The following is a 57,671-nucleotide window of genomic DNA, read 5'->3' on the forward strand; positions in this document are numbered from 1 at the left end:
GGAAAAGAACATGGCGGCCAGTCCGAAGAACACGGCGCAGGGCAGAATGGCGAGCAACATCATACCATGCGTCGCTCCGGCTCTTTGGCGTCCAGCGTTCGCTGTTGCACGGAAGGGCGGGCAGGCTGCGCATTCTGGCGACTGCGCTGCTCTTCCATCTTCACGACGATCATGAACTCATAGGCTGCGAGAAGGCGGCAATAGAGATAACCGGGCTTGCCATCGAGAAAGCCGCGCCGCAGCACATACATGTAGAAAAAGCGCAGGCTTGGACGGAAAGGCATATTGTAGGACAGCGATTTCAGGGCGCGCCGCCGTCTCTCCGGTTCGGTGGAGAAAATGCCGCCCCAGTCGATGCTCCGTTCAAGAAGCCGTGCCGCGGAAAGATCCGCTTCCACTGAGGAATAGCGGTTGTGTTTGGCATACCAGGCTTCCAGCCCCTTGTTGAAACTGTAATGGACAAAATGCGCCTGCAATTCGCCGCCGGGTCCGCCGCTGGCGCGCGAATGCACGGAGCGTTCGAAACGGACACGGTCGGGCCTGACAAGGCGGGTTATCCATGTCGGATAAAGGCTTGCATGGCGAATCCAGCGCCCCATGAACATGTTCTTATAGCGCGCCTTGAAGAACACTTCCGGTCGGTCCGGATCGGCGGCAATTGCCAGCATTTCGTCGCGCAAATCCGGCGGGGTGACCTCATCGGCATCGGGCGTGTAAACCCAGCCATGTTTGAATTTGATTTCCGTCAGCCCATACATGCGCTGGCGGTCTTCCGTATCATAAGCGTGGGTGTAAACGCGGGCACCCGCGGCCTTGGCTATTTCCACGGTGCGGTCGGTGCTGAATGAATCAAGCACCACGATATCGTCGCACCAGGCGAGCGATTCCAGACAGGCGGGGAGGTTCATTTCCTCGTTGAATGTCATGATGAGCGCGGAAACGGTCATGTGGTGGTCCCCGGAAATGTGAGATTGGGTTTGGCTGTCTGGGCCGTGTCGGCAATCGTCGCGGCAACGACAATGGCGGGATGCTGGCCTCTGGTCATGCGCCGCACGAAAAGCGTGTGCAGTACCGCTGGCAGCAGCAGCGAAACCAGCATGATCCAGGCGGGCACACCGGTTCGGATCGCGATATAGGCGACAGCTCCGGCAAGCAGGTTGAGCGCCATCACGGCCATGGCGGTCTGCCCGCAACTGAGGCCCGCATCCATCAACAGGTGATGCAGATGCTGGCGGTCGGCGGAAAACGGGCTGCGTCGCACGGCGAGCCTGCGGATGATGAGGCTCAGCGTGTCGATAACGGGAACGGCGACGACCCACAGCAGAACAGGGAAGGCGATGGCGGGTTCTCCACTTGCGAGGATGAGGGATGTGCCCGCAAGGGCCGCACCAAGAAGGGTGCTCCCACCATCGCCTAGGAAGAGGCTGGCCTTCATGCGCCAGCGATGGCGCATATTGAAGACGAGGAAGCCGAGACACGCTGCGGCGAGCGCCAGCGTCTGAAGGCCGAGCCGATGCTGTCCAAAGTCGAAGCCAATCACGGCAAGCCAGAAAAAGGCGGCGGCGCTGGACGCGCCTGCCAGCCCGTCAACACCGTCACTCATATTGACCGCGTTGATGAGGCCGACAATGAACGTCAGCGCCAGCAACAGGAAAAGTGGACCGGCCAGAAAGATGGCGCCGCTTTCGGCGGTCGGGCCGGTGGAAGGCAAGGCGATATTCATGCCCAGACTGAGCCGCTCAATACCCGCCATCCCGATGATAAGGGCGGCGGCAAGCAGCTGCGCGCTGAGACGCGGCATCACCGGCAGGTTGAAGCGGTCATCCAGTACGCCTGTGACAAGAACGAGGGCTAGACCGGGAAGCAATTGCAGAATATTTGCCTGATCGGATGTGCCCTGCACAATCGAAGCGGCAATGGCGAAGGCAAGAAAAATCGCAATGCCGCCGCATAGCGGCACTGCACCGTCGTGCCGCTTCCGGTCGTCTGGAATATCGATCAGATACCATTCGCGGGCCAACTCCCGGAAGCCGATGCAAAAGGCGACCGAGAGGACGAAGGCCAGAAGCGTGATCCAGGAAAGATTGCTCATGTCTCCTCCGAGGCGCGAAACAAAGTCTACCGCTCAATTTCCTTGCTGCATTTCCCAACCAAACCGCGTCGCGATTCCATTGAGGATGTTCTGGAATTTTTACCCAGTCGGATGGGGTCCCACGACTTGGCTTTAGAGCGAGCGGCATACCCCTTTCAGGTCAGGCGCTAATACCAACGGTGACATTTCCCGCTGTGGGCGAAAGGCTATTCTGAAAGGCGCCGGGAAGCCGGGCGGACCTTACCGCCCTGCACGGTTGCGAGGGGGTATCGCATCTTGGAAAAATGTCTGCCGGAAATGTCGGCGCTCCCGTTGTTCTTCATTGCACGGAGCGGATCATGAAAAATCATCGCAGAGGCTTCGTGATTGCCACGCTTGAGCAATATGCCGGGTTGCTGTGTAATTTTCTGACGGTTGTTGCGGTCTCGCGTTTTCTGGGGCCGAGCGAGACAGGCATGGGCGTCGTGGGCCTCAGCGTTGCCGCGATTGTGTTTTCGCTGCGCGAATTCGCCAGCGCTGAATTCCTGATCCGGATCGAGAAGGTCGAGGATCGCGATATCCAGACGGCATTCACATTCCTGATGAGCGTTACGGCGGTTCTGGCGGTGGCGCTCTTTCTGGCGCGCGACTATTTTGCCGTCACCTATCACGATCCCATGCTTTCACTTTTTCTCACAGTCACCATCATCGCGGCGGTGATTGAAAGCGTTTCATTGCCGGTTGTCGCGCTGTTAAGGCGCGACATGGCCTTCGGCGCTCTGGCGCGCATTCGCACGGCAGGTTCGGTTTGCGGCGCAGTTGTTACGATCGCAATGGCTTGGTGGGGTTTCGGTCATATGTGCTTCGCCTTCGGTTCACTGGCCGCTGCGGCAGTCACCACCGCTTTTGCGGCAGCGCTCTATCCATTGGCTCGCCTTTTGCGCCCGTCGCTTGCCAGTATCGGCAGGGCCTGGCAGTTCAGCATGTATCTGGGCAGCAGCGCAGGCCTGAGCAAGATTTGCGAGACGTTTCCGCAGCTTATGCTGGGGCGTTTCATGCCTGCCGCCTCCGTCGGCATCTATAATCGCGCCAATACGTTGAGCGGTTTGCCCGACCGGGTGTTTCTATCGGCGATCTTCACCGTCGCCTTTCCAATGTTGTCCGCGCAGGTGCGGGCCGGTGTGGATATAGCGCAGTCTTATGTGCGAGCGCTGTCCTATATTTCGGTGGTTTACTGGCCAGCGCAGATGCTTCTGGCGCTGCTCGCCTATCCGGCCGTGCATATCGTGCTGGGGCCCGACTGGTATGACGCAACGCCGATTGTCGTGATCATGTGCCTTGCCAGCGTGTTCTGGATTCCCATCATCCTGACCTATCCGTTGCTGATGGCGCTGGGAGCCAATCGCGATGCCTTCGTGTCCAACCTGATTTCGCGTGTAGTGACCACAGTCATTCTCTGCGTCGCCGCCTATCATGGCCTGATGGCGGTCGCGCTCAGCCTGTTCATCAGCACGCCGTTCCAGATGGTGATTTCAGTGGTCTATGTGCGCAAGCACGTGCCGTTCTCCTACCGCATGTTGGGGGCGGAGCTGTTGCGCAGCGGCCTCGTCACGCTTCTCACCATGGCCATTCCGCTCGCAATGGTCGCGGCTGCAGGCACGCTGGAAGTTCATTGGGGCATGGGCATCGCCATTGGCCTTGCGGGTGTTGCCAGCTGGCTTGGTGCGGTGTTGATCACGCGTCATCCTTTCGCATCGGAAATCACGCCGGTTCTCGGATGGGCGTTGAGCCGGGTAGCGAGCCGCCTTGGCCGATTTGGGCGCGGGCGTTTTCCCACCTCCACGCCAGCTGAATAAGGAGATTGAGGATGGGGCAGCCAAGTGTCGATGTCGTCATTCCGAATTACAATTACGGACGCTATCTCGGCATCTGTGTTCGCAGCGTGCTGTCGCAGGATATCGAAAACCTGCGGGTATTGATCATCGACAATGCCTCAACAGACGACAGTGCCGATATTGCGCGCGCGCTGGCTGCGGAAGATGCGCGGGTGGAGCTATTGCTCAGACCAGTCAACAAGGGGCAACACGCCTCGTTTAACGATGGTATCGATTGGGCGAGCAGCGACTATTTCGTTCTGCTTTGTTCTGATGACTTTATTGTTCCCGGTGCGCTGCGCCGGGCGCTGGCGGTCATGGAAGCAGACCCCACGATCGCCTTTTCCTATGGACGCGACGTTGCCGTGAATGGCGATGCGCCGATCCCCGCCATTCCGTCCCAACCGGACAATGTGCCTTGCCGCGTCGAGACCGGCATCGCCTTCATCGAGCGCTTTTGTCGGCTCGGCGTTTTTCAGTTGCCGGGTTCTGCGATGGTTGTTCGTACTGCGGCGCAGAAAGCTGCGGGACACTATGTCGAGGCGCTGCCGCATAGCGACGATTATCACATGTGGCTGCGGCTTGGATTGCAGGGGAGGATTGCCGAACTGGACTGTGTTCAGGGCGGTACGCGCTCGCACGGACAGAACCGCTCGCAGCAATTGCGCGACACGCATCTGCTGCATATCCAGCACACGGCGGATGCGGGCGAGTATTTTTTTGCCCGCGAGGGGCGTGTTTTGCCCGATTGCGATACCTTGCATCGTATGGCGCGTCGGGGCATCGCCGAACGGGCCTACTGGTCGGCCATATCCCACCTGTTGCGTGGGGATCCGGCATGGTGGCAGCTTTTGAAATTTGCGGTGGCGCAGCGGACGCAGACGGCCTTTATCCCGCCAGTCAATTATCTCCTGCATCGGCCCGATACGAAGCGGCGATTGCGCAGCTACGTCGATACGATGCTAGCTCGCCCTCTGGCGGCGGCTGGGCGTCGCTAACAGGACGCCCTTCCGCTTTGTGAGAAGTTGGGCGCGCAGCGTTTCTTCCTGCTGGGCGAGCTTCAGCCGGTATTGCGCCACTCCGGCTTCGACCTTTTCGGCCAGTTCTTCACGCCGCTCAAACATGTCGTCAATTTGGGCCAGAATGGTTTGCGTATCGAACCGTTCGATATGATGGCCAAAGCCATCCAGGCCCGTATCGTGCAGCAATGCTTCGTTTTTCGCGGCATAGCCGAGCGAGATTGCCGGACGTCCCATTGCGAGGGCGCAGACTATGTTGTGATAGCGGCTGGCAACCACAATATCGGTTTGCGCGATCTGCTGCATCAGCTCATGCAGGGATGCGACGGGCTCAACGATGATCTTCGCTGCATCTGGTGATTGAATCCGCGGCATCAGATCGTTGATGGCCTGAAGGTCGCCCTTGTCGCCGGTGAGCAGCCGCACTTCGCGCCCGCTGGCCAGAAGCTTGTCCGCCAGTACGGCGATTTTGCCGAGATAGGTTTCATAGATATCCGAGGCGTTGGCTTCGTGCCGTTTCCAACCACGATAGGTCATGACGCCGAGGCCCACGCGTCTGGCAACGCTGTCATGCGCCGCGTTGCTGGCGGGTGGCAACGCAAAGGCTATGTCTGCGCTCACCACATCGCTCCGTGAATTGACCCCGAGCGATTTCATGAAGTCATGGGATATTTCATCGCGATAGGAGCGGAATGCTGCCGTGAGTGCGGCCTTGCGGAAGAAGAAGCGGCTGACGGGATGGTCGGCAGGCCCGGCACCAACGGAAACGAAGGCGAGTTTGGCACGGCCAAGACGTGCAGCCAGACACCAGCGCATAATGACGAAAGGCCAGCCGAACGGCCCTTCGTTGAAATCGTCGAGAATACCGGTGCCGGGCACGATGATGAGATCAAGACCGTGTGCAACCGAAATGGCGGTGAGAAAACCGGCCAGTCGTCGCGGCAGCTTCAGCAGCGCCTTGTCGAGCAGGCGGAACAGGTCGCTTTCAAGCGCGGGGTTTCCCACCGGCACGGTCGCGACATTGTACTTTTCTGAAATGATATCGGGGCGCGCGCAGATGCATAGAAGATCCGCATCGGGGCAGTTGCGTTTCAGTAAGTGCAGCATGGCTTCCAGAGAGCCGTCATTGCCTGCATTGCCGGAACCGAACTGTCCGAAAAGGCCAATTTTCATGCGGGTGTCTCCAGAAGCGCGTCCAAAGCGCCCCCAAAGCGCCAAGTGCACGGTACTCTTGGATTACCACGCGGGAAAACTGGCAGAAGGGGGAAGCCCATCGTCTAATGTAGGATGGTGCATACCTCTCTTACCCCTCATGGCCAGAATGCGCCTGCCTGCAAATTCGATACACTGGCAGCGGTATATCAACTTGCCCCCTCGATATACCGGAACAAGGCTTCGAGGGACATTTTCCCTCGAAGTCTGTTTCCGGGGTCCGAGCATTTCCAGCAAAAGTGCGAAGCAGTTTTGCGTGGGACAATGCGGCGGAAAACCAGCATTTCCAGCAAAAATGCGAAACGGTTTTGCGGGGAAATGCGGACGAAAGAACATTTAGAGCGGTTCCCGCGTTCAAGTGGGTTGGAGCCGCTCTAAAGGGGGTGCTTGCGATGAAATGTGCCTACTTCGTGCGCCCGCACATTGGCGGGACATATTCGGTATTCACGCGGATGCGTGCGTCGCTTGCGCGCTCGGACATTGAGTTGCGCTGGCTTGCGACGGGTGCTGCGGGCGATACTGTCAGCGTGCCCGAAGGGCAGGGGCTGGAGGATGCCGAGCGGCAGGGCGATGCCATTGACCGGCTGGGTGTTCTCGATGAAGAAACCCGCGCGAAACGCATTGTGGATTTTCTGCGCGATAATTGTTTCGACGCCGTTTTCGTCAATGTGCTCTCGCAGCGCTTCGAAACCAATCTCGTGCGCTATCTGCCCGCCGATATTTTACGCATCATGATCGTCCACAGTATCACGCCCGGCACCTATGAGGCGGCGCGTGCGATCCGCGATCATGTTCATGCGACGGTCGGCGTGTCCAGGCGCTGCCGCGACGATCTTGTGCGCGGCTATGGTTTCGATGCCGGGCGCACGCTGGTCATCCCGAACGGGTTAAGCCGCGATCCGCATGTCGGACGTGCGCTATCGCGTAGCGCGGATGGGAAGCCAATCCGGCTTTTGCATCTTGGCCGTATCGACGACAGTTCCAAAGGTGTGTTCTGGCTGTCGGGCATTTTGCGGCGGCTCACCTGCAATTACCATCTGACGGTTGCTGGCGATGGACCGGACCTTGAAGCGCTGCGCCACAAGCTCGAACCGTTTGGCGACAAGGTCAGTTTCACCGGCTGGGTTGCACCCTCTGATGTGTCATGGCTGGTCAGCCAGCACGATGCGCTGGTCATGCCGTCGCGCTATGAAGGGTGCCCGATGACGCTGATGGAAGCGATGAGTCAGGGGTGTCCTGCCATCGTATCGCGCATTGCGGGTGTGACAGATATGATCGTCACCGATGGCGAAGACGGGCTGCTTTTTCCCATTGGCGATTGCGCGCGGGCTGCGCAGCAGATCGACCGGCTTGCCAGTGATCCGCATTTCCACAACCGCATGGCGGAAGCCGCAGTCCAGAAAGTCACGTCAACTTTCGACAGCGATATTGTCGGAGGCGCTTACGTAAACCTGCTGCAACAATTGCACTTGGAGCGCCCCGAAATTGCGCCGCCATTGGCGTTGTCGCAATGGTCCATGCCGAACGCACTGCATAAGAATTTGCGCAGTCACTTGCCGCAGCCGGTCAAGAACTGGCTGCGTCGTGTGCGGGAGAGGGTAAATGCTGGATGGTCTGCTGCGTAATCAATGCGCTGTAAGCTCTGGCAATTGAAGGATTTCGCCATGAATCTGTTCACATCGCAGTTTCGCAATTCCCAATTGCTGGGCAGCAAGGCTCACGCGCTTATTCCCGGTGGTTGTCACACCTATGCCAAGGGCGACGATCAATACCCGGTTCTGGCACCGGGTTTCATCCAGCGCGGCTGCGGTTCGCATGTCTTCGATGTCGATGGCAATGAATATATCGAATATGGCATGGGCAACCGGGCCGTGGGTCTGGGTCATGCCTATCCGCCGGTCCTAAAGGCTGTGCGCGATGCGCTGGTGGACGGGTGCAACTTCACGCGCCCAAGCGCCATCGAAGTGGATTGCGCGGAGCGCTTTCTCGAACTGATCGACACTGCCGAAATGGTCAAGTTCTGCAAGGATGGTTCGGACGCCACATCCGGCGCAATGCGTCTGGCGCGCGCCTATACAGGGCGTGACATGATTGCCTGCTGCGGGGATCATCCGTTCTTCTCCACCGATGACTGGTTCATTGGTACGACGAAGATGAATGCGGGCATTCCGGCATCGGTCTCTGCCCTGACTGCAACCTTCCGCTATAACGACATCGCCAGCGTAGAGGCTCTGTTTGAGGATTATCCGGGGCGTATTGCGGCCATCATTCTGGAACCGGCCCGTGCCGATGATCCAAAGGACAATTTTCTGGATGAAGCGATGCGCATCGCCCATGAAAATGGTGCGCTTTTCGTGCTCGATGAAATGATCACTGGCTTCCGCTGGCACAGGCAGGGGGCTCAGAAACTCTACGATATCGTTCCTGATCTTTCCTGCTTCGGCAAGGCGCTCGGCAATGGCTTTGCCATTTCGGCGCTTGCTGGCAAGGCGGAATATATGCAGCTTGGGGGTCTCAGTCAGACCGAGTTTCCACGTGTGTTTCTGCTGTCGACCACGCATGGCGCCGAGACCCACGCCATGGCCGCTGCCATGGCGACAATGGCGGTTTATCGCGATGAACCGGTCATTGAGCACCTGTACGGACAGGGAGGCAAGCTTGCCAGCGGTATGAACGAGGCGATCACTCGTCATGGCTTAAGCAAATATGTCAGCACGGTTGGGCGTGCCAGTTGCCTCGCCTATGCGACGCTGGACGAAACCGGCGCACCATCACAGGCATTCCGCTCTCTGTTTCTTCAGGAGACCATCCGGCGCGGCGTGCTGATGCCTTCACTGGTGGTCAGCTATGCCCATAGCGACGACGATATTGCGAAGACGATCGATGCGATTGACGGTGCGCTCGCCATCTACGCGCGGGCGTTGAATGACGGTGTCGGGACTTATCTGACCGGACGTCCATCGCAGGTGGTCTATCGCCGCTTCAATGAAAGCGCGAATGCATGTCCGCCCGCGACGCTGTGAGAGGAATGCTGGCAGGTCTATTTGGACTCCTGGCGCTGGTTGGAGCGGCGCAAGCGTCCGCGGAGGCCAGGCTTCCGATCCATGTCAGCGCAAACCACCGCTATTTTGAAGATGCATCGGGCAAGCAATTTCTGATGCAGGGCGATACAGCCTGGTCACTGATCGTTCAACTCAAACGCGATGACGTTGATCTCTACTTGAAAGACCGTCGCAAACGCGGCTTCAACACTTTGTTGGTCAATCTTCTGGAACATCAGTTTTCCAGCAACCCGCCTGCCAATGCCTATGGCGAAAAACCGTTCAAAGACACGGCATTTGGCGAAATCAATCCACGCTATTTTGACCACGCCGCATGGGTGATCGAACGGGCGCAGGCGCTTGGTTTTGTCGTTCTGCTGGCTCCGGCCTATCTCGGTGCCAATGGCGGCGGGCAGGGCTGGTATCTGGAAATCGAAGCGGCAGGACCAGAACGGATGCGCGCCTATGGCGAAGCCGTTGCGCGACGCTTTGCCAAATATACCAATATTGTCTGGGTGTTGGGCGGTGATTTTGATGCGCCGGATAAACGGCTGGTGTCCAGTCTGGCGGAAGGCATCGCTGCTGTTCTTCCGGATGCGCTGCAAACCGTGCATACGCGGCGCAATACCAATACCGCCTCAGTCTGGTCGGAGGCCAAGTGGCTCTCCATCGATACCGTCTATGACTATGACAATGTTCATAGCGCGGTGCTCGCGCAGACCAAAGATAACCGAATGCCGGTCATTCTGATCGAAACGCTCTATGAAAACGAGCACGGCACAAAGGCGCAATTGATACGCCAGAATGCCTATGGTGCACTGCTGGCTGGTGCGGTTGGGCAGTTCTTTGGCAATAGTCCGATCTGGCACTTTAGCGGACCGGGCGTGTTCGAATCTGATCGTGACTGGCGGCAGGAGCTGAACAGTCCGGGTGCACGGTCGATGACCGTTCTGCGAAAGCTGTTTGCTGTCCTGCCATGGACCGATCTTGAGCCCGACCGCAGCGGTCAGATTACCAATACGCCTAACTTTTATGCCGCATCGTTTTCAGGCGGGACGGGAGCCGTGATCTACGGTGAAGGGGGTAGCTTTTCCGTCAGCAAGGCTGTTGTGAAAACAGGCGATGATATCGTCTGGATCGACCCTTTTTCCGGTGTGGGAACTCAAGCGGCCACGCCGCAGGAGGATGGCCAGACGCTGACCTTTCGCACCCCCGCAGAAAAGAATGCTGGCGATGATGGCGACTGGATATTGCTGATCGGCAAGCCCGGCCAGTTTGGCCCTGACCGAAAGGGGTAGGTGCTACGCCCTTTCGCTGCTCTGCACCCCGCTTGTCTTTAACCGGATATGCCTTCGGTCAAATCGCTACCGCTACTGGTGCGTGATTAACTTGGATTATTGGGGATGCAGAGGAAACGAACATGAAAGTGCTGGTTACCGGAAGTCAGGGTTACATCGGATCGGTCATGGTGCCGATCCTCGTTCATGCTGGCCACGAGGTGTCGGGCTACGACATCGGTCTTTACGAACATTGCCTGTTCGAAGAGGGTGGAGCGGTCGTGAATGTACCCACGCTGCGCAAGGATGTGCGCGATGTGTCGCCACGCGATCTGGAAGGTTTCGATGCTGTCATTCATCTGGCTGCGCTGTCGAACGACCCGTTGGGCAATCTCAATGAAGAACTGACCTATGACATCAATCACCGCGCCAGCGTGGCGGTGGCTAAAGCCGCCAAACGCGCGGGCGTGGGGCGTTTTCTTTTCGCATCGTCATGCAGCAATTATGGCATCAGCGATGCCGACCTGATCGACGAGACCGGCGAGCTGAAGCCGGTGACGGCCTATGGTCGCTCGAAGGTGCGCGCCGAGCAGGAAATCCGGGAACTGGCCGATGCAGATTTCTGTCCGGTCTATTTGCGGCCCGCGACAGCCTATGGCGTGTCGCCTTTTCTGCGCTTCGATATTGTGTTGAACAATCTCGTCGCCTGGGCTGTGACCAAGGGGCTGATCTATCTCAAGTCGGATGGCACACCATGGCGGCCGATTGTGCATATTCGCGATATTTCCCGGGCTTTCATGGCGGCCATGGAAGCACCACGCGAGAAGGTCTTCAATGAAGCCTTCAATGTTGGTTCCACCGAACACAATTACCGCATTCGCGACATCGCAAGCATTGTCGCCGAGACAGTGCCCGATTGCCTGATTGAATTTGCGGAAGATGCCGGGCCGGATACCCGATCCTACCGTGTCAGCTTCGAGAAACTTGCGCGGGTTCTGCCCAATGCAAAGCCGCAATGGGATGCTGCGGCCGGTGCTGAAGAACTGCTCGCAGCCTATAGCCGCTCGACCTTGACGCTTGAGGAATTCGAGGGGCCGCGGTTCCAGCGCATCGCCCATATCCGCAAGCTTCTGGAGGAGGGCGTTCTCGACAGTGATCTGCGGCGCGTCGAGCTTATGCAGCAGCCGCTAAGAGCAATCGCATGATGGATGCGCGGTCCGGCACAGTAGACGTGCATTGGTCGCCTGACGGACAGGCGATCTACGATCTGGCCGCGCAACTTTATCCGATCTGTCGCAGTCTGGCGGGCGAAGGCGTGCGGGAAACGCTCGCCATTATCGGTGGATATCTGCCGCTGGAGATCCATGAAGTGCCCACCGGCACGCCGCTTTTCGACTGGAAAGCACCGCAGGAATGGGTGATCCGCGAAGCCTATATTGCAGATAGCAACGGCCAGCGGATTGTCGATTTTGCGCGGCACAATCTGCATGTGGTGAACTTCAGTATGCCCGTGCGAACAAGGCTTTCTATGGAAGCCTTGAAGAGCCACATTCACACACTGCCCGATCAGCCCGACCTTATTCCTTATCGCACCTGTTATCATGCGGAGGACTGGGGTTTCTGCATGGCGCATAGCGATTTTCTGGCAATGGCCGAGGGCGAATATGATGTGGTCATTGACGCCGAGCGGCGCGACGGCGCGCTTGTCTTCGGGGAGTTCATCCATCGTGGAACAACAGACGAGACTTTTCTCATCTCGGCGCATCTATGCCACCCCTCGCTCGCCAACGATAATTGCTCTGGACTGGCATTGCTGACGCTTCTGGGAGCGGCGCTGAAAGCTCGCTCCACGCGGCTGACTTATCGCTTTCTGTTCGGCCCGGCGACATTCGGCGCGCTTGCGTGGCTGCGCCAGAACGAGCCCAGTCTTGATCGTGTTACCCACGGCCTGGTCCTGTCCTGTGTTGGCGATGACGGCGGGCCGAATTACAAGCGAAGCCGTCTCGGCAATGCGGCGATTGATCGGATCATGGGGCAGGTGCTCGCGCAGTCCGGTCTGGCTGGCGCGACGATGCATGATTTCTGGCCCTATGGATATGATGAAAGACAGTTCTGTTCGCCGGGATTCAATCTGCCGGTGGGCATGTTTCAGCGCAGCCTTTATGGCACTTTTCCTGAATATCACACCTCAGCGGACAATCTGGATTTCATTAAGCCGGAATGTCTTGAGCAATCCTTCAATATCGTCATGCAGGCCATTGAAATAGCGGAACGAAACTGGGTTCCACTCAACACATCGCCCAAGGGTGAACCGCAGCTCGGACGTCGGGGCCTCTATGGCAAAACCGGCGGCGACAGTCGCGCCGCGCAGGAGGCGATGGCCATGCTCTGGGTTCTCAATCTGGCCGATGGCAGCGCGTCACTTCTCGATATGGCCGAGCGCTCGAAACTGCCTTTCGCCACGCTCGCCGGTGCTGCGGACAGATTGCGCGATGCGGGATTGCTGATTGAGTTAAATCAAGGGGCCTAGATTAGTGGCCAGGAGCGATCCTTGTCTGAAATGACGCTGGGCTGGTTCGGCCAAGGTATGCCGAGCGCCGGATCGTCATAGCGCAGGCCCGTTGCATGGTCCGGCGTGTAGGGGTGCGAGATCATGTAGCGGATGAGGACATTATCGGTAAGCGCCTGAAATCCATGAGCGCAGCCTTCAGGGATATAAAGCTGCACGCCATTCTCCGCCGAAAGCTCCAGGCCAACCCAGCGCATATAGGTGGGCGATTTGGGCCGTATATCCACCAATACATCCCAGACGGTGCCTTGCAGGCAGGTCACCAGTTTCGTCTCGGAATGCGGATCGTTTTGGTAATGCAAACCGCGCAAGGTGCCTTTCTCCCGCGAGAAGGAAAGACTGTGCTGCGGATAGTGCGTTTCCATCTGCCGTTCGGCAAAAGCCGCTTCGGAATAGACGCGCGTAAACCAGCCGCGTTCATCCTCCATCCGTTCCGGCTCGATAGACCAAGCGCCATCGATGTTTAAAGAAGTAAACCGCATCTATTTGCCCCGTTTCCGCCTGCCAATATTCTGACAGCGTGGTCAGAGCCCGGTAGAGCCTTCTTCGAGGGACGATCTTCACCTTCCGGGGTAGATGCCTCCTCCCGATAGGTGAGGCGCCTACGCCCTTGCTCGCCCTATGACGCAAGGCGGGTGAGGATTGGCAATATCCCTACGGCGATGGCTGCGCCCAATGGTATGTGCGTCGCGCTCCAGATGGCAGTCTCGGCAATCTTTAGACCGCTTAGTAGTTTGGGTCATCCGGTGCGGCGCGCGTATCTGGCCGCGACGGTGCCTGCTCAAAGCAGCCAAGTCGATACCAGTTTTGGGACCAGTGTATTCGTGGCCATTGTAAGGGCCAGAGCCGAGGGGGTGTGTATGACCATCCAGACACCGGATATTTCGCGGAGCAAAAGCATGACGCAAGAGCGGACCGGCTGTCGCCTGTGCGGTAAATTGCTCAAACACACATTTGTGGATCTGGGCATGTCGCCGCCCTGCGAAAGCTTCGTTGCCGCCGATCAGCTAGACCGCATGGAGCCTTATTATCCGCTCTATGCGCTGGTCTGCGATCATTGTTATCTCGTGCAGTTGAAGGAGTATTTTTCGCCTGCCGAGATTTTCACGGAATATGCCTATTTCTCGTCCTTCGCGACCAGCTGGGTGGATCACGCCAGAGTTTATTGCGAAGCGATCACTGAAAGGCTGGAACTGGATGAAAACAGTTTCGTCGTCGAGGTCGCCAGCAATGACGGCTATCTGCTCCAGCATTTCCTGCCGAAGGGTATTCCGGTTCTGGGGATCGAACCTGCCGCCAATGTGGCGCAAACAGCTATCGCCAAGGGCGTGCCTACCCGGGTGGACTTCTTCGGGGCGCAACTGGCGCTGGAAATGCTCGGCGCGGGCCAAAGCGCCGACCTCATCATCGGTAATAATGTTCTGGCGCAAGTGCCTGATCTGAATGACTTTGTGCGCGGTATGCAGCTTCTGCTCAAGCCCGAAGGGGTCATCACGCTGGAGTTCCCGCATCTTGCCAATCTGATCGAGTTCAACCAGTTCGATACGATCTATCACGAGCATTTCTCGTATTTCTCGCTGCTGACAATCCGCTTCATGGCGCATAGGCACCATCTGAAGATTATCGATGTCGAGGAAGTGCCGACCCATGGCGGATCGTTGCGGGTCTATCTGGCGCGCACCGGCAGCAAGCGGAAGGCGTCACCCCGGGTGGCGGCACTTCTCAAGAAGGAAGAGAGCTTCGGCCTCAATGATATCTCGACCTATGAGCAGTTTGCGGAAAAGACGCGTCATGCCAAGCGCGATCTCCTGTCCTTCCTGATCGCAGCCAAGAATTCCGGCAAGAGCATTTGCGGTTATGGCGCACCGGGCAAAGGCAATACGCTTCTCAACTATTGCGGCATCGGCACGGATTTTCTGGATTTCACCGTAGACCGCAATCCCTACAAGCACGGGCGCTATACACCCGGCATGCATATCCCGATCTATGACGTATCGGCGATAGACAAGTACAAGCCGGACTACATCCTCATCCTGCCATGGAACTTCAAGGATGAGATCATCCGGCAGATGCAGCACGTGGTCGAATGGGGTGCGAAATTCATCATCCCCATTCCCCATGTCCGATTGATCGATCCAGCTCTGATTACAGAGGAGCGTTAGTCATGAAAGTCGTTCTGTTTTGCGGCGGTCTTGGAACCAGAATCCGCGAATATTCGGAAAATGTGCCAAAGCCGATGATCCCACTCGGCCACCAGCCGATCCTGCATCACGTTATGGAATATTACAGCGATTACGGTCACAACGACTTTGTTCTCTGTCTTGGTTACAAGGCCAATGTCGTGAAGGACTTCTTCCTGACGATCCGTCCGCAGACTTTTGCGGATTGCGTGGTCTCCAATGGCGGGCGCAATGTCGAATTGCTGGAAGAGGTGGATCGCGACTGGAGCGTGACGCTGCTCGACACCGGCATCTGGCGCAATATTGGCGAACGCCTGTGGAGCGCGCGCAGCCATGTCCAGAATGAGGACATGTTTCTGGCCAATTACAGCGATGGTCTGAGTGACGTTGATCTCGACGATATGACGCGGCGTTTTGAGGAAAGTGGCAAGATTGCCTGTTTCCTCGCTGTGCGTCCGCCGCTGACCTATCATCTGGCGGATATCGCCGAAGGTGGAGCCGTGCGGGCTTTCCGGACATCGAACACCTCCGATATCTGGATCAATGGCGGCTATTTCCTCTTCCGCAAGGAAATCTTCGATTACATGCGGGAGGGTGAAGAGCTGGTGCTGGAACCGTTCAGCCGCCTCATCGCCGACAATCAGCTGATGGCGTATAAATATGAAGGCTTCTGGCGGTCCATGGACACACTGCGCGACTGGCAGACGCTGGAAGATATGGTCGAGAAGGGCGATATGCCCTGGAAGAAACACAAGGCGGAGCAGCGCGCTGCCAACATCGCCATAGCGCTATGATCGACCTGCGTTCTCTCGCCAATCCGGGCAGGCCGCTTCAGGTCCTGTGTCTGGGCGCGCATTCGGACGATATCGAAATCGGCTGCGGGGGAACGCTCCTCAGTCTCATCGAAGCAGGAACGCCGATGCACATCGAATGGTGTGTGCTGTCCGGCAATGAAGAACGGCGCGTCGAGGCGGAGGCTTCGGCGCGCGATTTTCTGCGCGGTACGGAAAATCCGGGCATCCGTCTTGCGATGTTCGAGGATAGCTACTTTCCGGCGCAGATGCGCGAGATCAAGGCATGGCTGATCGAGCAGCGCAGTCGCCAGACGCCGGATATCGTATTTACCCATCGGCAGGGCGACGCACATCAGGATCATCGCACGCTCAACGAGCTGACCTGGAATCTCTTCCGCGACCAACTGATCCTCGAATATGAAATACCAAAATGGGATGGCGATCTCGGCCAGCCCAATGCCTACTCAGCGCTTTCGGCTGCGATCCTGGAGCGCAAGGTCGAGCTTTTGATGAAGCATTTCGGCACGCAGCGCTCGAAAGACTGGTTCGATCCCGAGACCTTTCGCGGTCTCGCGCGATTGCGCGGCATGGAATGTCGCGCGCCGGAAACCTATGCCGAGGCCTTCCATATGCGCAAGCTGCAACTGTTTTAGCTCTGTTTGGAGATACGAAAAAGCCCGTTGCGCTGGGAGGAGGAGTGCGCAACGGGCTGATTGGTAAAGCGCGATTGGGAGGAGGAGTATCGCGCTTCGTGTCCGGTTTCTGGGAGGAGGAGTGAAACCGAACAATGCGAAAATAGGTGCGGAGTCAGGTGTTTACAAGGGAACATCCTGCACGGCAGCTATGCAAATTTTAAAGGGCTAAAAAAGAAACCGCCCCGCAGCGGTCTAGCGCGCTGGGGCGGTCACTCCCTCCTCCAAGTGGAGCACACAATAATGAGGGAGTTTCCAAAAGCAAGCCCCTAACAAAACTCTATAAATTTCAGAAAATACTGAAATCCATGAAGCTAATAGAGCAGATGGCATATGTTCTGCGGAAGGCTGGCCTTGTCTCGACTGAGTTGCCGGAAGTCCATGCAAAGATCATGACTGTCTGCCCAGCAAAAGACCTTCCTAATATTTGATATAATTTGTGGACTACCTAATTGTTGCGAGGCCGCATGGAATGGTCTTGACCATGCAGCGCGGGTGGCAGCTGTGAAATTCGGTCGCGGTCACGCTGTTTTCTGCAATTGCCATTTCCATTTTGGAACAGGTGTGATTATGTGCGATCGCATCAGCCGAAGGAATCAAAAGCTTGAATTCCTCTCTTCCGATATGCTGAAGCGGGTTAATTTTAGACGGCCCTTTAAAAAACTGCCGTTGAGGCCGGGTTTTAAAAAACCCCTGTGATCTCGGATATTTAGCCAGACAGTGACCCCAATTAATTGGGTGAATTATCTGCTTTGATCACGCAATCTTTCACGCTGGAACCCTTTGTTGGTTTTAGAATCGGTCTTTACCCGCCATTTTTTCCCTGCGTGCACTCCTGAGAGCTCGCCCGCCTCGCGCCCCTAAGCCCCCCGCCCAAACGCGAGGCGGTTCCTTGTTTAGGAACCACTGATTTTCCCCGAAAATACAACTAAGCAATCTGCCGGAATCAGTTGGCTTTGTTCCGTCTCTTTGCCGTTGCAATGCGCGCGGCCTCGGTTTTGGATAAAAACCGCAGTCACGTTTTAAGACTTAACGCAGCGTCAGATTTGATTGGGATTTAAGCGTAAATCTGAAGCGCTTTCTTCTGTGGAAGACGCCGAATAGCCCGGCTGACGCCCTATTCTTCGGCTACCCTCAGGTCAGTTGAGTCGATTGGCGCTTGAAGCGCACCACGGCTTTGAATGCATGCAGCATCGGGTCCGGCTTCATGCTTGCGCGTCTTCGCCTCTATTGAGGGCGCGCATGGGCAGGATGCCAGCCAGAAATTAACCATCTGTTAACCATTCCGCATATAGATCGAGTAAACCGTTTTTTAACCAAGATGAATCAAGTGCTAACACAATCCCGTCCGATCCGTTTGAAAGGGCGCTCCTTTCTTGCGCTGGTGCTCTCTCCTGAACTGCCGTTGGACGGCTGGCTCGACAGGCTGGACGATCTTGCCGCGCGTTCGGCAGGGTTCTTTCTGAATCGCCCGGTCGTGCTTGATCTTGAGAATCTGGTTATCGAACGGATGCAGCTGGTTCAGCTACTGGAAGATCTTGCAGGTCGCGGTGTCTGGATCACGGGTTTTGAAAATGCGCGTCCTTCGCTTCTCGGGCCTGGCATGCCGCCGGCCTTGCGTGGCGGGCAGGTGGCAGCGGATTTCAATCCCGAGGTGAACGAGCCTGCAGCGCCTTCCAAGCCGGTTGCTGCGGCAGCGCCTGCCAATGTGCAACTGGTCAAGGCCGTGCCGTCGATGGTGGTGACGGAACCTGTGCGCTCTGGCCAGTCCATCTATTTCCCGGACGGCGATGTCACGGTGGTTGGCTCTGTTGCTTCGGGTGCGGAAGTGGTCGCGGGCGGTTCGATCCACGTCTATGGCGCGCTGCGTGGTCGTGCGATGGCCGGTACGGCGGGCAATTCCAATGCGCGCATTTTCTGCCGCAAGATGGAAGCAGAGCTTGTCGCAATCGACGGCCTCTACAAGACGGCTGAAGACATGGAAGCCAGATTGCGCGGGCAGGCGGTGCAACTGTGGCTCGATGGCGATTACATGATGGCCGAAACGCTCGGCTGATCGATTTATTGAAAAGAAATCATGCCCGGTTGGGCGGGCAATACTCTCATAAGGCGTGCGGGAGCTACAGGAGACCAATATGGCAAAAGTAATTGTTGTAACTTCCGGCAAGGGTGGCGTTGGTAAAACGACATCCACTGCAGCCATCGGCGCCGCTCTTGCGCAGCGTGGCGAAAAGACAGTCGTTATCGACTTCGATGTCGGTTTGCGTAACCTTGATCTGGTGATGGGTGCCGAACGCCGCGTGGTGTTCGATCTGGTGAATGTAATTCAGGGCGATGCGAAGCTGCCTCAGGCGCTCATTCGCGACAAGCGTCTCGATACCCTGTATCTGCTGCCTGCCTCCCAGACCCGCGACAAGGACAACCTCACGACCGACGGCGTCGACCGTGTGATCGAAGACCTCAAGAAGGAATTCGACTGGATCATCTGCGACAGCCCGGCTGGTATCGAGCGCGGCGCTACCCTCGCCATGCGCCATGCCGACATGGCCGTTGTGGTGACCAATCCGGAAGTGTCGTCGGTGCGCGATTCAGACCGCATCATCGGCCTTCTCGACGCCAAGACTCTCAAGGCTGAACGTGGCGAACGGGTGGAAAAGCATCTTCTGCTGACCCGTTACGACCCGATCCGGGCCGAACGTGGCGACATGCTGAAAGTCGAAGACGTTCTTGAAATCCTGTCTATCCCGCTTCTGGGCATCATCCCTGAAAGCCAGGATGTGCTGCGCGCATCCAATATCGGCTCTCCAGTGACGCTTGCCGACCAGCGCAGTGCGCCGGCTCTGGCCTATCTGGATGCAGCTCGCCGTCTGGCGGGCGAAGAAGTGCCGATGACTGTTCCATCCGAAAAGCGCAGCCTTCTGGGCAAAATTTTCGGAAGGAGAGCGGCATGAGCCTATTTCGATTCTTCACCAAGCAGGCTTCCGCGCCGATGGCGCGCGAACGTCTGCAAGTTCTGCTGGCGCATGAACGAGCGTCCGAGGGCCATTCCGATCTTGTGGCGGTGCTGAGGGAAGAGATTCTGGCGGTTATCGCCAAGCATATCCAGATCGATCGCGACAAGGTCAGCGTGAAGATGGATCGGGGAGATCAGATGTCGACATTGGAAGTCGATATCGAACTTCCCTTGAAGCAAAAGGTGCGGGCAGCCTGATCTTCAAAGCACTTCCAGCCAATACCGTGAGGTTTTGTGTCTGGATATGCCTCAATACAATGTGCGGGGGCGATAATGGAGGGATATTTCCATGAACCGCGGCACACTTCTTATCCGTCTGAAAGAGCTTCAGGAACTGCCTAAGTTTCAGAAGCGCGATATCTGTACGGTAAGCGCCTTTCTACCTCTCGAAGCTCTGGCAGAACATGTCAGGGTGTGCGAGGAGGCGGCAGGCGTAGCGCAAACGGGGCAGGATCATTGATCCTGCCTTTTTCATTGGCTCACGTCTTTTTCACGGCACGGCAAAGTGCGTCTGCAAATAGCAGCCGAGTAGCAGAAGGACGACCGCAGCCGCTATGAGAGCCAGGATTTTCATAAAATAGCATTCGCTCAATCTCCGCTCACGTTCAATAAAACTGATGGTGATCGAAGCGCGGGTGTTTAAATGACTGATCAGGTGGCGTTCTGCAGCAGCTCGCGCCGCGCTGTCGCAACAACCTGCTGCGTTAAATCCGACAGCCGGTCTGCCGCGAGACGATTGACCTGCCAATAGAGCGGCACGTCGAGCGGTGTGCCGGGTACAAGCTCGACCAGCTTACCGGATGCAAGGTGGTCCTTCACCAGCACGACGGGGTTCACGCCCCAGCCCATGCCGTCAAGGCTCGCTTCGACAAACCCTTGGGTGGAGGGCAACCAGTGGGTCGGACAATTGATGTCCACCTTCAGGTTTTCCTTGATCCAGCGGTCCTGTAGCCGGTCTTTCTGGTTGAAGGTCAGAGCAGGAGCGGTGGCTAGCGCTTCGCTTGTCACGCCGTTCTCGAAGTATCGCTCAATAAAGTCCGGCGATGCCGTCGCATGGTATCGCAGTGTACCGAGCGGAACGGTCCGACAGCCTTGCACCAGCTTGGCATGAGACGTCACCGCCGCCAAAACCCGCCCGCGCTGAAGCCATTCGGCTGTGTGGTCCTGATCGTCCACGGCAATGTTCAGCAGGTGATCAGACTCCTTGCTAAAGGCCGAGATGGCTTTCAGAAACCAGGTGCCGAGACTGTCCGCATTTGTGGCGATATTCAGCGTGACGCGTTGTTTGAGATCGTCCGCACCGGCAAGGGCTGGCAGCTCTTCAAGCAATTCGCGTTCCAGCATACCCACCTGTTCGATGTGACGGCAGAGCCAGTCGCCTTTTTCGGTTGCGTTACAAGGCGTGCCGCGCGAAATGAGCACCGTGCCGAGCCGCTCTTCCAGATGTTTGACCCGCTGGGATATGGCCGATGGCGTGACATTCAGGGCGCGGGCCGCTTTCTCGAAACTGCCGGTTTGTACGACCATGGCCACGGCGCGCAGTGCGGAATAATCGATCATTAGTTTATCTTAATTTGGATTAGCATCTTTAACTATAATAATCCAAACGAGGCGTATATCCAAGCTCTACCAACCATTCCGAATTGCGTGGTGTTCAGCGGGGCTGAGCCATGCTTCACAGCGAGCTGAAATGAATTTTTCCGTTTATCTGACGGGCCTGACCATGGGCCTCAGCCTGATTGTAGCCATCGGCGCGCAGAACGCTTTCGTTCTGCGTCAGGGATTGCGCGACGAGCATGTTTTCGCGGTGAGTCTTGTCTGCGCTGTGTCGGATGCGGTGTTGATCACGCTGGGGATCACCAGTTTTCAGAAGATCGCGGCGGCGCTGCCCGCCATTGACCCGATCATGCGTTATGGCGGCGCTGCCTTCCTGATCTGGTACGGTGCGCGGAGCCTTTATTCGGCAATCACCTCGTCCACAGCGCTTTCGACCGGCAATGGAGGCGCGACGGGCTTATGGAAGGTTATTGCTACCTGCCTCGCTCTCACATGGCTCAATCCGCATGTCTATCTGGATACGGTCGTTCTGCTCGGCACCATATCCACCCAGTTTCCGGGTCTTGAAAACTCGTTCGCTTTGGGCGCGATCACCGCTTCGTTTGTCTTTTTCTTTTCGTTGGGCTTTGGTGCGCGCTGGTTGCGCCCCGTCTTCGCCAGACCGTCATCCTGGCGTGTATTGGAAGGCGTGATTGCTTTTGTGATGTGGGCAATTGCGTGGAAGCTGCTGACCGGCGCGTGAGCGCCGGTCATTTCAGATCGTCAGGACTGTTCTTCCGGCTGGCGTTGCTGAATGCGCTCGGAAACGAAGGTGTGCAGCGTGAAGGAGGTTGCCGGGTTATGATCCGGTGACTTTGGAAAGCCCTTGAGGTCCTGCGGCGTAATGCCAAACCGTTCCTTGAAGAATTTGGTGAATTGCGCGCGGTCAGAGAAGCCGCAGGCATAAGCGACTTCCTTCATGCTCAGCTTTCGTCCGCCGTCATTGATGAGGCGTCGGTACGCAAGATCGAGCCGTTTGTTGCGGATTAGCTTGGTGACACCGCTGTCAGGTTCAAATGCACGATAAAGATGTGAATGCGACAGCTTGAACTGCTGCATAATTGTCTTTGGCGAAAGGTTAGGGTCGGCCAGATTCGCGTCGATATGGTCGAGCACGCGCTGGCGCAGCGGCAAGCTGACAGCCAGATATTCTTCCAATGTGAAAGCCTGTCTGTTGATGGCGGCTTTGAGCAGCACCATCAGGGATTCCTGTATCTCGGGATAATCATTCTGGTCGATCGTATCGATGATCCGGTCGAGCGTGAGAATGAAGTTGAACAGGATTTTGTTGGTTGCAACATTGGAAGGCAACACCAAACCGTGCAGGTTCTTTCCCGGAAAGGCTTTGTTGAGTTCCTTGCGCGGGATGGCCAGCGTCACGCGCGCGCCGGCGTCCTTCTTGCTTGTCATCACCTGTGTCAGATCGAGGAGGAAAATATCCCCGGGCTTCACCTCGACGCTTCTACCATTGAAGTCCCCCCGGTAATCACCAGCTAGGACAAGTTGCAGCAGGTAAAGGTCAAGGTCGGTTCTGGCGATAATTTTCGGCGTCCGATCACAGAACTGATTGCTGAATGTCGTGTTGCCAACCACCATGTTTCCGAACAGGCGCGAGCGGACAGAACCACTCATGACCTTTTCGTCGTTTTCAAGGGTTGGTTTTACCTCATAAATGATCGACGATGTCTCCCGCCAGAAATCATTGCGGTTTTTTTCGTCGACCATATCTGCCGATATATAATGGCCGCTCTTCATGTGCCCCCACCCGCGACAGTTATCAGCCGATAACGCTGCATGCGGACATTCCCATGCAGTCGGCAGGCTTCAAACTGTGTCGTATTACTCCCGAGTTGTTCTCGAATCTATCAAATTTGCCTCCAAAAACGCAACATGGGACAAAATTACTCTACATTGGGGATTCTAATGTATTGCCAGCGGAGTTTCGTAGTTTATTTCTATCTATTTAGGTCATCTGTTTTTTAGCTGTTGTTAAAATTTCAAATTTTAAAAATAAACTATGAAAACAGAAAAATCAGAATCCAAGCATCTTTAATAGAAGTAATTTTTCGGAGTGCAGATACGGCGTGATCGGATTCTACGGAGCGAGTTTTTCTTATATTTGAAGAATTTGGCTGGCAAATAGGGTTGATTTATACAATGAGTGCAATTCTGGATTGCCGAAATTTCATTCTATTTGCGACAATAAAAGTCGCTTTTTGCAGGTTCGCTGTTGAAATTATCCCCTGCAAAAATTCGATGCCAACTAACGGGTAGGGGTGCCGCTGGCACCCTTCGTACACGAACGCGCTCAACGTGTTGGGAGTGCTGGGTTCGGACGACACTGCTTTCGTTTTTGCAATAAATCGCTTTATTAGAAAGGATCGATAATGATCGTAAGGCGTAAAAGGCAGCTGCTTGCTTGCATGGTGGCGCTGGCGCTTGCCTCGCCGGTGCAGCTGGCGTTTGGCCATGACTGGGGCCACGACCACTGGGATCATCACGACCACGATTTCCCGCCCTTTGGTCATGACCACGATCATGATTTCCATCACCATCATGACCATGCAGGTGCTGCCGTTGCCGCGGGTATTCTCGGTCTGGCGGTTGCTGCGGCTATTGCCGACAATGGTAGCAACCGTCCGCACGATGTTTATGCCCCGCCGCAGCAACCATTATATGCGCCGCCGCCTCCTTATCGCTTAAGCAACGGCAATACCTGCTACCCGGCGCAGCGGGCCTGTTACCTTCCAAACGGGCATTATGCAGGCATCACCACCCATACACAGTTCGGCAATTAGGACATATTATGAAATTTCATCATTTTTTGCTGGGCGCAGTATTGCTCGCAACCTTTCCAAAAACGGCTTTTGCCGAAGACGCGTCCAATCATCGGCTTCATGCCGCATGGGATGCATTGGCCAAGGGTGAGGGCGAATTTCTCTCATCGAAGCAATTTGCGAGCCTGAACAACCTCGCATATCAGGCAGCCATCGTGCGAATTTGCGACGGGCATGAGCTTGACCATGATGCCTTCCGCAACAGGATCCAAGACGTCATCAACGATTCCGACAAAAAGCTTAGCGACGAGCAGGCCGACTTGCGCGAAGCTGCCATTCTTGTGGCATTCGGAGCGCGCTTTGGTCTGTTCCTCGCCGAAGGCAGTGACGACAGCAAAGCGGGCTTTTGTGCGTCCGCTGACGAGATCAAAGCCTCCAAGGACGTTTCTGTTCTAGCCAAGTAACCACCGAACAAAAGCAAAGCCTCCCGCGTGGTTGATATCCACGCGGGAGGCTTTTTTGCATGGCCGATCAAGCCGTATGAGGCTCGACTTTCCGCCTGCGGAACCAGCGGGCGCTGGCCAGACGGTCGATCTCGACAAAGATCACCGGTGTGATGAACAGTGTCAGCACCTGACTGAGCAGAAGACCGCCCACCACTGCTACGCCGAGCGGCTGGCGCAGTTCTGATCCCTGGCCACTGCCAAGGGCAACAGGAACAGCTGCGAGAAGCGCACAGAATGTCGTCATCATGATCGGACGGAAGCGGCGAATGGCAGCCTGATGGATAGCCTCTTCCGGCGCATGGTTTTCATCGCGTTCCAGAAACAGCGCCACGTCGACCATCATGATCGCATTTTTCTTGACGATACCGATCAGCATCAGCAACCCAATCAGCGCAATGATCGACAGGTCGAAACCCGATAGCTGCAGCGTGATCAGCGCACCGAAGGCTGCTGAAGGCAGGCCGGAGAGAATAGTCAGCGGGTGCGCAAAGCTTTCATAGAGAACGCCGAGCACGATATAGATCGTCGCAACGGCGGCGAGGATCAGCAGACCCATATTGCCGGTTGACTGGGCGAAGATTTGTGCAGCGCCCGACGGTTGTGCCGATACGGATGCTGGCATGCCGATTTCGGTGCGTAGCGCCGTCACGCGGTCGGTGGCGGTGCCGAGCGATACACCTGCGGGCAGGTTGAAGGACAGCGTAACCGATGCGAGCTGTCCGGACTGATTGACGGTTACCGGCCCGTTGGTTCGCTTGATTGTGGCAAAGCTGGCGAGCGGAACCAGAGTGCCCGACGATGAGGGCACACGCAGGGCACCAAGCTGCGTTTCATCCCACTGACGGCTCTGATCGAGTTCCAGAATGACGTCATAGCTGTTGCCGGTCGTCTGGATTTGCGAAACCGTCAGCGTTCCATAGGCCGCCTCCAGCGTACTGCGGATGGCTTGCGAGCTGATGCCGAGGCTTCCGGCTTTGTCCCTGTCAATGTCGATACTGGCTTGCAGCGCGTTGTTTTGCAGGTCGGATGCCACATCGACAAAGGTTTGCGGCTCGGCCTTCATGGCATCGGCCAGTTTGACCGACCAGGATCGGGCTTCGTCGGCATCGAGCGATTGCAGCACAATCTGATACTGGCTTTGGGTGCTGCGCCCGCCAAAGCGCAGATTCTGCACCGGCGTTATATAGGCGGTGATGCCCGGAAGAGCGCCCAGCGATTTGCGTAGTGCGCTCAGGGTCTGATCTAGCGGCGGGCGCTGGTCGCGCGCCTTGAGCTGTACAAGAAGTGAACCTGTATTAAAGGTCGAACCGCCGGGGCCGCTGCCGAGCGAAGCTGTGACATGCTGAACGGCGGCGTTATCGGAAACAATGGAAGCTGCCTGCTGTTGCAGGGTGCGCATCGCCTGATAGGAAATATCCTGCCGCGCCTGTGTGGAAATGGTGAGAAGGCCGATATCTTCCTGCGGAAAGAAGCTGCGCGGCAGGGTTGTGAACGACCAGATCGAACCGAGAAAACTGAGGCCGAAAACCAGCAGAACCAGCGCGCGATGCTTGAGGCACCAGCCGACAGCGCGTCCATAGGCTTCGGTGACCTGATCGAACAGGCGGGCGATTCGACCGGGTTTGACTTCCTTGTGTGGCAGGCGCGCGGCCAACATTGGCGTTACGGTCAGTGAGACGAGGGCCGAGGAAAGGATGGCGAGTGTCACCACCATGCCGAATTCGTTCAATACACGCCCGACAATGCCGCCCATCAGAAGAATGGGCAGGAACACTGCAACCAGCGACAACGACATGGAGATGATCGTGCCGGTCACTTCCTGGCTGCCCTTGATGGCAGCTTCAAAGGGCGGCATCCCTTGTTCTGTATAGCGCACGATATTTTCGAGCATCACGATGGCGTCGTCCACCACGAGGCCGACAGCCAGTGTGAGCGCCAGAAGCGAAATATTGTCGATGGAAAAGCCGAACGCATACATGGCGGCAAATGTCGCGACCAGTGAGAGCGGCACGGCAAGGCCCGGGATCATCGTCGCCCAGAATTGGCCGAGAAACAGAAAGATAACCAGAACGACGAGTGCAATCGTAATGCCCAGCGTCTTTTGAACATCGGCCACCGCATCGCGGATCGACCGGGATACATCGTTGACGACAGAAATATGCATCTGTGCGGGCAGGGCCGCTTCGATCTCCGGCAACTTGGCCTTGATGGCGTCGACAACGGCAACCGTGTTCGAACCCGGCTGCCGTTGAACGGCAAGCGCGATCGACTGTTTGCCATCCAGCCAGCTACCCTGATTGACATTTTCCACGCTGTCGAGAACCGTGGCGACATCCGATAGCCGCACCACGCGGTTACCGCTGCCTGACACGATAAGGCTTTTGAACTCGTCGGCATTGGTGCGTTGGGTCTTGGCGTTGACGGTAAGGGCCTGAGATCCGTTCTGCAATGTGCCGACAGGCGTCTGGCTGTTTGCGGCGGCGATGGTATCGCCGAGGCCCGACAAGGAGAGGTTGCGACTGTCGAGCTTGTCGGGATCGACCTCGACGCGCACGGCATAGGTTTTGGAGCCATAGACCTGCGCCTGTGCCACACCCGAAATGGTGGAAAGCGCTGGGGATATGATGTTCTGCGCAATGTCGTCCATCTGCGTCAGACGCGCCCCATCGCCCGTGAGCGCCAGAATGATGACCGGCGCATCGGCGGGATTGGCCTTGCGATAGCTGGGCGGGGTGGTCAGATTGTCGGGCAACTGACGCTGGGCTCGGGTAATCGCCGCCTGCACATCTGCGGCAGCCGCGTCAATATTGCGAGACAGATTGAATTGCAGCGTGATCGACGTGTTTCCGAGCGATGAGGTGGCGCTGATCGTATCAATACCCGCAATCGTCTCGAATTGCTTGATGAGCGGGGTTGCGACAGACGATGCCATCGTGTCTGGCGACGCGCCCGCCAGCTGCGCGGATACGTTGATGGTTGGAAAATCCGCTTCCGGCAGGGCCGCGACGGGAAGCTGAATATAGGCCGCAATGCCGCCGATCAATCCGCCAATGACAAGGAGGATCGTTGCAACCGGACGGCGAATGAAGACTTCGGAAATGTTCATCGGCTTGATGCCTTGATTCAGTTGGAAGAGACTTTTGTCTCTGCATCTTTGCTGGTCAGTTTCACCTTGCTGCCATTGGCAAGCGAGGCCTGGCCTTCCGTGACCACTTTTTCACCGGGTTGCAGACCAGCACTCAGACCGGCCATGCCATTGGCTCGGAGCGCGACCGTGACGGGGCGCACCTCGATGCTGTTGTCCGTCTTCACGACATAGCTGATTGAACCGTTTTCCTGCGGCTGCACGGCAACGCCGGGCACACGCACCAGATTGTCTGCTTGTCCGGCTTCCACCAGCACACGCAGCGACTGTCCCGGCCAGAAATTGCCGGATTGATTGTCCAGCGTGGCGCGCAGACGGACGGTGCCGCTCGCGGCATCAATGGTGTTGTCGAGGAAGCTGACAGGACCGCTTTCCGAAATATCCCTGCCGTCAGCCGATACGGCAGAAGCGGTGGCTTTCAGCGTGCCAGTGGCAAGCGTTTCGCGGATGAGTGCGATATCCGTCTCTGGCAGTGTGAAATCCGCATAAATGGGCTTCATCTGCGTAATGGTCGCGACTGGTGAACCGGCGGAGAGATAAGCGCCAACAGAGACGAGCACCACGCCAAGCTGACCGTCGAAAGGCGCTATAATCCTGGTGTTGTCGAGGGTCACCTGATCGGCGGCCAGCTGCGCCTGATCGACCTGCAATTGGGCCTCCGCCACTTTGAGGGCGGCCAGTGCATCATCGCCAGCCTGAGACGTGCTCACGCCTTTGGTGACGAGGTCTTGCATCCGCTTCAGCAGGATTTGCGCATTGTTCAGCGTGGCCTGCGATTTGGCGACGGAGGCCTGATCCTTCACAACGGTGGCGCGGATAGCGCGGTCATCGAGTTGGGCGATCAGATCGCCCTTCCTGACGATGGCTCCGTCTTTGACGTTGAGAATGGCCACATTGCCGGGCTCGGGACTGTTGACCGCCGTAGAGGCAACGGCGACAACCGTGCCGATGGTGCTGCGCTGGATCGGCAGCGAACCAGCAGTTGCAACAGCCACCTTGACGGCGTGCTCGGCACTGGCCGAGCGGCTGCCACCTTTCCGACTATCTGTCTGAACTGTGTTCGGAGCGCTGGCGCCGTTCTGTTTCGTGGCATGTTGCCAGCCGACATAAGCGGCACCTGCAACCAATAAAATCGGGACACCCCAAACAACCCAACGCTTCACTCAAGGCTCCTGTCAACGAAGGGATACGCCGCAAAACCGGCTATCCGAACGCTAGCACAAAGCAGCCGCGCGGCAATTAAATTGATTGAGAGCGACAGTTGTTCAGTTCGTGATAATTAGCGAGGTCACCATTTGCGGCGTTCGTTGCGCCGTAATTGTGGCTATTTGAGAATGCGGAGAATGTCGCGAACGACCTCAGCCTGCAGGGGGCGTTGTTTCTCAATATTGAAATGGCCAACTTCCTTCACACCGGAGAAATCGCGATTGTCCAGCCTGCCCTTGAAACGGGGGCCGGGCACCAGCGGTAGCCCCCAGCCGTGCTGCGAAAAATAGAAATTGACGACGCGACGAATGTTCCCGGGCAGGGGATCAGGTGCTGTCGCGGCGAAAGACGCCATATAATCCACGCGAATGCCGCGCTTTTCCAGAGCTTCGGCAATGGAAATAATGGCGTTCGCGCCCAGCGAGTGACCGACGAGGATAACCGGCTGCGGGCCGTATTTCTGCCGGTCAGAGATGATCCGGTTGGCGACAAGACGCCACGCGGCGTTGCCCTCGACATGGGCATCGACGCCAGCTGCTTGCAAATCGGCACCGATTTCGTCAATGCCGGTGGAAAAAATATTGGCAAAACCGCGCAGGAGATAGACGTCTGGTCGCCCGGGTTGGGCAGCATTCCCCGGCTTGTGGTTGGTATTGGGAGCCTGCGCGGCAGGTTTGGCGAGTGCTGCGATTGGCATCGAAGCCAGCATAAGGCTAGAGGCCAGCCCCGAGACCAGCATGGAACGGCGGCTCATAAAATATTTCGCCGAATTGCCTGATTTTTTCGTCATGTAAATTTACCAAGGTTATGGCCAAGGTTTCGGAATGACACGTCCGGTGCGCTTGGCATATTCGTCATATGAAGCGCCGAAAGCCTTACGCATCATCGCTTCTTCATGGCCTACGCGGTAAAAATAGAGAATGCCGACGCCAACAAGGCCCGCCAGACCGGCGAACCAGTTGGGGAGCAGGCAAAACTGCGCTATCGCCCAAAGCCAGAACGATAAATACATCGGATGACGGACATATTTATAGAGCCCGTCCGTCACGAGTTTGTGTTCCTTGCGGATCTCCAGTGAGACAGACCAGTTCTTGCCGAGCTGGCGATGGCTTGCATAGAACAGCCAGAGAAAGGCGAGTTCGACCACAAGGCCGATCCAGCCGAGCCATGGCTGAAAGGTATAATCCGCAGCAGCCGGAAAACCCGTTGCGACATAGATGATCGGGATGAGTGACAGGCCCACGCTTGCTGCGCTCAGCGCCGCTCGATCCGGCAGCGTCTTGGCGTTGGTCGTGACCTTGATCTTGCGGGCGCGACGCTGATGCGGCACCCGGATGACCACCCAGGCGACAAGACCAATTGCCCAGACGATCATTGCCAGGGTGGGCGTCATTCGGAAGCTACCTTTTCTGGCGACAAGCCGCCCACAATATGGTCGCTCACACGCTCGGACAAATAGTGCGGACCGCAGCAGACCTGAAAGAAATCATACCAATAAGGCTTCGTATTGCCGAATACATATTGATAATGCACGCGAAAAAGGTTGCGCTTCACCCGCTTGTAAGTCTCGGCCTGCAGCATATCCTTAATGCGCACCTGACGCACGAAAGGAAACCTCCGGCCTTCGGCCCGCGTGAGCTTCATGTCTGCCACCGGGTCGGTCTTGTAGAAATTGATGGCGTCGGTCAGGCACTGGATTTCAGCCCATTCGAGCTTACCATCATCGGTTAGCCGTTGCACGCCTTCGCGAAATTTCGTGGCAGCGGGATGATATCCGGCCTTGAGCGCGGTGGAGCCGAGCGTCAGAACGGTCACTTTTGGCGCGCGGCCTGAAAATGCGCCGTCGACGGCCAAACAGCGGGCGGCGACATCCAGCATCAGCATGCCGCCGGTGCTGTGGCCGATCAGGATGACCTCGTCATATTGGCCTGCGCCGACGCGCTGGACAGTGCCTTCTGCGAAGCGCTGCATCAGCGCTTCGGCGTCCGGTCGCCTGCCGCGAAAGAAGTTCAGCGAAAACGACCATAAATCCATCAGATGGTTGGTAGACCAGCGTTTGCCAAGCACCAACAAAGCGACCGAGAATACGACAAGCCCGATGAACCAGCTGATTGCGCCCAGCCAATGCACCGTCAGGCGGGCAGCAGCCAGTCCCAGCAGCGCGAACAAAACGACCGCGAGGAAAGGATAGAGGAAATAAAGCCCGAAGCGCCATGCTTTGGAGAAGAAATGGAAGGCCGTGCCGGAAAAGACGAAGTCGGCAAAGGCGCGCAGATATTTGCCAAGTCGCACGGGCAGGGGGCGGGCGAAATCTGCCAGTACGATTGAGTCGAGGGCGAGGAAATGAAAGTCGGTCGTTGTCGACCAATCTTCGCGTGCAGCACGGGTTTCGATGGTCGCAAGCCCGATCTCGTGATCAGGTGTCTCATCAACTGTGGAGACCGTCGACTGGTAGCCCCAGAGCGTGTCGAAACGGGAAATTTCCTTACGCAGCCGCTTGAAAAACGCGTCCGGCGTTTTTGGATCATACCCGCCAATGAAGAATACGGCACGCCGCTGGACCGACTGATTCATACGAAAAGCGTAATTTGCATCTTAGGCATTGTCGAGATCAAACCGCGCTATGTTTTCGTGAAATTCTCTGTTGCTTTTTTGTGCAATCCTACTTCTTGAGGGAGTAAACGTTTCGGAGCCATTTCAGGAAATTATAATAGTAGATTTGTCTTAGAAGTTTTTTGAAACAATTGGATAGTGGGCTTTCTTAAGTTGTAACATTGAAGCATAGGTTTTGGACTGTCGTGTAACGGCCACTTTGCAACGAACGAAAACGTGATATGGCGAAGGCAGGGCGATCCGGGGAGGACGCTGTCAGTCACGCATTTGGTTGCAAGTTCTGGATCGCATAGTATGAGCCGCACTATTCTCTGCCTGGGCGCTTTGACGCTCGACACAATCCTTCGTCTTGATGCTTTGCCGGAACAGGCCGGGAAATATCTGCCCAGTGAAGCGGTGCAAATCGCTGCCGGAATGGCCTCAAGTGCCGCAGCTGCAATTGCTCGTCTCGGCGGGGATGTGGCGCTTTGGGCTTCGACGGGCGATGATGCCACCGGTGAACGCGTGATTGCGGAACTGCGGGCGGAAGGGATCGACTGCACTCATATTCGTAAGCTTGCTGGCGCACGCACCGCTTTTTCTTCGATTCTGGTCGATCCGTCGGGCGAGCGTGTCATCGTTCCATTCTACGACCCGCAACTGGGCAGCCCGGCTTCAATCGTGCCGCCTGTCGAGGCGGGTGCGTTTGCGGCAGTCATGGCGGATGTCCGCTGGGCATGGGCTGCGGAAACTGGTCTTAAGGCCGCGCGTCGCGCCGGTATTCCGGCGATTCTCGATGCCGATACGGCCCCGGTCGAACTTCTCGAGCGGCTGTTACCACTTGCAACGCATATTGTTGCTTCCGAACCTGCTGCCATCAGCCTGACTGGCACGACAGATTTGAGCGAATGCGTCGAGATACTGGCCAGCCGGTATGATGTTTTCACCGCGGTGACCGCCGGTGCGAACGGATGCTACTGGACGGAACGGGCCGGACATTCGGTGCAGCATGTCGCCGGTTTCCGGGTCAAGGCTGTCGATACGCTCGCTGCGGGCGATGTTTTCCACGGCGCCTTCGCGCTTGGCCTCGTCGAAGGCAGGTCGATGCACGACATTATCCGTTTTGCCAATGCCGCCGCCGCCATCAAATGTGCCCGCTTTGGCGGACGTTCTGGCTCGCCGAGCCGTGCGGAGGTCATGGCGTTTATGGAGCGCGGACTGCTTCCAGCCTAGGACACAAATCCCCCAGATTTTGCATAAATGCACAGTGAACCCGAATTGACTATTTACTAACATGTTAGTATGTGCCAACTTACAGTTCAGTCTTGGGAGGAGACGGCTTTGCCGCAAAATCATTCTGGGCAGGAGCGCTTCGGGCTCTCTGCAGCGCTTACGACGCCATTCGATGCTGATGGCAAAATCGATGTCAGCCGTGCACTCAAGCATGCGCGTGCGCGCCTCGATAATGGCTGTTCCAGCGTCACTTTGTTCGGCACCACCGGCGAAGGTTCGTCGATTGCCGATGCGGAACGCGCAGCTCTTCTTGATGCATTCATTGCTCAGGGCTTTCCGGCATCCAAAATCGTTGTCGGTGTGATGGAAAATTCGGTTGCCGATGCTGTGCTTCAGGCTGGCGATGCACTGCGTCGCGGCTGCAAGGCCATTCTTCTGGCGCCGCCTTCCTATTTCAAGAATCTCTCCGACGATGGTCTCTTCAACTGGTTCTCCGCCGTGTTGAAAGGTCTTGGTTCGGATGCGCGCGATATCATCCTTTACAACATCCCGTCGGTGACGGCGGTTGAGCTGTCCGTCGACCTGATTGGTCGTCTGCGCGATGCTTTTGGCGCGGTTATCTCTGGCGTGAAGGATTCGTCGGGCAATTGGGCTTACACCGAGAAGCTTCTGGCCGCGCATAAGGACATTGCCATCCTCATCGGTGACGAGCGCGATCTCGCCGCTGGCGTCCGTCTGGGCGGGCAGGGTGCGATTTCCGGCATGGCCAATCTGTTCCCGGACCGTCTTCTGCGCATGGTCAATGATGGGCAGGACGATGCCGAACTGGTCGATGCCGTGCGCAAGCTGCTCAACTATCCGGTAACACCCGCGGTGAAGGCGCTGGTGGCGCGTCATACTGGCGATATGGAATGGCGTCATGTCCGCGCGCCGCTGGTTGCGCTGAATGATGCGGATTTTGATGCAATTGGCAGTGTATTTGACGGATTGCATATGGCAAAGGCTGCCTGAGCCGGGCATAAGCGATGCAGACATGCTGCGGAAAAGTGGGAGAACTTTCCGCAGCATAACCAAAGCGGTTGGGAGAGGACGAAGCCTTGGCGGAAGATCAGAACGAGCCGGTGAAGTTGCGGGACAAGGCCTATCAGAGCTTTACCCAGCATTTGCTGGCGCGCGATTTCCATCCGGGCCAGTTCGTCTCGCAACGCCAACTCGTCACCATGACGGGCCTGCCGCTCGGTGCAATCCGTGAATTGATCCCCCGTCTTGAGGCGGAAGGTCTGATCAAAACCGTGCCACAGCGCGGGCTTCAGATTGCCCATATCGATCTCAATCTCATCCGCGAGGCTTTCCAGTTTCGCTTGTTCATCGAGAAAGAGTCGGTTGCGATTTTCTGTCAGTCGGCTTCCGACGAATTGCTGCGCTCGCTGCGTGCCGAGCATGAAGACACGCTAAACCGGGCCATGAGCGAGGGCGAGACGCCGGAGCTTGAGGAGCAGGCGCAGAATATCGACTGGAGCCTGCACGACACCATTGTCGCCTCGCTCGACAATGAAATCATCTGGCGCGCTTACCAGACGAATACGATCAAGATGCGCCTGATCAATCAGGAGCGTTTCCGGATTACCGGGCGCGTCATTCCGGTCATGCAGGAACATCTCGCGGTTCTCTCGGCGATTGAAACCCGCGACCCGCAAATTGCCATGGATGCCATCGCTGTTCACATCAACAATGCACGGACGCTGGCATTGCACATTTAGCTAGAGCATTCCCAGCAAAAGTGCGTAGCGGTTTTGCGTAAGATAATGCGTAAAAACAAATAGATAGAGCGGTTCCACGATTTGGCTTTGACCGGAACCGCTCTAAATGAAATCAGGAGCTTGGCAAGAGGAGTTGCCAGGTTTGGAACATAGGGGAGGAGAAGCATGAAACTATTTCATCCAACACGTCGCCAGTTTCTGGCGGGTTCTGCGGCAATCGCCGCATCGGGCGTGACAGGCATCAGCCCGTCTTTCGCCGCTTCCACGGTTGACTGGAAGAAATATGCGGGCACCACGCTCGAGGTGAACCTTATCAAGAGCCCGCGCGGCGAAATCCTTCAGAAGCATCAGAAGGAATTCGAAGAACTGACGGGCATCAAGGTTCATTCCGAACAGATGCCGGAACAGCAGCAGCGCCAGAAGGCGGTGATCGAGCTGACCTCCGGTCGCCCGAGCTTCGACGTCATTCACATCAGCTATCACGTTCAGAAGCGTCAGTTCGAAAAGGGCGGCTGGCTTGCCGATCTTAATCCATTCCTGAAAGACCCGACGCTGACCGACGCCTCGCTGACTGAAAGCGATTTCGCAAGCGCTGGTCTGACCTTCGCCAAGGATTCTAATGGCCGCTTCGGTGCACTGCCGTTCTCGGTCGATTACTGGATCATCTACTGGAACAAGGATCTGTTCGCCGCCAAGGGCATCGAATATCCGAAGACCTTCGAAGAGCTGGTCAAGGCCGCCGAGGCGCTGACCGATCCGTCTTCGAATACCTACGGCTTTGTGGCCCGCGGCATGAAGAACGCCAATGTTCCGGTTTGGACGAGCCTGATGCTCGGCTATGGCCAGAGCGCGGTCGATGCCGACGGCAATCTGAAGACGGATTCTGCAGAAGCCATTGAAGCTGCCAAGCTCTATCAGCGCCTGATGACCAAAGCTGCACCTCCCGGTGTTGCCGGTTTCAACTGGGCGGAATGCCAGTCGAGCTTCCTTCAGGGCAAGGTCGGCATGTGGCTCGACGGTATCGGCTTTGCGCCGCCGCTCGAAGATCCGAACAAGTCGCGCGTTGTCGGCAAGGTCGGCTATGGCGTTATTCCGGCTGGACCGAAGGCCCAGGCTGCACCGACGACCGGCGACGGTATCGGCGTGACCGAAGCGTCGACCAAGAAGGAAGCCGCTTATCTTTACTGCCAGTGGGCCATTTCGAAGGAAATGGGCGCACGTCTGCTGCAGACGGGTTCAGGCGTGCCGTTCCGCAAGTCGATCATCGATGATGCGGAAGTGCGCAAGGCTGTGACCATGCCGGAAGGCTGGGTCGAAGCCCTGTCGAAATCTGCACCGATCAGCCAGCTCTGCCTGCCGGTCATCGTTCCTGTCACGGAATTCCGCGACATTATGGGCGTTGGCCTCACCAATCTTCTGAATGGTGCCGAAGCGGAAGCTGAAATGAAGCGCGCGACGGAAGAATTCCGTCCGGTCCTCGCACGGAGCGAAGGGAAATGACATCTGCCGCCCCGACAGGAGCAACAAAGAGCATGAATGGGGAGGCCGCCACAAAGGCGGCTTCCAAAACCAAAGCTAATGGCAAGTCTGGCAAAAGCCATCTGAAACCAAGCTATTGGCCGTTTGTGCTTCCCGCCTTGATCATCGTCGGGGCGGTGATCGTTTTCCCTTGGCTTTTCACTCTCTGGATGAGCGCTAATCAATGGCAGCTCGGCGGTGGCATCAGCTTTGTCGGCTTCGACAATTATATTCGTCTGGCAGGCGATGCACGCTTCTGGGACTCCATGTGGCACACGGCTGTCTATACGGTCCTGTCCGTGGTGGCGCCCATGGTGCTCGGTACGATTGCCGCTCTCATCTTCGACAGCAAGCTGCCGATGCGCGGGCTGTTGCGCGGCATCTTCGTCATGCCAATGATGGCGACACCGGTCGCTGTCGCGCTGGTCTGGACGATGATGTATCACCCGCAGCTCGGTGTGTTGAACTATGTCCTGTCGCTGGTCGGCATCGGCCCGCAGGAATGGATTTTCAACCAGAATACGGTCATCCCGTCGCTGGTCGCTGTCGAGACATGGCAATGGACGCCGCTGGTCATGCTGATCGTGCTCGGTGGCCTCGCCTCCATGCCGCGCGATCCTTTTGAAAGCGCTGAAATCGACGGCGCGAATGGCTGGCAGAAATTCCGTTACATCACGCTTCCGATGATCCTGCCTTTCATCATGGTGGCCGTCATCATCCGCTCGATCGATGCGCTGAAAAGCTTTGACATCATCTTTGCGATGACGCAGGGCGGCCCGGGCACGGCGTCGGAAACCATCAACATCTATCTCTATAACGTGGCGTTTTCCTATTACGACATCGGATATGCTTCGGCGATTGCCGTGGTGTTCTTCATCGTCATTATCGCCATGTCCATGATCCTGCTGGCCTTGCGTCAACGGACCAAATGGAACGCTTGAGGACCGGCTAATGGCACGCAAGTCAATTCTGTCGAAGCTCGGCACTGCGCTTCTTGTTTTCATCATCGTTTCGCCGGCGCTTTTCTTCTTCATCTGGATGCTGTCGCTTTCGCTCAAATACGAAATCGACAATGGCGCTTATCCGCCGATCCTGATCCCGGAACGTTTCGCCTGGTCGAACTACACGCAGATTTTCGAAGCCAATGATTTTCTGCTATATTTCTGGAACAGCCTTCTGGTGACCGGCATGGCAACGCTGCTCGCCCTTCTGGTCGGGGTTCCGGCGGGCTACGGCATTGCCCGGCTTCGGGCGCATAAATCGGCGATTGTCATCATGATCGCCCGTATGACGCCGGGTCTGTCCTATCTGATCCCGCTGTTCCTTCTGTTCCAGACGCTGGGTCTGTTGGGCACGCTCTGGCCGCAGATCATCATCCATCTGGTCGTCACCGTACCTATCGTGATCTGGATCATGATCGGCTATTTCGAAACGACGCCGATGGAACTGGAAGAGGCGGCGATAATCGACGGCGCGTCCTCGTTGCAGGTGTTTCTCAAGGTGGCGCTGCCCATTGCCAAGCCCGGCATCGTGGTGTCGCTTATCCTTGCGGTGATCTTCTCGTGGAACAATTTCGTGTTCGGGATCGTGCTCGCAAGCCGCGAAACGCGCACATTGCCGGTCGCTGTCTACAACATGCTTTCCTTCGAACAGGTGAGCTGGGGTCCGCTTGCTGCCGCAGCACTTGTGGTCACTCTGCCTGTTCTGTTGCTTACCGTCTTCGCACAGCGCCAGATCGTTGCAGGTCTGACCGCAGGCGCCGTCAAATAAGAGTTGAGGTTCAAGATGGCATCTGTATCCATCCGTAATGCAGTCAAGAAATATGGCAATGTCGGCGTTCTGCACGGCGTGTCGGTCAGCATCGAGGACGGCGAGTTCGTCGTGCTCGTCGGCCCTTCCGGCTGCGGCAAGTCCACGCTTCTGCGCATGATCGCAGGGCTTGAGGAAATCAGCGATGGCGAGATCGCAATTGGCCCGCGTGTGGTCAACGACCTGCGCGCCAAGGAACGTGATATCGCCATGGTGTTCCAGAACTATGCGCTTTATCCGCATATGACGGTTGCCGACAATATGGGCTTCGCGCTCATGCTCAAGAACGCGCCGAAGGACGAACGTGAAAACCGCGTTGCCCGCGCGGCTGAAATTCTCGGCCTCAACAAGCTGCTCGACCGGTTTCCGCGCCAGCTCTCCGGCGGTCAACGCCAGCGTGTCGCGATGGGCCGCGCCATTGTGCGCGATCCGCAAGTCTTCCTGTTCGACGAACCGCTTTCCAACCTCGACGCCAAGCTGCGCGTGCAGATGCGCGGCGAAATCAAGGGGCTGCATCAGCGCCTGAAGACCACGACCATCTATGTGACCCATGACCAGATCGAAGCCATGACCATGGCCGACAAGATTGTGGTTATGCGCGATGGTCTGGTGGAGCAGATCGGTGCGCCGCTCGATCTTTATGATCGTCCGGCCAATATGTTCGTTGCGGGCTTCATCGGCTCGCCGTCGATGAACTTCATCAACGGCAAGATTGATGAAGGTTCGTTTGTGGCCGATGGTGGCTTCCGTCTGTCGCTGCCGCAAGGTGATTATGCAAGCCTGTCCGGCAAAGCCGTCTATGGCGTGCGCCCCGAATATATGAAGATCGCTGAAGGTGGCGTCCCGGTTACGGCTGAAATCGTGGAGCCGACGGGTTCGGAAATCATGGTCATGGGCAAGCTCGGCACGCAGCCGATCACCTGCCTGTTCCGTGAGCGTCTGACTGTGCGTCCGGGCGACGTGCTGCCGATTGCCATTGATCCGGCGACCAGCCACGTCTTCGAACCGGAGAAGGGTATGCGCGTCAGCGCCTGACCCACATAATCTGGATTGTTTCAAAGAGCGGTTTCGGCAGCGATGCCGAAGCCGCTCATTGTTTTTGTTCGGGCATTTATCTGATATTTCCTTTTAACGCCGAATTGCACTAACACTTTTCTCTGAAATCCAGGAATGTGGAGGGCTTTATGCAGCCAATCTGGGCCGTAGGTCTGATGACCGGCACCGTTCTCGATGGAAATATCGATGTCGCGCTTTTGAAAACCGATGGCGAAACAGTCGATATATTCGGTACTTACGCGCTGAAGCCTTATCCGGATGGTATTCTCGCTCTTTTGCAGCAAGCGCAGGCCGAAGCGCGGGTCTGGAATTTCGACGGCTCCGAACCGGCGATTTTTGCCGAGGCGGAAGATGCCCTGACCCGGGCGCAGTCAGCTGCGGTGCGCGAGCTGGTGGAAGAAAGCGGTCTCATCATGGCCGATATCGGCGTTGTTGGCTTTCATGGCCAGACGGTGCTGCACCGCGCCCCGCAGCAAGGGCGGCTGGGCGATACGCGCCAGCTTGGCGACGGTGCGCTGATGAGCGAGCTGCTTGGCACCAAGGTCGTCTATGATTTTCGAACTGCCGATATCCGCGCCGGCGGGCAGGGCGCACCGCTGGCTGCAATCTATCATGCGGCTTTGCTGCGCAGCGCCGATTCCAGTGGCGCTACGGCCATTCTCAATCTCGGCGGTGTCGGCAATATTACCTGGTGGGATGGCGGCGATACGCTGGTCGCATTCGATACCGGCCCGGCCAATGCGCCGATCAATGATTTCATGAAAGCGCGTGGTCTTGGCGAGATGGATCGCGACGGTGCACTGGCGGCTCGCGGCCATGTGGATGAAGCGCGTCTCGCCAAGCTGCTTGAGCATCCCTATATGACAGCGCCTTTTCCAAAATCGCTCGACCGGTTCGATTTTACTGCCGCTATGGCTGACGGCCTCAGCGACGAGGATGGCGCGGCGACACTCACCGCCTTCACGACGTCGGCCGTGGCAAAGGCGCTCGACATTCTGCCACATCGACCGAAGCGGTTGGCCGTGTCCGGTGGCGGGCGTCATAACCCGACGATGATGCGAATGCTGGTCGAGCGCGCGGGTGTCGAGCTTGTTCCGGTTGAGACCTTGGGCTGGCGTGGTGATGCCGTCGAAGCGGAATGCTTTGCATTTCTCGCCGTGCGCGCATTGCGCGGCCTGCCGATCAGCTTTCCAAGCACAACGGGCGTCCCAGCACCGATGACCGGCGGAAAGATCGCGGGCTGAAAAGTTTGGAAAAGGGAAATCTGGATAGCAAAACGCCCGCAGCAATTTGGGAGGAGGAGAAGTTGCTGCGGGCGGATTGGTAAAGCGCGATTGGGAGGAGGAGTATCGCGCTTCAGGTTCGGTTTTTGGGAGGAGGAGTAAAACCGAACAACTGCAAAATAGAGCCATGGGCTGATCGGCACAATGACCGATCCTGCAACCGAGATATGCATATTTTGCAAGGCCCTAAAACTAAACCGCCCCAGCCGCGAATAAACGCGCTAGGACGGTGAATCTCCGCCAAAGCCCCCAATGGCGAGACGCACGACTAATAGCACGAGTCGCGCCCGGGTAAACGTTGTCAAGAGCCATCCATGACAGAAAGACGCGCACTATGTCAAAACGGCAACAATGTGGCGGAGATCAATGCAGCTTTTCTGCGTCAAGTCTGGGGAGCGTGGCCAGCACCTCTGGCAGGTCTCGCACTTCACATGCCGCGCTGAAATACCAACCCTGCAAATGATCGCATTTCATGTCACTCAAAAGGTTGATTTGTTCGATGGTCTCGACGCCCTCGGCGGTGACAGTCTTTCCAAGACTATGGGCGATCTGAATGACGCCGCGCACGATGGCGCGGTCTTCCGGCGAGGCGGCGATATTGGCAACGAAGCTGCGGTCGATCTTCAGGCGGTCTATCGGTAGGCGGCGCAAATGCGTCAGTGAGGCAAAGCCGGTTCCAAAATCGTCGAGGGCAACTTCAACGCCGGCCATATGAAGCCGTTTGAGCCCCTGTTCCACACGTTTCTGCGCGAGGCCGAGCAACATGCCTTCTGTCATCTCTGCGCTGAACCGCTCAGGCCCAATCCCGGTTTCGGCGCATAGTTCAAAGAAGCGGTCGAGAAAGATGTCCGAACGAAAATCGGAATTGGTCAGGTTCATTGCAATGCGATGCAAAGGCGCTTCAGCCTTGAGCAGCGATTGAACATCGGCAAAAATCCGCTCCAGCATGAACATGCCGAGTGCTGCGCGGATGGCCGGGTCTTCAAAGCCCTCTCCGAAATAGGCGGGCGTCAGCAGTCCCCGTTCGGGATGACGCCAGCGCATCAGTGCTTCCAGCGAAAACGCCTGCCCGGAGATGAGCGGAATAATGGGCTGATAATGCAGCTCGAATTCGCCGTGCTCCAGCCCGCCTTCGATTTCTTCATAAAGTGCGGATTTTCGTCGGGCGACTACGCGCAACTGTGGCTGGAAAACCTCCACACGGTCGCGTCCCAAAGCCTTGGCCTTGTAGAGCGCCAAATCTGCTGCCTTGAAAAGATTGCCGACATCCTTGCCGTCGCGCGGAAATCTGGCAATGCCAAGGCTGGAGGATATGCGCCGCGGCGTCGAACCGATGACCATGGGCTGGCGAATGGCCTCCAGAATTTCTTCAAACAACATGTCGGCTTCATAATCCGTCGCGCCGACGAGGATGAGGCTGAATTCATCGCCGCCCATGCGCGACATGAACAGCTGGCTATCTTCGAACGAACGCAGACGCTTGCCAATATTCTGCAGCAGAACATCGCCCGCGTGATGGCCGAATGTGTCGTTGACCTCCTTGAAGGAATCCACATCGAGTAGCGCCAGATGAAATATGCCATTGGAGCGCTCGTGGTCCTGCACCTGCATCTCCAGAAATTCCTGGAAACGGCGGCGGTTCGGTAGTCCGGTCAGCGGGTCGAGATTGGCAAGCTGGTCGAGATGTTCCTTGCTGGTCCGCAAGGCGCTTTCAAGCTCCTTGCGCGCTGAAATATCGAACCGGATGGCGGTATAGCTATCCACTTTGCCAGCAGGCGACAGATGCGGAACGATGGTCGTATCCACCCAGTAACGCGAGCCGTCCTTGCGCCGGTTGCAGATCTCGCCGTGCCAGATCTTGCCATGAGCAATATCGCGATACATGTCGCGAAAGAAGTCCTTGTTATGGATGCCCGAATGCAGAATGCGGTGGTTTGCGCCGATCAGCTCGCGCGCCGTATAACCGCTGATCTCGCAGAACTTGCGATTGACATAGGTGATGGTGCCGCGAACATCGGTGTGGGCGACAATGGCCGCGCTGTCGAGCGCATAGCGAATGAAGTCGTCTTCAAGATCGGGCTGCAAGGGCTTTTGCAGCTTCCGCGCAATCTCTTCAACAGCGTCTGTAAAGGACGATGCCTGCTGTTCCAGCGCGTGCTTCTTTTCCGGCGCCGTTCTTTTTTCGGTCATGCGGCATGTCTCAGCATGGGGGATGTTGCTGCTTAATCATATCAAATTAAGTCCATACTTTCCAGAATAGAGTATTATTTATTTAAAAACATATAAACTTATGAAGAATTTGAAATTACATAACTATCCTTGTTATATTTAAATTGAGTTTCAACCTACGGTAATCAATTGTATTTCTAGGTTGCATCTATGTATGGTTGTTTAATTGAGCGCTGTTGTGCGGTGACTATTTCCGCAAACGTTCGGCAATGCGGGCTCTGTTGATTACCATCGCTTCGTCGGAAGGCTCCCAATCGCAGCACCATTCCGGCGGGATGTCGATCAGTAATTCATTGGTTGCCGTGAACTGGGGTGCGTAACCTCTGGCCTGCATTTCGGCCACGAGAGAGGCTTGACGCTTCGCCAGATAGCCAAGTCGCGTATAGAAAAACCGGACGTGGCCGGTTCCAAGTGTGTAGGCACGGGGATTTCTGCGGTCTGCGGGCGTCTCGCCGCGCAGGATTGCGGCTTTCACAAGGGCGAAAACACGCGGCAGTTCCCGGTATTCCGCAACGAGATGCGGCCCGGTCAGCTCCGATGGAGGAATGCAGTTAATGCGTGTCAATTCTCAAAATCCCGCTCGCCCTGAGATTGAATTTGACAATCGAATAGGCGAAGTCGGCCTGATGCTCAAGCTAATTTAGCCAGTAATAAGATTAATGGGGCGGGCAATAAGCTCTTGAGAACAAATGGAAATGGCGGCAAAGCTGCCGCCATTCGAGATCGGTTATGCGCTCGGTGGTCGCTCAATGTGCGATCATGATATGGCGCACGGCGGTATAGTCCTCCAGCGCATAGATCGACATGTCCTTGCCATAGCCGGATTGTTTCAATCCGCCATGCGGCATTTCATTGGTCAGCATGAAATGGGTGTTGATCCATGTGCAGCCATATTGCAGGCGGGCTGCGGCCTGCATGCCCTTGCTGACATCCTTGGTCCAGACCGAGGAGGCTAGGCCGTAATCGCTGTCGTTAGCCCATCGCACGGCTTCATCGACATCGCTGAAGCGCGTGACCGAGACAACCGGACCAAAGACTTCGCGGCGCACGATTTCATCGTCCTGTGTTGCACCCGCGATGACTGTCGGCTCAAAGAAGAAGCCGTTCGCACCGGCGGTTTTTCCGCCCGTGGTTATCTCGATATGCTTGTGCTCGCGGGCACGGGCGACGAAGCTCTCAACGCGATCACGCTGGCGGCGCGAGATGAGCGGTCCGATTTCGTTCTGGCTGTCATCTTCCAGATTGTAGCGGATGCTGGAAACGGCGGATGACAAGTCCGCGACGAAACGGTCGTAGATGCGTGCATCGGCATAGATGCGGCAGGCGGCAGTGCAGTCCTGTCCGGCATTATAATAGCCGAAAGTGCGAATACCGTTGACGACGGCTTCAATGTCCGCATCGTCGAAGACGAGGACGGGCGCTTTGCCGCCAAGCTCCAGATGAGTGCGTTTCACGCTTTTGGCCGCCGCCTGCAAGACCTTCTTGCCGGTTGCGACATCGCCGGTGATCGAAACCATGTCGATACGCGGATGATTGATCAGCGCGTTACCCACGGTTTCGCCGCGTCCGAGCACGATATTGACGACGCCCTCCGGTAGAATATCCGCCAGCAGCCTGGCCATTTTCAGTGCGGTCAGTGGCGTCTGTTCGGACGGCTTGAAAACCACCGTATTGCCGCCCGCAATGGCTGGCGCGAGTTTCCAAGCCATCATCATCAGCGGATAGTTCCAAGGCGCGATGGAGCCGATAATGCCGACCGGATCGCGTCGGATCATTGATGTGTGGTTCGGAATATATTCGGCGGCAATCGGTCCATGAAGATTGCGCACTGCGCCGGCAAAGAAGCGATAGCAATCGACGATGGCCGGAATTTCATCATTGATGACGGCATTGATCGGTTTGCCGCAATTAAGCGCTTCCAGCGTGGCAAAGGCTTCTGCGTCCCGCTCAATCGCATCCGCAATCTTCAAAAGATAGTTGGAGCGCTCGCCGGGCGTGGTGCGCGACCAGGTTTTGAATGCCTTGTCAGCGGCGGCCACGGCGGCGTCGATCTGGCCGAGCGAGGCTTCCGGCAGTTTGAGAACGGTCTCGCCGGTCTTTGGATTGAGGACGCTTTCCTCGACCTCCGTGCCAGCTTCAAAGCGTGAGCCAATCAGCATTTCGGTGTTCATGTCGTTCTCCCTTTTTTCATTTCCCGTGACCGGCGACCTGATCGCCATCGCGGGTGAGATAGTAGGCGGCGAGGATGGGCAGGAAGGTCACCAGAACCACAACCATGGCCACCACATTGGTGACGGGGCGCTGGCGTGGCCGGATCAGTTCCTGAAGCATCCAGATCGGCAGGGTCATCTGCTGGCCGCCGGTAAATGTGGTGACGATCACCTCGTCAAAGGACAGTGCGAATGCGAGCATGCCGCCTGCGAGCAGGGCCGTTCCGATATTCGGCAGGATCACATAGCGGAAGGTCTGGAACCCGTTTGCACCAAGGTCCATCGAGGCTTCGATCAGCGAACCCGACGTGCGCCTGAAACGGGCGACAGCATTGTTGTAGACGACCACTACGCAGAAGGTCGCGTGACCGAGCACGATGGTCCACATCGAAAACGGAATGTCGAACAGCGAGAAGGCCGAACGCAGGGCGATGCCGGTGACAACGCCGGGCAAGGCGATGGGCAGGATGACCAGCAGTGAAATGCTTTCGCGTCCGAAGAAGTGGGTCCGGCTGACCGCAGCCGCACAAAGCGTTCCGAGTACGAGCGCGATCATGGTCGCAATCGTGGCCACCTGCACGGAGAGCGCAAGCGACGACCACACATCGGCGCGGTTCCATGTCACGGCGAACCATTGCAGCGTGAAGCCCGGCGGCGGCCATTGATAGCTCTTTTCTTCCGTCGTGAAGGCATAGACGAAGATCAGCAGGATCGGCAGATGCAGGAAGGCGAGGCCCAGTCCGGCAGCAAGCTTCAACCCAAAGGAAGCGCGGTTGTTGCGATCAGAGCGCATCGAAAGCCCCCTGTTTCTTGGCGATCCAGAGATAGATGGCCATGATGACGATCGGCACGACGGAGAATGCGGCAGCGAGCGGCACATTGCCCGCCGTTCCCTGCTGGGTATAGACGGCCTGTCCGATAAACAGGCGCGACGAACCGATGATCTGCGGAATGATGTAATCGCCAAGCGTCAGCGAAAAGGTGAAGATCGATCCGGCGATGATGCCCGGCATGGCGAGCGGCATCAGCACGGTTCGGAAAGTCTGAGCAGGCGTTGCGCCGAGGTCGGACGAGGCTTCCACCAGATTGCCCGGCACGCGCTCCAGCGCGGCCTGTGTCGGCAAGATCATATAGGGCAGCCAGATATAGACGAAGACGATGAAGGTCCCGAGATAGCTGACTGACAGGGAATTGCCGCCGACAATAGGCAGGGATAGAACGCCGTCTAGCAACCAGGACAGGTGCAGTTTTGCGAAGATCCAGGTCAGGATGCCTTCTTTGGCGAGGATCAGTTTCCAGGCATAGACCTTGACCAGATAGCTCGACCAGAGCGGCAGCATGATGCCGAGATAGAACAGCGCCTTCCAGCGGCCGCGTGCATAGCGGGCGGCGTAATAGGCGATGGGGAAGGCGACAAAAGCGGATGCAACCGTCACAAGTGCTGCCATCAGCACGGTGCGGATGATGATGTCGAGATTGGCCGAGTTTAGGAGCTGCGCATAGGTGGCGAGCGTCAAATTATAGTCGATCAGCCCGGAGAAATCGTCGACCGAGAAGAAACTCTGCAAGAGCAGCGCGATCAGCGAGCCGATATAGATGATGCCCAGCCACAAAAGCGGCGGCGTGAGCATGAGAAACAGCAGCAGCCCCGGACGACGCCAGAACAGGTCGGAGAGGCGACCAAGCATCCCGCCGCGCTGCGGCAGGATGGAGGTCGGATTAGCCCCGGGATTTGCTCCGGAGTTTCCGAGTGTGGAAGCCTGCGCGCCGCTCATGCTGCCTGATCCATGTAATGAACGTCACCCGGATTCCAGACGATGCGGATATCGGAACCGGTCTCGGGAACATTTGCGCCAGCGGGCAGCATGACATGCAGTCTGGCGCCTTCGGCTTCCACACCGAGACGTGTGGCGGAGCCGAGGAAACTGGCGGTTTCGATCCGCGCAGCGACGCCGATCTTGTCGCCCTTGTCTGCAAGGCGAATGGATTCCGGCCGGAGGCTGGCCCAGCGCCGCTCACCGCCAAATGCGGCCATAATTTCGGGTGCAACGACATTGGATGAACCGACGAAATCCGCAACGAAGCGGGTCTGCGGGCGGTTATAAATTTCCTGCGGTGTTCCGGCCTGAACGATACGGCCATTGTTGAAGACTGCGATGCGGTCGGCCATGGACAAGGCTTCGCCCTGATCGTGGGTGACGAAAACGAAGGTGATGCCCAGCGCCTTTTGCAGGCTCTTCAGCTCTTCCTGCATCTGCTCGCGCAGCTTGAGATCGAGCGCGCCGAGCGGCTCATCCAGAAGCAGCACTTTCGGCTTGTTGACGAGGGCGCGGGCCAGTGCAACCCGCTGCCGTTGCCCGCCGGAAAGCTGGCTCGGTTTCCGGGCACCATAGCCCGGCAGTTTGACCAGTTCCAGCATTTCTTCGGCGGCGCGGTGGCGCTCGGCCTTGCCAGCGCCACGCACCATCAGCCCATAGGCCACATTGTCCAGTATGCTGAGATGCGGAAACAGCGCATAATCCTGAAACACCGTGTTGACGTTGCGTCGATAGGGCGGAACGCCGCCAGCGCTTTCGCCAAAAATCTCTATTCTGCCATCGGTCGGCTGTTCGAAACCCGCGATCAACCGCAGGCAGGTCGTCTTGCCGGAACCGGAGGGGCCAAGCATGGCAAAGAATTCTCCGGGCGCGATGGTCAGGTTGACGTGATCGACGGCCCGAACTTCGCCGAAGTGCCGGCTCACATTTTCAAAACGAACTGCTGCTGTCATGGTTCTACCCATCATGGAGAGCGCCAGCATCTGTTTGGCGTGCGGGCGCGTCGGTCCGTTCCCTTCCTTCAGCTGAAGGAAGGGCAATCTTCGTGCTTACGATAGTCGATGTCAGCGACCGCCAATGACGCCGATATAATCCGACACCCAGCGATGATAGGGCACACATTCGCCCTGGCTTTCGCATTTGGCTGTCGGTGTGCGCCAGAAGCTGATCTTGGCAAAATTGTCGTAACCGTTGGTCGCGCAGCCTTCGTCGGTCAGAAGCGCATTGCCCTTACAGGCCGCCGGAACGGATGGTACTGCGCCGAACCATGCTGCGGCATCACCTTGCACTTTCGGCTTTAGCGAATGCTCGAACCACTTATAGGCGCAATTGGGGTGCTCGCTATCCACATGCAGCATGGTGGTGTCGGCCCAGCCGGTCGCGCCTTCCTCCGGGAAGGTCGAGCCGACCTTGGCATTTTCCGACTTCAGGAGGTTGACCTGGAACGGCCACGAGCCGGAAGCCACGACGCCTTCATTCTTGAAGTCATCGATCTGGATCATGGCGTCGTGCCAGTAACGGCTGACGAGCTTGCGCTGTCCACGCAGAAGATCGAGCGCCGCCTTGTACTGGTCTTCGTTGAGTTCGTAGGGATTCTTGATGCCGAGTTCCGGCTTGTGCTTCATGAGATAAAGCGCTGCGTCGGCGATATAGATAGGCCCGTCATAGGCCTGCACACGGCCCTTGTTGGACTTGCCGTCCGGCAAGTTCTGTTCTTCGAACACAACGTTCCAGCTCTTCGGCGCTTCGCCCTTGAAGACGTCGGTATTGTACATCAGCACATTCGGGCCCCAGAGATAGGGCACGCCGTAATGCACGTCCTTCACGGTGAACCACGGCGCATTTTGCAGCCGCTCGTCCACGGTTTTCCAGCTTGGAATGAGGTCGGTGTTAATGGGCTGCACGCGCTTGCCTGCCACGAGACGCAGCGAGGCGTCGCCGGAAGCGGTGACGAGGTCGAAACCGCCTTCATTCATCAGCGCTACCATCTCGTCGGAGGTGGCGGCGGTCTTCACGCTGACCTTGCAGCCGGTTTCCTTTTCGAAATCGGTGACCCAGTCGTAATTCTTGTCGGTTTCGCCGCGTTCGATATAGCCCGCCCAGGCCACGATGCTGAGCGCGCCTTCACCTTCGCCAATCGCTTTCAGCGGTTCGGCGGCAATGGCCTGCGTGGCAAAGCTCGCGACGGCCATCAAAGCGGTACAGGATTGCAGAAATTTTCTCATCGACCACTCCCGTTTTATTCACATTCAGTGATTTTGTTCCCGGAGCGGATGGTGTGCTGAAACCCTGCCTTTCGCAAATTCATTTATCGGAAAGCTGGTATCGATTTTTCCGATACCGGAGCTTGGCACGACAGTTGTAAATTCGTCGGGCCGTGGCGAAACGAGTGATTTTCGAGCACCGGAGCGGAGCGTACATAGAGGTATGTGAGCACCGGAGCACAGAAAATTGCTCGTTGCAGCCCGGCATCACGAAGAATGCAAGTGTTGTGCTAACGTAGTCGGCCAGAGCGGGCGGCCTCCGCAATGCCGATAAAGTCCCGCGCGGATTGGGGCAGGCTGGACCCCTTGCGCCAGGCCATGCCGATCTGCACGACGGGCAGCGATCCTGAAACATCGCGGCTTTCGATCCGGTCGCCTTCCAGCGACCAAGGGCGATAGACAAGGTCGGGGAGGAGGGCTACTCCCGCACCCGTGGCGACGAGGCTGCGCACGGCTTCCACCGAACGCGTGCGGAAAGCCACATGCGGGCGCGCACCGAGAGCGGCCAGAAGCTTGCCGGTGTTTTCCTCGATTTCATCCACCGTCAGCATGATGAGCGGTTCTTTCGCGATATCGCTCACTGAAATGCTGTCGATTGAGACGAGTTCATGACCGAGGGGTAACCACAGCCGATAGGGCGAGGTTTCGAGAATTTCCGCGTGCAGCGCCATGCGGTCGCGCAGGTTGGAAATCACCATTACCGCCACATCCAGCTCACCGCCGACCAGCAAATGTTCCAGATAAGAGCCATTGTCTTCGATGGCGCTGATTTCGACGCCCGGAAAAGCCCGGCGATAGCGGGCGAGCAGGTCGGACAGCACGTAGCCCGCAACCAATGAGGTCACACCCAGATTGAGCTTACCCTTCTCCTGAATGCGCTGGTCGGCGAAAGAGCGGCGGGCGTCCGATACGCCGGTCAGAATCTTGGTGGCATGGCGGAGAAACTGATGGCCGTTATGCGTGACTGTCAGGCCGCGGGGATGGCGCTCGAAAAGCTCGACATTCAGGTCGGTTTCCAGTTCCTTGATCGCTTCCGTGACCGAAGATTGCGAAATCGACAGCTTTTGCGCCGCGCGGGTGACAGACCCTTGCTCCGCAACTGCAACGAAATACTGTAACTGCCTTAATGTAAACGCCATTTGGGCAGTTAACCGTGGCAAGCAAAGGATTGCAAGAGCGGTGGATACGAACTAAAACTGGATGATCTGGCCAGCGTTGTATGCTAGTTTTGCAACACTGATGGATGAATAGCTAAAATAAAAATAATTCACTTTCTTATTTTCACCAGTTTGAGTAGTGGCCTGCGCCAATAGCGGTCTTCTTCACCCGCAGTGAACGGTTCGACGACAGATTATGCCTCATTGCAGGCAAGCGTGCCGCCTAACGCGTATAATTGCCCGTTGATGCTCGACCTTTGGTCAGTGAGTGTTGAAAATGAACTATGAAAATCGTGGCGCTGGACACGGCGAGGCCGCAGCGACAACAAGCGAGAATGGTCTGCCCATCGAGGATGTGCAGGCGCAAGGGGCACAGGGCGGGGCGAATCGTCTCTCCGCTCGCGGGCAGATTCTGACTGGTGCCGATTTTGCCGAGCCCGGAAAGCCGGGCGAGCGGCTTGACCTGTTTTTTGAAGAACTGGCCGACAGGTTTTCGGATTCTGTCGCCGTTGTATCGGACGGGCGCAACTGGACCTATCGGGAACTCGACAATCGCGCCAACCAGTTTGCGCGGCTGTTGATTGAACGTGGCGTTCGTCCAGGCGACCGTATCGGTCTGCTGCTCGACCGTTCTGCCGATACCTATATTGCGCTGCTCGCTGTTATGAAGGCAGGCGCGGCCTACGTGCCGCTGGCAACTGCCTTTCCGGAAGATCGCATGGCCCTCATCATCGAGGATGCCAATGTCCGGCTCGTCATTTCGCTTGAGGCCTATACGGCCCGCGTCGAACAAATGCCTGTGCCGCATGTGCTGATCGATGGCGCGGGCGCGGAAATTTCCAAGCAATCAGTCGCACCGCTGGACAAGGTCGCCAGAGCCGCCAACCCTGACCAGATTTGCTATATTCTCTATACGTCAGGAACGACCGGCAGGCCGAAAGGCGTCGCGATCCTGCATCAGAGCTTCTGCAACTTCCTGCGTGTCGCGGCGATGTCCTACGGCTACAAGCCGGGGGACCGTGTTTATCACGGTATGACTATCGCCTTCGACTTCTCGGCGGAAGAATATTGGGTGCCGTTTACAGCAGGCGCGACCGTCGTGCCTGCGCCGGGGCCGATGACGCTGGTTGGCGAAGAACTCGCCGATTTCCTTCGGACGAATGACATCAACTGCATGGCGTGCAGCCCGACGCTGCTGTCTTCCATCGAAACCGATGTGCCGAAGCTGCGCCTGCTGATGGTGGGCGGCGAAGCCTGTCCGCTCAATCTGGTGACGCGCTGGACGAAGCCGGGGCGTCTGCTTCTCAACACCTATGGTCCGACGGAAGCGACCGTAACTGCGACGATGGGTGTTCTGACGCCTGACAAGCCGGTGACAATCGGTGCGCCGCTGCCGACCTATTCGATTGTCATCATCGAGCCGACGGAATCGAAGCTGACCGACCCGGATGAGCTGGGTGAAATTGGTATCGCCGGTATCGGACTTGCTGTCGGTTATCTCAACCGGCAGGATCTGACCGACCAGAAGTTCATTCCCGACTTTATCGGCCTGCCCAACAACCCGTCCGCGCGTATCTATCGCACGGGTGATCTGGGCCGCATCAATGCTGCGGGCGAGATCGAATATCACGGGCGTATCGACACCCAGGTGAAGATTCGCGGCTACCGCATCGAGCTTGGCGAGATCGAAGCCGTTCTGCTCGATCAGCCGGGCGTTGCACAGGCTGCCGTCACCACCTGGGAAATAGAGCCGGGTCGGGTGGAACTGGTGGCCTATTACGCGCCAAAATCGGGCGTGCCGCCGCTGCAGCGCGCCGATATTGCGCGCGAGCTGAAGCGCCGACTGCCGTCCTACATGGTTCCCGCCTATCTCGAAGAGCTGGCGGCCATTCCAATGACGGTCTCCAACAAGGCCGATTTGAAGCGCCTGCCGAAACCGACCAATGTTCGTCTGTCAGCGGAACGGGAAATCGTGCCGCCGAGCAATGACGATCAACGCTTCATGGCGGATGCGCTGGCGGAAGTGCTCAATCTGGACGAAGTTTCGGTCGAGGATCATTTCTTCGACGATCTGGGCGCCAATTCCTTGCTCATGGCACGTTTCTGCGCTCGCGTGCGCACCGCGCAGGGCTGGGAAACAGCTTCGATGCGGGATATCTACCTGCATCCGACCATCGCAAGTCTTGCGACGCATCTCCATGCGCCGCAGCAGAAAACGGCGGCTATGGTCGAGCGTCAGCTTACCCACAAGGCATCCAATTTCGCTTACTGGGCCTGTGGCGTTGCACAGCTCGCCTTCTACGGGGTCTATGCCTATATCGCGCTGGTTTTCTTCGATGGCGGTCTCGACTGGGTTTATGACGCGCTCGACAACCCGCTTCAGCTCTATTTCCGATGCGTCGTACTGGCGGCAGCAAGCTTCTTCGCGACGACCGGTTTTGCCATTGTTGCGAAATGGGTGCTGATCGGCCGCTGGAAGACGGAGAGCTTCCCGATCTGGGGCTTGCGTTACTATCGCTTCTGGGTGGTCAAAACGCTGATCCGCACTGCGCCTGTGGTCCTGTTCCGCGGCAATCCGCTCTATAGCCTCTATTTGCGTCTTCTCGGTGCAAAGCTTGGCCGCAATACGGCCATTGAGTGCCGGGCGATTCCGGTTTGTACCGACCTGATTTCCATCGGCGAGAATTCCATTTTGCGCCGGGAATCCAATATTCTCGGTTTCAAGGCCGAAAGCGGTTATATCCACACGGGCTCGATCACCATTGGCGACGGCGCCTTTGTGGGTGTCGGTTCCACCATCGATATCGATACCAGAATCGGCAATGGAGCGCAGCTCGGCCATGCGTCCTCCTTGCAGCGTGGTCAGAGCATCCCCGATGGTGAACATTGGCATGGATCGCCTGCAGCGCCGACCACGGCGGATTACTGCAAGGTGCGCAGCATCACTTTGTCAAAAACCCGCCGCATCATCTTCGAGATCGTGCAGCTGGTTGGTCTATTCATGCTGGTCACGCCGTTCCCGTTCCTGTTCCACAGCTACTGGCAGAATGTCAGCGACGACTATCAGGAAACCATCGGTATCGTGGCCATCGGCACCACCGTCACGCTGTTCGGTGTACTGGTAGTTTCGTTTATTGCCGCAGTTGCAGTTCCGCGATTGGCCAGCCTGTTCCTGAAGCCAAACCGCACCTATACGCTTTACGGATTCCATTACTGGCTTCAGTCGATGGTGGAACTGGCCAGCAATTCGCGCCTTCTCAATCTGCTGTTCGGCGATAGCTCGGCGGTGGTGCACTATATGCGGGCTATCGGCTGGAACCTGAACAAGGTGGTTCAGACCGGGTCCAATTTCGGCACCAACCAGCAGCATGAAAACCCGCTTCTGTGCGAAATCGGCAGCCAGACCATGGTGTCGGATGGTCTGTTTATGATCAACACGCACAAATCGGCGGCCACGTTCCGGCTGGAACATACGAAGGTCGGCGAGCGGAACTATTTCGGCAATAATATCTTCTATCCGTCCGATGGACGGACCGGGGAAAACTGCCTTCTTGGCACCAAGGTTATGGTTCCGATCGAGGGGCCAGTGCGTGAGAATGTCGGGCTTCTGGGGTCGCCTTGCTTCGAAATCCCGCGCATGGTCAATCGCGACAAGGAACTGATCGCGAATATTGACGAAGGTGATCGCCTGCGCCGTTTGCGCCGCAAGAACTTCCACAATTTCCGCACCGGACTGATGTTCTTGGCGGAACAGTGGCTGATGCTGTTTGCCACGCTAGCGATCTGGGACCGCGCGCTGAACTATTACGACGACTGGAAGTACAACGCGCTGTTTGTGGCTGTGGTGCTGACGGCGGGCATCGCGATCCCGTTCTATATCTTCATCGAGCGGTTTTCGCTGGGCTTCGGTAAGCTGAAGCCACGCATGACGACGATCTATGATGAAGCCTTCTGGCGGCATGAGCGCCATTGGAAACTGTCGGATTCGCCGATTACGCAGCTCTTCGCCGGAACGCCATTCCGTCCGATGATCCTGCGCTGCCTCGGCGTGAAGGTCGGTCGCCGCGTCTATGACGGTGGCGCCAATCTGACCGAGCGTTCGCTGGTCGAAATCGGCGATGATGCGACCTTGAATGAAGGTTGCGTGATCCAGCCGCATTCGCTGGAGGAGGGCGCTTTCAAGTCCGACTTCATCCGCATCGGCAATGGCTGCACACTCGGACCATCGGCATTCGTGCATTATGGCGTGGTCATGGGTGATGGCTCTATCGTTGATGTCGATTCCTTCGTCATGAAGGGCGAGGTGCTTGAGCCTTATTCCGTCTGGCGTGGCAATCCGGCCAAGCTCAACCGTTTCGTCGTCCCGGTGACGAAGGACGGAACCGTGCTGGCCAATGTCAAACAGGCGGCGGGTTCTGCCGCTCTTCGTCCGGTGGGGGCTTCCGCTTGACCGATCCAACTTCCAGCACCCGTGATATCCGGCTTCAATCCGTAACGGACGACTTGCGGTCACGGATAGCTGCGCTGGAGCTGGCCCCGGGACAGGAAAACCTTGTCGCGGATAATGCCAGCTCGCTGGAAGAGGCAGATGAAGATGAGGATGCCCGGCCACGCGCTGTTTTTGCAGGCGGCGAGCTGGTCGGTTTCCTCATGTATGACGCGACGAGCGATGGCGACAATGCGCAGATTTATCGCTTCATGATTGACCGCGCTTTTCAGGGGCGCGGTTACGGAAAGGCGGCATTGCAGCTGGTTCTGGCCGAGATAAAGGCGCTGGGTCACATTCACCGCGTTTCCATCTGCTACGAGCCGGAAAACGAAGGCGCGCGCCAGCTTTATGCCAAGGCGGGCTTTGTTGAAGACGGTCTCGACGAAGACGGCGAGATGATCGCCCATCTCGATCTTCGCGGTTGAGAATACCGATATGGCAGAACCTCAGTCTGGCATTTCCGAAAAGTCGTTTTTGGAAAAGGCGCTGAACGAAGCCATGCGCGCAACCGCGCCCAAGGGCATTGCAACCGCTTGCCGGGTCATTCGGGACGGGGATGAAACCCGCTTACTGGGTGATGAGATTGCTACGCTTCCGGCACGAAATCCGGTTCGTTGTCGCGCCAGCGGCGCGGCACGTATTGCAGCGCGGGAATTGCTCAAAGAGCATGGCGGAGGCGACTTCGCGATTTTGCGCGGCGCTTCGGGCGAGCCAATCTGGCCGTCGGGCATTGTCGGCTCTCTCGCCCATGATGACGATATGGCCGTTGCTGCTGTGGCAAGCAGCGCCGATTTTCTCTCAGTCGGGATTGATGTGGAACCGGCTATTGCGCTGCCGGAGGATATTGCCGTGTTGGTGAAACAGCCGGGTGACCGGCTACCAGAGGGCACGGGCGATACAGATCGTATTCTGTTTTGCGCAAAGGAGGCGGTCTATAAGGCCGTCTATCCACTGGACCGCGTGATATTGAACTATGACGATATCATCGTCGATCTTCAGCACGGCCATGCGCGCACCACGACGGGCATAAATGTCCGGGTCGTTTTTTGCCGCGCGCCAAAAATCGTGACGCTGGCCTATCTCTAAAAAGCATCGAAGGCCGGAACCTGGCGGGCTTCCGGCCTTCGACATGTGTGGAGACGTATCAGGAATGAGCTGATACGAACTCCGACATTCTGACGATCAGGAAGGTGCCGACAGTGGCGCCAGCGTCCTGAAGACCGATGGTCTTTTCCTGGAAGGCTGCAGCCTTGCCATGCTGGGCAACCAGAGACTTGGTTGCTTCCAGTGCGTCTTCGGCAGCCTTTGCCGTCGCAGCCAGTGCGTCGGGCAGGGAAGCTCCGGCAGCAGCCTGAGCTTCAAGCGTGACAGCAATCGGGTCGAGGACGTCGAGCAGGGTCTTGTCGCCAACCTTGGCCTTGCCACGTTCTGCAACACCATCGCGATAGGCGCGCCAGAAGGCCGCCATTTCGGCAGTGCCAATCGCGTCAACGCCTTCGCAGGCCTTGCTTGCCCGCAGGAAACCCGTTGCCGTCAGCGTGCCCATGGTGGACGGAGCGACGCGGGCCATGGTGGCGCCGGCCAGACGCAGCAGCTTGGCAATACCAGCAGCTTCGCCTTCTTCGGCGGTTGCTTCAGCAGCGGCTGCGAAAGCCTTGCTCATGGTGATGCCCAGATCGCTATCGCCAACCTTGCCGTCGAGCGAGATCAGGAATTCGCGCTGTTCTGCGAAGAGCTGCTTCCAGCTGTCGAACAGATTGATGAGATCGGAAGCCTTGATGGAGTTCATGGCGTTACCTCAACCGGCAATGTGCTTGAAGAATGGCGTGTTCGCCGAAGCAGCGATAAGCGGCTCCAGTTCGTCGTCGAGATGCAGCACGGAGATCGAAGCACCGGCCATTTCCATGGCGGTGGCGAATTCGCCGATCCAGATATGCTTTACCTTGACGCCACGCTCGTCGAAGAGCTGCGCAACGCGGCGGAACATGATGTAAAGTTCTTCCAGCGGTGTACCGCCGAGACCGTTCAGCAGGATGGCAACTTCATCGCCCTTGGCATAATCCTGCTCGGCGAAGATGCGACCCAGAAGCTGATCGACAACGGAGTCAGCCGGAGCAAGCTTGGTGCGGCTGATACCCGGTTCGCCATGGATGCCCATGCCGATTTCCATTTCATCGTCGCCGATGGAGAAGGTCGCATGGCCGATTTCCGGCACAACGCAGCTCGACAGGGCAACGCCCATTGTGCGAGTGCGCAGGCGAGCCTTGTCGGCGAGACGCGTTACTTCATCGAGCGACAGGCCGTTGGCTGCTGCTGCACCGGCTGCCTTGTAGATGAAGAAAATGCCCGCAACGCCGCGGCGCTTGTGCTCTTCACCAACAACCGATGAGGCAACGTCGTCATTGCCGACAACCTGCTTGACGGTGATGCCGTCGAGATCGGCCAGTTCGGCAGCCATGTCGAAATTGATGATGTCGCCCGTGTAGTTGCCATAGATGTAGAGCACGCCTGCGCCCTGATCGATGGCCTTGGTGACCTGATACATTTGCTCTGCGCTCGGCGACTGGAACACACCGCCGACAGCTGCGCCGTCGATCATGTTTTCGCCGATATAGCCGAGGAAGGTCGGCAGATGGCCCGAGCCGCCGCCGGTTGCGATACCGACCTTGCCAGCCTTCGGCTTGGCAGTGACCATGCAGCGCTTGTCGTCGTTGACAAAGGTCAGTTCGGGATGGGCCCGATAGATGCCTTCCAGCATCTCATCAACGAAATTGACTGGATCGTTCAGGAACTTCTTCATGATTTCCTCTTGAGATTATCGGGTTATTTCTTGCGTTGCTGGGTGACGAAGAAGGCGGCGGCCAGAAGAATGAAGCAGCCGACGACGAGACGCTGCCACGTGCTGGGAATACCAACCAGGACCAGAACGCTGTTGATGACGGTGATGAGCAGAACACCCAGAATGGTGCCGAAAACGCTGCCCGTGCCGCCGGTAATACGTGCGCCACCCAGAACCACAGCGGCAATGACGCTGATTTCGGTTCCGACAAAGTCGAATGGGCTCGACTGACGGTTGGCGCAAACATGGATGATGCCTGCAAGACCGGCGAGACCACCGGCATATCCGAACAGGAACAGATGGATGGTGCGCAGATTATAACCAAGGCGGCTTGCGATCTGGCTGTTGCCACCCATGGCGAAAATGGCGCGGCCCATCAGCGTGCGGTTCAAGATCCACCAGGTCAGGATCGCTGCCGCAGGCAGGATCAGGAAGTAGAACGG

Annotated in this window: 51 protein-coding genes (2 of these 51 cut by a window edge); 28 read left to right on the forward strand and 23 right to left on the reverse strand. The window is 57.2% G+C overall.

The window, feature by feature from the left end:
• The 3 genes in view from FHW00_RS14010 to FHW00_RS14020 are tightly spaced (each overlapping or abutting the next) and all read right to left on the reverse strand, a layout consistent with a single transcriptional unit that may run on beyond the window.
• Window positions 1-60: the 5' portion of a YdcF family protein gene (locus FHW00_RS14010; RefSeq protein ID WP_445557943.1), read on the reverse strand. It extends 558 nt beyond the left edge of the window; 60 of the gene's 618 nt are visible here — the first part of the coding sequence; it begins with the start codon at window positions 58-60; its stop codon lies off the left edge, out of view.
• Window positions 60-947 (reverse strand): glycosyltransferase family 2 protein, encoded by an 888-nt coding sequence (locus FHW00_RS14015; RefSeq protein WP_078339208.1) that lies wholly within the window; start codon window positions 945-947, stop codon window positions 60-62. The genes FHW00_RS14010 and FHW00_RS14015 overlap by 1 nt, the downstream gene beginning before the upstream one ends.
• Window positions 944-2,092, reverse strand: coding sequence for an MraY family glycosyltransferase (locus FHW00_RS14020; protein WP_078339207.1), 1,149 nt, complete (start codon window positions 2,090-2,092; stop codon window positions 944-946). The genes FHW00_RS14015 and FHW00_RS14020 overlap by 4 nt, the downstream gene beginning before the upstream one ends.
• Before the next feature lie 338 nt (window positions 2,093-2,430).
• On the opposite strand from FHW00_RS14020, the gene FHW00_RS14025 reads away from it, so the two are divergent.
• Window positions 2,431-3,927: an oligosaccharide flippase family protein gene (locus tag FHW00_RS14025; protein ID WP_078339253.1), complete on the forward strand. Its 1,497-nt coding sequence runs from the start codon at window positions 2,431-2,433 to the stop codon at window positions 3,925-3,927.
• Between the two features lie 11 nt (window positions 3,928-3,938).
• Window positions 3,939-4,943 carry a glycosyltransferase family 2 protein gene (locus FHW00_RS14030; RefSeq protein WP_078339206.1) on the forward strand — a complete coding sequence of 335 codons (1,005 nt, stop codon included), beginning with the start codon at window positions 3,939-3,941 and terminating at the stop codon, window positions 4,941-4,943.
• Here FHW00_RS14030 and FHW00_RS14035 read toward each other — a convergent pair.
• Window positions 4,908-6,137, reverse strand: a complete 1,230-nt coding sequence (locus FHW00_RS14035) for a polysaccharide pyruvyl transferase family protein (RefSeq protein ID WP_078339205.1) — start codon at window positions 6,135-6,137, stop codon at window positions 4,908-4,910. The genes FHW00_RS14030 and FHW00_RS14035 overlap by 36 nt on opposite strands.
• 431 nt (window positions 6,138-6,568) lie before the next feature.
• Between FHW00_RS14035 and FHW00_RS14040 the strand changes: the two genes are divergently transcribed.
• The 5 genes from FHW00_RS14040 to FHW00_RS14060 all read left to right on the forward strand — a co-directional run bounded on the left by FHW00_RS14040 (window position 6,569) and on the right by FHW00_RS14060 (window position 13,024).
• Window positions 6,569-7,801 (forward strand): glycosyltransferase family 4 protein, encoded by a 1,233-nt coding sequence (locus FHW00_RS14040; protein ID WP_078339204.1) that lies wholly within the window; start codon window positions 6,569-6,571, stop codon window positions 7,799-7,801.
• Between the two features lie 39 nt (window positions 7,802-7,840).
• Entirely contained in the window at window positions 7,841-9,199 is a 1,359-nt protein-coding gene (locus tag FHW00_RS14045) for a glutamate-1-semialdehyde 2,1-aminomutase (protein WP_078339252.1), read from the forward strand.
• The gene (locus tag FHW00_RS14050) at window positions 9,178-10,515 is read left to right on the forward strand and encodes an apiosidase-like domain-containing protein (RefSeq protein ID WP_078339203.1); all 1,338 of its coding nucleotides are present in this window, start codon (window positions 9,178-9,180) and stop codon (window positions 10,513-10,515) included. Before FHW00_RS14045 ends, FHW00_RS14050 begins: the two co-directional genes overlap by 22 nt.
• Window positions 10,516-10,637: 122 nt before the next feature.
• Window positions 10,638-11,699, forward strand: coding sequence for an NAD-dependent epimerase/dehydratase family protein (locus FHW00_RS14055; RefSeq protein WP_078339202.1), 1,062 nt, complete (start codon window positions 10,638-10,640; stop codon window positions 11,697-11,699).
• Complete coding sequence (locus FHW00_RS14060) at window positions 11,696-13,024, forward strand: DUF4910 domain-containing protein (RefSeq protein ID WP_078339201.1); 1,329 nt, start codon at window positions 11,696-11,698, stop codon at window positions 13,022-13,024. Before FHW00_RS14055 ends, FHW00_RS14060 begins: the two co-directional genes overlap by 4 nt.
• On the opposite strand, the gene rfbC is transcribed toward FHW00_RS14060, so the two are convergent.
• On the reverse strand, window positions 13,021-13,545 hold the full coding sequence (gene rfbC / locus FHW00_RS14065; protein ID WP_078339200.1) for a dTDP-4-dehydrorhamnose 3,5-epimerase: 525 nt from the start codon (window positions 13,543-13,545) through the stop codon (window positions 13,021-13,023). The two genes, FHW00_RS14060 and rfbC, sit on opposite strands and share 4 nt — an antisense overlap.
• Before the next feature lie 378 nt (window positions 13,546-13,923).
• Between rfbC and FHW00_RS14070 the strand changes: the two genes are divergently transcribed.
• The 7 genes from FHW00_RS14070 to FHW00_RS14100 all read left to right on the forward strand — a co-directional run bounded on the left by FHW00_RS14070 (window position 13,924) and on the right by FHW00_RS14100 (window position 20,202).
• Window positions 13,924-15,225: a class I SAM-dependent methyltransferase gene (locus FHW00_RS14070; RefSeq protein ID WP_078339199.1), complete on the forward strand. Its 1,302-nt coding sequence runs from the start codon at window positions 13,924-13,926 to the stop codon at window positions 15,223-15,225.
• Between the two features lie 2 nt (window positions 15,226-15,227).
• The gene (locus FHW00_RS14075; protein WP_078339198.1) at window positions 15,228-16,037 is read left to right on the forward strand and encodes a sugar phosphate nucleotidyltransferase; all 810 of its coding nucleotides are present in this window, start codon (window positions 15,228-15,230) and stop codon (window positions 16,035-16,037) included.
• Complete coding sequence (locus FHW00_RS14080) at window positions 16,034-16,690, forward strand: PIG-L deacetylase family protein (RefSeq protein WP_078339197.1); 657 nt, start codon at window positions 16,034-16,036, stop codon at window positions 16,688-16,690. The genes FHW00_RS14075 and FHW00_RS14080 overlap by 4 nt, the downstream gene beginning before the upstream one ends.
• A gap of 1,360 nt (window positions 16,691-18,050) precedes the next feature.
• A complete protein-coding gene (gene minC, locus FHW00_RS14085) occupies window positions 18,051-18,785 on the forward strand; it encodes a septum site-determining protein MinC (protein WP_078339195.1) in 735 nt (244 codons plus the stop codon).
• A 79-nt stretch (window positions 18,786-18,864) separates the two neighbouring features.
• On the forward strand, window positions 18,865-19,680 hold the full coding sequence (gene minD / locus FHW00_RS14090) for a septum site-determining protein MinD (RefSeq protein WP_078339194.1): 816 nt from the start codon (window positions 18,865-18,867) through the stop codon (window positions 19,678-19,680).
• Entirely contained in the window at window positions 19,677-19,940 is a 264-nt protein-coding gene (gene minE / locus FHW00_RS14095; protein WP_078339193.1) for a cell division topological specificity factor MinE, read from the forward strand. Before minD ends, minE begins: the two co-directional genes overlap by 4 nt.
• 91 nt (window positions 19,941-20,031) lie before the next feature.
• Window positions 20,032-20,202 carry a hypothetical protein gene (locus FHW00_RS14100; RefSeq protein ID WP_171058666.1) on the forward strand — a complete coding sequence of 57 codons (171 nt, stop codon included), beginning with the start codon at window positions 20,032-20,034 and terminating at the stop codon, window positions 20,200-20,202.
• A 191-nt stretch (window positions 20,203-20,393) separates the two neighbouring features.
• Here FHW00_RS14100 and FHW00_RS14105 read toward each other — a convergent pair whose 3' ends face one another.
• A complete protein-coding gene (locus FHW00_RS14105) occupies window positions 20,394-21,302 on the reverse strand; it encodes a LysR family transcriptional regulator ArgP (RefSeq protein WP_078339192.1) in 909 nt (302 codons plus the stop codon).
• A gap of 130 nt (window positions 21,303-21,432) precedes the next feature.
• Here FHW00_RS14105 and FHW00_RS14110 point away from each other — a divergent pair, with 130 nt between their 5' ends.
• Entirely contained in the window at window positions 21,433-22,041 is a 609-nt protein-coding gene (locus FHW00_RS14110) for a LysE/ArgO family amino acid transporter (protein WP_078339191.1), read from the forward strand.
• Window positions 22,042-22,061: 20 nt separating this feature from the next.
• On the opposite strand, the gene FHW00_RS14115 is transcribed toward FHW00_RS14110, so the two are convergent.
• Window positions 22,062-23,093, reverse strand: a complete 1,032-nt coding sequence (locus FHW00_RS14115) for a helix-turn-helix domain-containing protein (RefSeq protein WP_078339190.1) — start codon at window positions 23,091-23,093, stop codon at window positions 22,062-22,064.
• A 632-nt stretch (window positions 23,094-23,725) separates the two neighbouring features.
• Between FHW00_RS14115 and FHW00_RS14120 the strand changes: the two genes are divergently transcribed.
• The gene (locus FHW00_RS14120) at window positions 23,726-24,136 is read left to right on the forward strand and encodes a hypothetical protein (RefSeq protein ID WP_139364379.1); all 411 of its coding nucleotides are present in this window, start codon (window positions 23,726-23,728) and stop codon (window positions 24,134-24,136) included.
• Window positions 24,137-24,144: 8 nt separating this feature from the next.
• Complete coding sequence (locus FHW00_RS14125) at window positions 24,145-24,579, forward strand: hypothetical protein (protein WP_078339188.1); 435 nt, start codon at window positions 24,145-24,147, stop codon at window positions 24,577-24,579.
• Window positions 24,580-24,646: 67 nt separating this feature from the next.
• Here FHW00_RS14125 and FHW00_RS14130 read toward each other — a convergent pair whose 3' ends face one another.
• The 5 genes from FHW00_RS14130 to FHW00_RS14150 all read right to left on the reverse strand — a co-directional run bounded on the left by FHW00_RS14130 (window position 24,647) and on the right by FHW00_RS14150 (window position 31,546).
• On the reverse strand, window positions 24,647-27,727 hold the full coding sequence (locus FHW00_RS14130) for an efflux RND transporter permease subunit (RefSeq protein WP_078339187.1): 3,081 nt from the start codon (window positions 27,725-27,727) through the stop codon (window positions 24,647-24,649).
• Between the two features lie 17 nt (window positions 27,728-27,744).
• On the reverse strand, window positions 27,745-28,731 hold the full coding sequence (locus FHW00_RS14135) for an efflux RND transporter periplasmic adaptor subunit (protein WP_445558208.1): 987 nt from the start codon (window positions 28,729-28,731) through the stop codon (window positions 27,745-27,747).
• Window positions 28,732-29,090: 359 nt separating this feature from the next.
• Window positions 29,091-29,726 carry a lipase gene (locus FHW00_RS14140; RefSeq protein WP_078339186.1) on the reverse strand — a complete coding sequence of 212 codons (636 nt, stop codon included), beginning with the start codon at window positions 29,724-29,726 and terminating at the stop codon, window positions 29,091-29,093.
• A 51-nt stretch (window positions 29,727-29,777) separates the two neighbouring features.
• On the reverse strand, window positions 29,778-30,365 hold the full coding sequence (locus FHW00_RS14145) for a protein-S-isoprenylcysteine O-methyltransferase (protein WP_078339185.1): 588 nt from the start codon (window positions 30,363-30,365) through the stop codon (window positions 29,778-29,780).
• The gene (locus FHW00_RS14150; RefSeq protein WP_078339184.1) at window positions 30,362-31,546 is read right to left on the reverse strand and encodes a lipase; all 1,185 of its coding nucleotides are present in this window, start codon (window positions 31,544-31,546) and stop codon (window positions 30,362-30,364) included. Before FHW00_RS14150 ends, FHW00_RS14145 begins: the two co-directional genes overlap by 4 nt.
• A gap of 333 nt (window positions 31,547-31,879) precedes the next feature.
• On the opposite strand from FHW00_RS14150, the gene FHW00_RS14155 reads away from it, so the two are divergent.
• The 8 genes from FHW00_RS14155 to FHW00_RS14190 all read left to right on the forward strand — a co-directional run bounded on the left by FHW00_RS14155 (window position 31,880) and on the right by FHW00_RS14190 (window position 40,184).
• Window positions 31,880-32,797 carry a PfkB family carbohydrate kinase gene (locus FHW00_RS14155; protein ID WP_078339183.1) on the forward strand — a complete coding sequence of 306 codons (918 nt, stop codon included), beginning with the start codon at window positions 31,880-31,882 and terminating at the stop codon, window positions 32,795-32,797.
• A gap of 108 nt (window positions 32,798-32,905) precedes the next feature.
• Window positions 32,906-33,808 (forward strand): dihydrodipicolinate synthase family protein, encoded by a 903-nt coding sequence (locus FHW00_RS14160; RefSeq protein WP_113533864.1) that lies wholly within the window; start codon window positions 32,906-32,908, stop codon window positions 33,806-33,808.
• 86 nt (window positions 33,809-33,894) lie between these two features.
• The gene (locus tag FHW00_RS14165) at window positions 33,895-34,557 is read left to right on the forward strand and encodes a GntR family transcriptional regulator (protein WP_078339251.1); all 663 of its coding nucleotides are present in this window, start codon (window positions 33,895-33,897) and stop codon (window positions 34,555-34,557) included.
• Between the two features lie 165 nt (window positions 34,558-34,722).
• On the forward strand, window positions 34,723-36,057 hold the full coding sequence (locus FHW00_RS14170) for an ABC transporter substrate-binding protein (protein WP_078339181.1): 1,335 nt from the start codon (window positions 34,723-34,725) through the stop codon (window positions 36,055-36,057).
• A complete protein-coding gene (locus FHW00_RS14175) occupies window positions 36,054-37,016 on the forward strand; it encodes a carbohydrate ABC transporter permease (RefSeq protein ID WP_078339180.1) in 963 nt (320 codons plus the stop codon). The genes FHW00_RS14170 and FHW00_RS14175 overlap by 4 nt, the downstream gene beginning before the upstream one ends.
• Before the next feature lie 10 nt (window positions 37,017-37,026).
• Window positions 37,027-37,845: a carbohydrate ABC transporter permease gene (locus FHW00_RS14180; RefSeq protein ID WP_113533863.1), complete on the forward strand. Its 819-nt coding sequence runs from the start codon at window positions 37,027-37,029 to the stop codon at window positions 37,843-37,845.
• 15 nt (window positions 37,846-37,860) lie between these two features.
• Window positions 37,861-38,919 (forward strand): ABC transporter ATP-binding protein, encoded by a 1,059-nt coding sequence (locus FHW00_RS14185; RefSeq protein WP_078339179.1) that lies wholly within the window; start codon window positions 37,861-37,863, stop codon window positions 38,917-38,919.
• 149 nt (window positions 38,920-39,068) lie between these two features.
• Window positions 39,069-40,184: an anhydro-N-acetylmuramic acid kinase gene (locus FHW00_RS14190; RefSeq protein WP_078339178.1), complete on the forward strand. Its 1,116-nt coding sequence runs from the start codon at window positions 39,069-39,071 to the stop codon at window positions 40,182-40,184.
• 402 nt (window positions 40,185-40,586) lie between these two features.
• On the opposite strand, the gene FHW00_RS14195 is transcribed toward FHW00_RS14190, so the two are convergent.
• From FHW00_RS14195 to FHW00_RS14230, 8 genes are all read right to left on the reverse strand, one after another.
• Window positions 40,587-42,413 (reverse strand): putative bifunctional diguanylate cyclase/phosphodiesterase, encoded by a 1,827-nt coding sequence (locus FHW00_RS14195; RefSeq protein WP_078339177.1) that lies wholly within the window; start codon window positions 42,411-42,413, stop codon window positions 40,587-40,589.
• Between the two features lie 226 nt (window positions 42,414-42,639).
• Window positions 42,640-43,017 (reverse strand): pyrimidine dimer DNA glycosylase/endonuclease V, encoded by a 378-nt coding sequence (locus FHW00_RS14200; protein ID WP_078339176.1) that lies wholly within the window; start codon window positions 43,015-43,017, stop codon window positions 42,640-42,642.
• A gap of 181 nt (window positions 43,018-43,198) precedes the next feature.
• Entirely contained in the window at window positions 43,199-44,623 is a 1,425-nt protein-coding gene (locus tag FHW00_RS14205) for a gamma-aminobutyraldehyde dehydrogenase (RefSeq protein ID WP_113533861.1), read from the reverse strand.
• 16 nt (window positions 44,624-44,639) lie between these two features.
• Window positions 44,640-45,455 (reverse strand): ABC transporter permease, encoded by an 816-nt coding sequence (locus FHW00_RS14210; protein WP_078339175.1) that lies wholly within the window; start codon window positions 45,453-45,455, stop codon window positions 44,640-44,642.
• A complete protein-coding gene (locus tag FHW00_RS14215; RefSeq protein WP_078339174.1) occupies window positions 45,445-46,437 on the reverse strand; it encodes an ABC transporter permease in 993 nt (330 codons plus the stop codon). Before FHW00_RS14215 ends, FHW00_RS14210 begins: the two co-directional genes overlap by 11 nt.
• Window positions 46,434-47,432: an ABC transporter ATP-binding protein gene (locus FHW00_RS14220; RefSeq protein WP_078339250.1), complete on the reverse strand. Its 999-nt coding sequence runs from the start codon at window positions 47,430-47,432 to the stop codon at window positions 46,434-46,436. Before FHW00_RS14220 ends, FHW00_RS14215 begins: the two co-directional genes overlap by 4 nt.
• A gap of 111 nt (window positions 47,433-47,543) precedes the next feature.
• A complete protein-coding gene (locus FHW00_RS14225) occupies window positions 47,544-48,704 on the reverse strand; it encodes an ABC transporter substrate-binding protein (protein WP_078339173.1) in 1,161 nt (386 codons plus the stop codon).
• A 269-nt stretch (window positions 48,705-48,973) separates the two neighbouring features.
• A complete protein-coding gene (locus FHW00_RS14230; RefSeq protein ID WP_078339172.1) occupies window positions 48,974-49,882 on the reverse strand; it encodes a LysR family transcriptional regulator in 909 nt (302 codons plus the stop codon).
• Window positions 49,883-50,177: 295 nt separating this feature from the next.
• Between FHW00_RS14230 and FHW00_RS14235 the strand changes: the two genes are divergently transcribed.
• The 3 genes from FHW00_RS14235 to FHW00_RS14245 are packed head-to-tail and all read left to right on the forward strand — an operon-like array spanning window position 50,178 to window position 55,475.
• A complete protein-coding gene (locus tag FHW00_RS14235) occupies window positions 50,178-54,350 on the forward strand; it encodes a Pls/PosA family non-ribosomal peptide synthetase (protein WP_078339171.1) in 4,173 nt (1,390 codons plus the stop codon).
• Window positions 54,347-54,814, forward strand: coding sequence for a GNAT family N-acetyltransferase (locus tag FHW00_RS14240; RefSeq protein WP_078339170.1), 468 nt, complete (start codon window positions 54,347-54,349; stop codon window positions 54,812-54,814). Before FHW00_RS14235 ends, FHW00_RS14240 begins: the two co-directional genes overlap by 4 nt.
• A 10-nt stretch (window positions 54,815-54,824) precedes the next feature.
• On the forward strand, window positions 54,825-55,475 hold the full coding sequence (locus tag FHW00_RS14245; protein WP_078339169.1) for a 4'-phosphopantetheinyl transferase family protein: 651 nt from the start codon (window positions 54,825-54,827) through the stop codon (window positions 55,473-55,475).
• Between the two features lie 58 nt (window positions 55,476-55,533).
• Here FHW00_RS14245 and FHW00_RS14250 read toward each other — a convergent pair whose 3' ends face one another.
• The 3 genes in view from FHW00_RS14250 to FHW00_RS14260 are tightly spaced (at most 23 nt apart) and all read right to left on the reverse strand, a layout consistent with a single transcriptional unit that may run on beyond the window.
• Window positions 55,534-56,178 (reverse strand): dihydroxyacetone kinase family protein, encoded by a 645-nt coding sequence (locus tag FHW00_RS14250; RefSeq protein ID WP_078339168.1) that lies wholly within the window; start codon window positions 56,176-56,178, stop codon window positions 55,534-55,536.
• 9 nt (window positions 56,179-56,187) lie between these two features.
• Complete coding sequence (locus FHW00_RS14255; RefSeq protein WP_078339167.1) at window positions 56,188-57,189, reverse strand: dihydroxyacetone kinase subunit DhaK; 1,002 nt, start codon at window positions 57,187-57,189, stop codon at window positions 56,188-56,190.
• A gap of 23 nt (window positions 57,190-57,212) precedes the next feature.
• Window positions 57,213-57,671 carry the 3' portion of an ABC transporter permease gene (locus tag FHW00_RS14260; RefSeq protein ID WP_078339166.1) on the reverse strand. The gene runs 567 nt beyond the window's last position, so only the last 459 of its 1,026 coding nucleotides appear in the window; the start codon falls outside the window, past its right edge — the gene reads right to left on this strand; the stop codon is at window positions 57,213-57,215.

The sequence above is a fragment of the Ochrobactrum sp. P6BSIII genome, from assembly GCF_014138065.1.
GTDB lineage: Bacteria > Pseudomonadota > Alphaproteobacteria > Rhizobiales > Rhizobiaceae > Brucella.

Bases quoted from the DNA above. Each gene is read 5' to 3' on its own strand.
- FHW00_RS14015 (WP_078339208.1), bottom strand. From the start codon at position 947: ATGACCGTTTCCGCGCTCATCATGACATTCAACGAGGAAATGAACCTC.
- FHW00_RS14020 (WP_078339207.1), bottom strand. From the start codon at position 2,092: ATGAGCAATCTTTCCTGGATCACGCTTCTGGCCTTCGTCCTCTCGGTC.
- FHW00_RS14025 (WP_078339253.1), top strand. From the start codon at position 2,431: ATGAAAAATCATCGCAGAGGCTTCGTGATTGCCACGCTTGAGCAATAT.
- FHW00_RS14030 (WP_078339206.1), top strand. From the start codon at position 3,939: ATGGGGCAGCCAAGTGTCGATGTCGTCATTCCGAATTACAATTACGGA.
- FHW00_RS14035 (WP_078339205.1), bottom strand. From the start codon at position 6,137: ATGAAAATTGGCCTTTTCGGACAGTTCGGTTCCGGCAATGCAGGCAAT.
- FHW00_RS14040 (WP_078339204.1), top strand. From the start codon at position 6,569: ATGAAATGTGCCTACTTCGTGCGCCCGCACATTGGCGGGACATATTCG.
- FHW00_RS14045 (WP_078339252.1), top strand. From the start codon at position 7,841: ATGAATCTGTTCACATCGCAGTTTCGCAATTCCCAATTGCTGGGCAGC.
- FHW00_RS14050 (WP_078339203.1), top strand. From the start codon at position 9,178: ATGTCCGCCCGCGACGCTGTGAGAGGAATGCTGGCAGGTCTATTTGGA.
- FHW00_RS14055 (WP_078339202.1), top strand. From the start codon at position 10,638: ATGAAAGTGCTGGTTACCGGAAGTCAGGGTTACATCGGATCGGTCATG.
- FHW00_RS14060 (WP_078339201.1), top strand. From the start codon at position 11,696: ATGATGGATGCGCGGTCCGGCACAGTAGACGTGCATTGGTCGCCTGAC.
- rfbC (WP_078339200.1), bottom strand. From the start codon at position 13,545: ATGCGGTTTACTTCTTTAAACATCGATGGCGCTTGGTCTATCGAGCCG.
- FHW00_RS14070 (WP_078339199.1), top strand. From the start codon at position 13,924: ATGACCATCCAGACACCGGATATTTCGCGGAGCAAAAGCATGACGCAA.
- FHW00_RS14075 (WP_078339198.1), top strand. From the start codon at position 15,228: ATGAAAGTCGTTCTGTTTTGCGGCGGTCTTGGAACCAGAATCCGCGAA.
- FHW00_RS14080 (WP_078339197.1), top strand. From the start codon at position 16,034: ATGATCGACCTGCGTTCTCTCGCCAATCCGGGCAGGCCGCTTCAGGTC.
- minC (WP_078339195.1), top strand. From the start codon at position 18,051: ATGAATCAAGTGCTAACACAATCCCGTCCGATCCGTTTGAAAGGGCGC.
- minD (WP_078339194.1), top strand. From the start codon at position 18,865: ATGGCAAAAGTAATTGTTGTAACTTCCGGCAAGGGTGGCGTTGGTAAA.
- minE (WP_078339193.1), top strand. From the start codon at position 19,677: ATGAGCCTATTTCGATTCTTCACCAAGCAGGCTTCCGCGCCGATGGCG.
- FHW00_RS14100 (WP_171058666.1), top strand. From the start codon at position 20,032: ATGAACCGCGGCACACTTCTTATCCGTCTGAAAGAGCTTCAGGAACTG.
- FHW00_RS14105 (WP_078339192.1), bottom strand. From the start codon at position 21,302: ATGATCGATTATTCCGCACTGCGCGCCGTGGCCATGGTCGTACAAACC.
- FHW00_RS14110 (WP_078339191.1), top strand. From the start codon at position 21,433: ATGAATTTTTCCGTTTATCTGACGGGCCTGACCATGGGCCTCAGCCTG.
- FHW00_RS14115 (WP_078339190.1), bottom strand. From the start codon at position 23,093: ATGAAGAGCGGCCATTATATATCGGCAGATATGGTCGACGAAAAAAAC.
- FHW00_RS14120 (WP_139364379.1), top strand. From the start codon at position 23,726: ATGATCGTAAGGCGTAAAAGGCAGCTGCTTGCTTGCATGGTGGCGCTG.
- FHW00_RS14125 (WP_078339188.1), top strand. From the start codon at position 24,145: ATGAAATTTCATCATTTTTTGCTGGGCGCAGTATTGCTCGCAACCTTT.
- FHW00_RS14130 (WP_078339187.1), bottom strand. From the start codon at position 27,727: ATGAACATTTCCGAAGTCTTCATTCGCCGTCCGGTTGCAACGATCCTC.
- FHW00_RS14140 (WP_078339186.1), bottom strand. From the start codon at position 29,726: ATGAGCCGCCGTTCCATGCTGGTCTCGGGGCTGGCCTCTAGCCTTATG.
- FHW00_RS14145 (WP_078339185.1), bottom strand. From the start codon at position 30,365: ATGACGCCCACCCTGGCAATGATCGTCTGGGCAATTGGTCTTGTCGCC.
- FHW00_RS14150 (WP_078339184.1), bottom strand. From the start codon at position 31,546: ATGAATCAGTCGGTCCAGCGGCGTGCCGTATTCTTCATTGGCGGGTAT.
- FHW00_RS14155 (WP_078339183.1), top strand. From the start codon at position 31,880: ATGAGCCGCACTATTCTCTGCCTGGGCGCTTTGACGCTCGACACAATC.
- FHW00_RS14170 (WP_078339181.1), top strand. From the start codon at position 34,723: ATGAAACTATTTCATCCAACACGTCGCCAGTTTCTGGCGGGTTCTGCG.
- FHW00_RS14175 (WP_078339180.1), top strand. From the start codon at position 36,054: ATGACATCTGCCGCCCCGACAGGAGCAACAAAGAGCATGAATGGGGAG.
- FHW00_RS14180 (WP_113533863.1), top strand. From the start codon at position 37,027: ATGGCACGCAAGTCAATTCTGTCGAAGCTCGGCACTGCGCTTCTTGTT.
- FHW00_RS14185 (WP_078339179.1), top strand. From the start codon at position 37,861: ATGGCATCTGTATCCATCCGTAATGCAGTCAAGAAATATGGCAATGTC.
- FHW00_RS14190 (WP_078339178.1), top strand. From the start codon at position 39,069: ATGCAGCCAATCTGGGCCGTAGGTCTGATGACCGGCACCGTTCTCGAT.
- FHW00_RS14195 (WP_078339177.1), bottom strand. From the start codon at position 42,413: ATGACCGAAAAAAGAACGGCGCCGGAAAAGAAGCACGCGCTGGAACAG.
- FHW00_RS14205 (WP_113533861.1), bottom strand. From the start codon at position 44,623: ATGAACACCGAAATGCTGATTGGCTCACGCTTTGAAGCTGGCACGGAG.
- FHW00_RS14210 (WP_078339175.1), bottom strand. From the start codon at position 45,455: ATGCGCTCTGATCGCAACAACCGCGCTTCCTTTGGGTTGAAGCTTGCT.
- FHW00_RS14215 (WP_078339174.1), bottom strand. From the start codon at position 46,437: ATGAGCGGCGCGCAGGCTTCCACACTCGGAAACTCCGGAGCAAATCCC.
- FHW00_RS14220 (WP_078339250.1), bottom strand. From the start codon at position 47,432: ATGACAGCAGCAGTTCGTTTTGAAAATGTGAGCCGGCACTTCGGCGAA.
- FHW00_RS14225 (WP_078339173.1), bottom strand. From the start codon at position 48,704: ATGAGAAAATTTCTGCAATCCTGTACCGCTTTGATGGCCGTCGCGAGC.
- FHW00_RS14230 (WP_078339172.1), bottom strand. From the start codon at position 49,882: ATGGCGTTTACATTAAGGCAGTTACAGTATTTCGTTGCAGTTGCGGAG.
- FHW00_RS14235 (WP_078339171.1), top strand. From the start codon at position 50,178: ATGAACTATGAAAATCGTGGCGCTGGACACGGCGAGGCCGCAGCGACA.
- FHW00_RS14245 (WP_078339169.1), top strand. From the start codon at position 54,825: ATGGCAGAACCTCAGTCTGGCATTTCCGAAAAGTCGTTTTTGGAAAAG.
- FHW00_RS14250 (WP_078339168.1), bottom strand. From the start codon at position 56,178: ATGAACTCCATCAAGGCTTCCGATCTCATCAATCTGTTCGACAGCTGG.
- FHW00_RS14255 (WP_078339167.1), bottom strand. From the start codon at position 57,189: ATGAAGAAGTTCCTGAACGATCCAGTCAATTTCGTTGATGAGATGCTG.